Here is a 57671-nt window from a genome sequence, read left to right on the forward strand (position 1 = left end):
ACGAATATACATTAGATTGCCTCCTGTTTTTGAATGTCTAGATGAATGTGTCGCATCGGCAGCAAGAGGTCCGTTGATATTATTAATCGCCTTAACTGCCTATTCTTTTGTGAGCTCGCCAAGCTGTAATAACGGCAATGACACCACTCCTTTTCATGTATTGCGGGTTGATCCGGGACATCCCCAACCTAACAGAAGCATTGTCATAAAGCCGAGTGACAACTCGTCATAACTTTCATACGACAAGAAAAAGCCGGGGAAAAACAGGAGTGAGTCCCTGAATTTCGCGCGGCTCTTAGCATGACTTTTTAGGCTTTATTACGACTATTTAGGCTACAGGAATACCCTTGTCGATATAAGCCATCAGCGTTTGAACATACATTTCCCGATTGTTCAGAATCTGCTTAAGAGGCACAAAACTGCTGGCGTATCCGCATTTTTCAAAAACATCCTCGATAAAGCCGTGGTTCCCCTTTTCGCTCAAGCGGTAATCCGTTACACCGTCGCCTCTGAAATGATTGTGTGAATGGACCTGCGTAAAATCTCTCCCGTTAGCCCGGCGAAAAACCAATAATCATAATCCGGTTCGCCCAGGCATTCCATAACGAAGCCCGCACAGCCGTTAAACCAGTAATTTCCTCCGTAATGTGGCGTTACCATTGGATGAATCTTAGGCAATCTGTTATTGCTTGCTTTGACTTCCATCACCAATGCTCCTTTTTTGACATTAATTTTCGGTGTGGATTTTAGCTGGCCTGACCGTTTGAGCCGATGAAGATTGGAGCGGGCTGCCCAAGGTGTAAATCCATGTTCATATAAGGAAAATTCACTCCGCAATACCGCACCTCGCCGTTGATCACAACCGAAAAATGCTTTTCGCCGATAATCCAGGAGAGCGTATTGTATTCATCATATTTGATCATTCCGATTTCAGGAAAGTTCTGAAAGTGTAGCGATTTGCACATAGCTACAACCTTTTGCTTACCGCTTAATCCGTTTTAACTGGCTGGAAGTCATTATCTGTGAAGGAGCGGTGTCAGGAGGTTATCATATGTAGTAAAGCACCTACCGCATTTGGACAGGTGCTTTTTATTGATTATGACTTCCGTACTGGCCTAATATACTTAAAAAACCGTTCCGGATTAAAATAAAAGTAAATTATTCTACCGGGAGAAGTATCAAAGCAGTGACCAGTGCCTGCAAAATCAAAAGTTGCCATTGCCTTTTCCATCTTTTCCTCCACACTACGATTTTCCTGCTCATAATCGAATGGCCCATGTTCAAAAACAATATACTCGGCTTCGGGAACATCAATCATAAGCATTTGTGGTGGTACTTCGCCTTTATAATCAAAAGGAAGACGTGCACCATGACACTCTGTACGTGGTATACCCCAATCGCAGAGTCTGCCGTCCGGGTCGTTAATGTACGCCATAATCTGACCGCTGCCGCTGTTAGATTCGCTCCCACCATCGTCATCCAATTTGCCCTTGATACTATCGAGTAAGCCGCAAATTGTTTCGCAGTCCTGTCCCGGAATAAGGCTTTGCTTTTGCCAAAAATCCCAATACCCATTACTCTCATAGTTTTTAATGTGCAAGAATTTGTGTGCGGGAATGGTTACAAAATAAATTTTAACATCATCTGTAGATTTCATCATACCAATCTCTCCAAATCCGAAAAAGTAGCGGTCGAAAGGGTTTATTTTTGTACGAAGGGCGACAGGCATAGGCTTTTTTCGGTATTCACTTGGAGTTACACCATATGTTCCCTTGAAAGCTCTGGTAAAGGCTTCATGTGATGAAAAACCATAATCAAAAGCAATATCCAAAATGCTTTTTTCACTATCCCGAACCTCTTTTAGTGCAAAGGCTAATTTTCTATGCCGCAGATAATCCCTAAATTGCATACCCGATATTTCCTTAAATTTTCTCGTAGTATGAAATTCGGAATAACCTAACCTGTGAGAAAGAAATCGTAGCGTTATTGCTTCACAGTTACGATTTTTAATACACTCGTCAATTTCATCAACGATTATTTGGATTTGCTTGTGCCACTCGTACATTCGTCGTTCACCTCGTTTCAACCGCTCTATAGTCATTTTAGAGAAATGGAAATTGCATTGCTTGATTCTACTTGCGGAAAAGAGAGGGCATTCCCACCATTCGTGTCAGATGAAATATTAAAATGGCAAGCCGAACAAGCAGAACCGGATAAAATCAACCACGCCATGCGCAATCATCGCTGATGTCACATCCCGCTTCCACTGCAAGTAAGCAAAAGGCAGCCCGAAAATGACCGTGGTCAGTATGACAACAACAAGACCAGAAATCACGCCTTTGCTCATAAAGGCCTCTGGCGTATGAATCAGCACATGCGGAATGACCATCATAAACCAGCAGGTAAACCGCTGCCCCTTCGTAACAATTCTTCCTTGCAGCAGGCTGTAGCAAAAGGCAAAAAACAAGGTTCGCATGGCGATTTCTTCAAGAACTGCCGGATTTAGCGATACGAGAAAGCGTGAAAGCGAAACCTGAACATTGAGCTCGTTATTGGAGAGCATCAGCCCCACATTTACAGCACCCAAAGCCAGCCCGAAGAGCAGCCCCCATATAATACTGCCCGTCACCCCGCCCTTTCCATTCCGTCTCAAAAATTGAACCGGACTCTCCCGATATACTGCAAATGTACTGAATACAGCAAGTGCAGCCATCACGGTAATCAGAAAGCTGCTGATTATGGAGTAGGCACTTCCTTGAAGATAGGATAAGGACACCAGTCCACCCAAAATCAACGAGATACAAATTTGCTTGGCCGACGGCAACCGATGCCGGAAAAGCAGAATAATCGAAAGGACCAGCGACCACACATCCATTACAAGCCACATCCGCTGTGTTGCATTAATATCCCATACCACACTCATATTCAAAATAAAAATAACGACAAATACGACAAACATGATCCATATGCCTCGAAGCGATTTGCCCTTCATACTAGCCCTCCCGAACCCTATGTTGTTCCTCGGCCACCATCATATCGGAATAAGCCGCAGCTTGTCTGTGAGCTTAACAACATTAAAAACCCCGAAAAAACATAAATCCCCCAAACATACACTAAAGAAAATGGACCCTTGACTTTCCTATTATAGGATAGTTTATGATCACTTTACATAACCAGTAAGGGAGTGGAATAATTGGAATCTATTATAGTGAAGGAACTGAGTAAGATTTTTAAAAATGGAAAAAAGGCTTTAAGCAATTTCAGCTTAACTGTTTCACAAGGAGAAATATTTTCTCTGCTTGGCCAAAACGGGGCGGGAAAATCTACATTGATTAACATCCTTACCACTTTCATCTTACCAACTTCCGGTGAAGTTACAATTATGGGACATAATTTAAAGAAAGAAAGCCAAAGCATCCGAAACTGCATCTCCTGTGTCGCTCAACATACATCCATAGACAAACACATGTCACTTAAGGAGAATTTGGAATTTCAAGGCAGACTGTTCAGTCTGGATTCTACCGCCATACATGCTCGCAGTGAAGAACTAATACAAGCCTTCCACCTAACCGAATATTGTGATTACAATGTATCCGAATATTCAGGAGGGGTGGCAAGACGGCTCGATATTGCAATGAGTATGATCTCCCATCCAAAAGTTTTATTTTTAGATGAGCCGACCGTTGGCTTGGATATAGAATCAAGACAGATTTTGTGGCAAATGATTAAGACAATTCAAGAAAAGTTTAACACGACTATATTTTTGACAACTCATTATTTGGAAGAAGCTCAATTATTAAGCAACACAATTTGCATCATGAAAGACGGGCAACCTCTAATTCAAGGTAGCATGGAAGAACTTAGACAATATTTCAGCGAGCCTGTTATTAGAGTTGAGCTTAATACCGTTGATAACATTGCTGCTATTGTAGAACGTTTGAATGCTCAGAATTTTTTCAAACATATAAGAGTCGAGGAAAAGACATTATATATTTCTGTAGATGACAGCTCTGAAGGCTTTGCTAAAACAAATTTATTATTAACCAAGAATAATATTGGATTTTGTGCCATAGAAATTCAAAATCCTTCATTATCCGATATTTTCCTGAAATTCACTAGTAAGTCCATAAGATGAGCTTTTAAATAATTATACGGGAGGAAGTAAAATGAGAACCTTCAGCATTGTCTTAAGAAATGTAAAATGGCGATTCAAAAATATGGAAACTATAATTATGACACTCATACAGCCGTTAATTTGGCTGCTATTATTTACAACGATGTTCCAATCGGAAACGTATGTTGGAGATAATTATACGGCTTATACGCTTCCTGGAATTCTGATTCTCGTGACACTTACATCATCCGGTATGAGCGGAATTTCAAATTACTCCTGGAAATCAGAAGGGATTTTTTATCGGATATTCATCTCTCCTGTAAAAAGAAGCTCTATTGTATTAGGACATATTTTTGATGCAGCTATTTTAACTTTTGTTGAAGTTTTTATACTCCTTATTTTTTCTTTTTTCCTGTCAGTCAAAATAGCAACTGGAATACTTGGGTGCCTACTCATTATTTGTTTAATTTTCTTGTGCGTTTTTTTTGTAGCAAGCCTCTCCTATGCTCTTAGTATGATTTTCAAAACGGAAAATTCCTTTTTAGCCATTGTTAATACATTCATACTTCCCATCTTTTTTGTGAGTACTTCATTGATGTCTTATGAATATATCCCGGCCGCTTTCAAAATCCCAGTATCGGTAAATCCTTTCACATATGTTATAAATGGTATAAGGGATCTGATTTTACAAAACTCTATTGACTGGAACTCGATATTAGGTACTATCTTGTTATTTCTGATCTTGGGCGTTTCGGCATTTCTGCTCGCTTTACATTTATTGAAAACCAGAAATTAGACAATGCTAGGGAGGATTTCGATGCTTAGAATTAGTGACTTTTCCATTCTTTCGCAGTTAAGTACTAAGATGCTTAGGCATTATGCTGACATTGACTTACTTCCTCCGGGCTTTATTGATGAAAGTACTGGCTATCGGTATTATTATGAACACCAGCTAGCAGTAGCTAACAAAATAAACATGTTGAAAACCATGGGACTCAGTCTGCATCTAATAAAAAAGATTTTATATGAATATGATGAGGATATTCATCTGATGAAGTTTTTGAATATGCAAGCGGCACAATTGCAGGAGGAAATAAATGGGAAGCAAGATAAAATATTGTTGATAAACTCCATGATTAAGCACCTAAACGCTCAGAAAGAGTCATCAAAATATACGGTAACGGCAAAGAAAATACCACAACGACGGGTCATTTATTTACGCGCACAAATCAAGCAGTATCAGGATGAAACTCTGTTATGGAAAAGACTATCCAGGATCGTTCATGGCCAGAATGTGCGACTAAGCTATCCGCATTTTAATATAACAGTTTTTTACGAAGAGGATGTTCTAAATCAAAGGATTGATATTGAAGTCCAAAAATGCATTTCAGGGGATTATGAAAATCTGCAAGAAGCAAATATTAAAATAGAAAAAGAACAAACCGTGGCTTCATTTATCTATGAAGGAAATTATAACAAACTTAGTGAAGTGAATGAAACAATCGCTCGATGGATATTAGATAATGATTATGAACTGAACGGCTCCCCTTTTAATATTTATCATATCTCCCCTGAAGAGGCCAACGAAGCTGCCAACTTATTAACGGAAATTTGTTTTCCTATAAAGAAAAAACAAACATCATAGGATAATAAAGAATATTTGACACTCTCGATGAATGTACCCTTTCTTTTTTAATATGACATAAGGTGTCATATTTAAGATCTATAATAGGTAGTAGATCAACGAAAGGAGTAACAAATCATGAACCGGAAAATAATTTTAGATTTAGCAGTTACTTTAGATGGTTTTATTGAAGGGACAAACGGGGAGCTTGATTGGTGCATTATGGATTCTGAGATGGAGTTTATTCATTTCTTAAATCAGATTGACACTATTTTGTATGGAAGAACAAGCTATGATTTATGGGGACAATATACTCCAGGAATTGAACAAGATGATACTGAAAAAGAAACTTGGGCATTAATTCACAGTAAAGAAAAGTACGTGTTTTCCAGGACACAAAAAGGGACTGACAATAAAGCAATATTCATAAATGATAATATTCTTGAAGAAGTAAATACATTAAAAAACACGCCTGGCAAAGACATCTGGCTATATGGTGGAGCAAGTCTTATTACAACTTTTATCAATTTAGGGCTTGTTGATGAATTTAGATTATCTGTTCACCCAGTCATTCTGGGAGAAGGAAAACCGTTGTTTATTGATATTAAACAGAGGTTGAATTTGACAATGGTTAATACAAGAAAGTTCTCCTCTGGTGTTGTGCAACTAATCTATCATTTGAATGAGAACTAAACCAAAAAAAATGAAGCGGGCATACGCCCGCTCCATTCCTTAAGCTTCTGTTTTCCTTAAATCAACCTGCCATATACTGACTTTGGAAAAGAAAATCATAGGTTTCGTTTCTGTTATATAGGTTTTGATGGGTATCGAAAGCTACCACCCTGCCATCTTTTAGAACCATTACCTTGTCGCAGTCCAGAATAGTAGATAAACGATGAGCAATGGAAATCATGGTTTTCCCCGATGAAAGGCTCTTTAGTTCTGTAATGATGTCATTCTCATTTTCGTTGTCAAGAGCGCTGGTACTTTCGTCAAAAATGATGATGTCCCTGTCCTGTAAAAAAGCACGGGCAATCGATAAGCGCTGTCTCTGGCCTCCTGAAAGTTGTACACCCTTTTCTCCGATTATCGTATCCAATTTATTCTGCAAGGTTTCAATGAAGTCATAAATACTCGCTCTGCGGCAGCACTCTATCAATTCCGCATCGGTTGCGCCGGCTTTTGCCAGCAATAAGTTTTCTCTGATCGTCATATTGAAAAGAACGGGTTCCTGCACAACTATACTAACTTTTTCTGACACACTTTCGCTGTTCACCGTATAGATATCAATGCCGCCAATCTGTACAGTACCCCCTTGCGGGTTAATCTGCCCGGTCAACAGTTTAGCGATTGTAGACTTGCCGCTGCCGCTTTCTCCAACGATGGCCAGATGTTCGCCCTTACTCACGGAGAACGAAATACCGTCAAGAGCAAATGCTTCGTTCCCCTCATAGGTGAATCTCAGATTTTCAACGTTTAGATCTGTCCCGTCAATTTTCTTATAGGGTCTCTTGCCTGCTTCTAAATTTAATATCTCGATCACTTTTCCGATATTCACTGAATCATTCTTATAATTCATCATGGAATTACTAATGCTCTCTATGTACCCGAAGAACTGCCCGTAAAAGCTGATAAAAACGAGCAGTACACCGACTTGCGAGTAGCCCTTAATTACAAATAATCCGCCAATAAAGTAGATAAACAGCTGGGTAATGAAGTTTTTCGTGAAGAATGAATAGGTAATTCCCAGATGCAAATAGAGCTGGTTGAGGAACCAAATATGTCTTATTTTCTTGTAGTGTCCGTTTAATTCATCCAATTGTGCGTCTTCAAGGTTGTTGGTCTTAACATCCTTCCAGTTCTGAAAATTCGAGTGTAGGAAGGATTCATATTTAATTTGCAGTTTCCATAGTTCCTCTCCGGTTGTCTTCGTTTTACCTCCCAAAAAATTAACCGTAAATAAAGAGACCGGAACAAAAACAAAACTGAGGAGCGCGATTCGCCAGTCGTAGCATAACAAAATAACCGCCAGCGCAGCAGCGTAAACGACAGCATAGATAAAATCCAATATATGGGTCGTAAAAAAGTTCCCGGCAGCAGTAGAATCGTTTTCAATCCGGCTTCTAACGTCGCCAATGCTATATTTGCTATATACATCATTATCAAGGCTGATATACTTCTTCAGCAATTTATTCTTTATTCTCAGGTCATATTTTAGTATTAACCGGTTGGAAAACCGCTTACTGACCGCAATTCCGATTGTCGCGAACAGGAAAACAGCCAGATAACCGCTGATGACCGGCCACAGCTCGTTCATATTCTTATCTACTAAAACACGATTAACCAAAAACGAATACAAGAACAGAGGGATAAGCCCGAATATTAAGTTCCACAGCTTGAAAAATCCCAGCGCAATCAACGGCTTGTTAATACCGTCTATATCCCGGGTTAATGCCTTAAATGTGTCCAATCGTTTCATACAGCCTCACCTCCTAAACACTGTTCGCTGAATAAGTCTATATACGTTTTATTGTTTCTAATCAGTACGTCATGAGTATCAAAGCCTTTGACAACGCCATCGGCTAAAACCGCGATTTTATCACAGCTTTTAATGGTGGAAAAACGGTGGGCAATGATAATGAGCGTCCGATCCTGTGACATCTCACTCATCACGTTCCGGATAAGCGCTTCGTTCCGGCTGTCGAGGAATGCTGTGGCTTCGTCAAAGACCAGAATCTTAGGATTCTTGACTAGTATCCTTGCGATAGCCAGACGCTGCTTCTGCCCGCCGGATAATTCTTGCCCTTCAGTCCCAAGCAGCGTGTCCAGTCCGTCAGGGAATGTCAGGACAACATCATAAAGGGCAGCTTTCTTAATAGCTTCCATTAATGCGTCATCATTATCCTTGTTGTTGGTAAATGAAAGATTGTAACGCAGGGTATTATCGTAAAGGATGGTCTCCTGATGGACAATCCCCACCTGGCTCCGCAAGCTATGCAGGTTATACTCATTGACATTCATTCCGTCGATCAGAAGCTCGCCGCTGTCAACGTTATATAGATTGTAGAGCAGGTTCCCCATCGTTGTTTTACCTGCGCCGCTTTTTCCGACAATGCCAATCGTGCTTCCCGCATCCACGCGGAGATTGAATCCGTTCAGAACAGGTCTATCTTCGGTGTATCCAAAGGTGACATTGTTAAATTCAATCTTACCCTCCTTTATTTGTTTTGGTGGATGGTTTTCTTTATAATCTTCTTCCTCTTCATTCAATATATCCACGACACGTTGTAAGGAGACTGTCTGTCCCCAGACATCGACAATTTTGCTGTTTATGGAGCTGAAGTAGTTCACGGCAATATTGAAATAGCTTATGGCGGCTACAAAAACGCCGAGCTGCATTTGGCCTTTAACGATGAAATAGGCGCAGATCACAAATATCAACAGCTGTGCGATAAGTGTGATGAACGAATTAAGCCTTTCTGTCGTCACTTCGATTCTTCCGTTTTCCACGTTCATTTTATTGATGGATGTCGTTTTTCTTAAATAAACGCTCCTTACTTTTTTACTTGCGTTAAGGATTTTTATCTCCCGCAAATTTTTCACAATCTCAAATAAGTAAGAGGATAGTTTACCCTGTTCCGCTGCAATGTCTTTGTTGACCTTCTGCGCTCTTGCCTTGAAATATTTTGAGGTAAAAAACACGACGGGAACCAGCACGACCGTAAAAGCCCCCAGAAATATATTGTAGTAAAACATGAAGCAGACAGCGAATAGGATATGCAGAAAGTTGGAGTATCCCCAAAGTCCGCTCCAGAAAATGAGATTCATAATATCCGCGGCGTCGTGGTTCATTCGGCTGATCATATCTCCGCTGTACATCCCGGAGAGGTCTTTCCCTTTTTTATGTAATATCTTTTTGAAGAGAGCCCGCCGTATATCAAAGACAAAACCCGTCATCAATTGCGACGAAATGAGATTGTTTAACGTCGCAACGACAAACTGATTGAAAATGAGTATGCCGGCATAGATTAAGCACAAATTCAAAAAGGCGCTCATGTCTTTATCATAAAAAGCGATATTGATGATTTTCCCGTTTAGGAACGGATAAATAAGATTGATCATCGTCATTAATGTAGTGATTATGAATCCGCATACAAGTACCCATTTGTGCATCAGCATAAATTTAGTGACCCATTGCCTTTTTGTCATAAACTCACCGCTTTCCATATATTCACAAATGGTATCATAGCACAAATGTTCGTATGTGAGAAGCTCAAAAACACCTGCCAATGACAGGTGCTTGTGAATTAATAACAAATTTATTCAGTGGCTCCGCACTAAGCTGAGGTTCCTTGGCTGCCGCTCAGGCCAGCAAGGCGCGGGCCACCTGATCCACAATGCAATTGATGCCTGTCGGTCCGTAGCAGCCGATCCATGTAGCGGCATCCACCGGATATATATGCTGCCGCCTGTCTGCATCCAGCATGCCCCAGACGCTTTGCTCTGTCACAGATATTCCCTCCTGCATCATCTCGTTGCTAAGTAAAAAGTAGTGGTTAGCATGCACAGCCGGTAGTCTGTCGACTGAAATATGATAAGCCGTGTCGGAGGTGTCTGCGACAAATAGCGGAGCAGGCAGACCAAGGTCCCGGTACAGCACGGCGCCTGTCCGATGAGAGGCAGTATGTACCCGAACCACTGACTCACGCGGGCGGATCAGAGCCACGCTTTTCCCCACCAGTACCGGGGCAAGTTCTTCTGACAGTAATGCCGTCCGGCGAATGTAATCCGTAATAATACGTTCCGCCTCCGCACGCTTGCCCGTCAGTTCGCCGAACAGGCTCAGAATTCTCTGCCAGCTCTCATTACGCTTAAACATTATAGTTGGAGCAACCCGGCTTAAGCGTTCATAGTGCTGAGCATGCACCTCGGTACAGATAATCAAATCCGGCTGCAGCCGTTCCACAGCCTGCAGGTCCGGGTACTCATAGGTTCCGAGCATTTCCGTTGCCTTAAGCCTGTCCCTGATATATGGGGGGAAATTTAACGCCGCACTGCCTAGTCCTACACTTCCTGCCGGTAACATCTCAAGCGCAAGCAAATGGTCAGCATATTGAATGTCGAGTACGGCGATCCGCCGCGGAGAAGCGGTAACGAAATATTCGCCTCGCATATGGCATATCACCGGTCCCTGCAGCGACTCGTACGAGCAGGCCAAGCGGTCCGGCAGCCCGGAACAAGCGGAGAGCGCACCGGTCCCGGAAGCGGCAGTGCGCCTGTAGAGCTGTGGGGGAACTCCATAATATTTCTTGAACGCTCTGCTGAAGTAATACATGTCGTGGTAGCCTGTTCTTTCAGCGATTTCGCCGATGGGAGCGTCCGTATGACGCAGCATCCGCTCTGCATTCTCCATCCGCAGCTGGATCACATATTCCATCGGTCCGAGCAGCTTCTCCTGTTTGAACCGCCGCTGCAGCTGTCTCGCGCCGCATCCGGCAAGCGCAGCCAGCTCTTTAAGCTTCAGCTCCTGACGATAATGCCCCGCTATATAGGCAGCTACAACATCCACCATGTCCGGCTCTGCACCGCCCCGGCCGCGTTCATGCTCCATAATAAGCTCATACAGCACTCCTTGCAGCAGTGCATTGGCATGGAAACGTTCCAGCCCCTCTCCCCGGCTCCATTTGGCTACAATCTTGTCCGCCGCCTGATGCAGCTCCGCCGGGAGCACAGGATAGTGAACAAACGAAGTGCGCAGCGGGTGATTACGCTGCGGGAACAGAACATGGGCGGCTCCCGTCATAGGAATTGCCTTGTAGATAATAACGGTATAATGAATGTTTTCTGATCCGGCAGTCAAAGTAAAAGCTGATCCCTTGACAGCGTGACAAGCAAAAGAGGCCCGGATATGGCAAACCTCACCATTCATCACAAGCCCCCCTTCTCCGCCGCCTGCCAGCAGCAACAGATTGGCTGTCAATCCCGTTTCGCTCATAACACCGCCGGGCGGCAAAGTACCGCTGCGCACGTCAAGCGTCTTGATTGTCGTATCACTCCATAAACTTGCCTGCTCTTGCAGCGGCATTCCTCTCATCTCCTGACAATGTTTCTATTGTCATTTTAATTGAGATTCATTCTCATTGTCAATTTTCGGACACTTTACGCAATATTCTCCTGACATCCGGTAATAAAAGCAGCAGGTGATGCGCTTGTTCTTCGCAACCTGAACCAGGTCATTATTCTCTGTAAAACGGGTAAACGGATTCCGCCTTTCACCAAACAGTTGCCCGGGGGCCATCCGGGTCAGGAACGTAAAATCTGCATGCATCCGCTGCCTTTCTTGTCTGGATTCGTCTGCTCCAGGAGAATACAGCGGAGCAATACGCACCATAATATTCTCCCAAAGTACCGCTGTAGAGACGGGGCCAATGGCGGCAAGCGTCTGCAGCAGTGGCGCAAGTCTTACCGCAAAAATCTCCTCTACGACCTCTTCCCGCCACACTTCCCTGTCTTCCGGTGGCGATGCTGCCCGAAGTCCGTTCAGCGTCAGGAAAGGAAAATGTGTATCCACTTTAAAAGCCGGGGAAGCCGGATGATAAAGGAAGCTGTTGTCCAGCGGGAAGGAGACTTCCCGATTATGAAAGGTCATAGCGGTCAGAAGCGGCGCGATCCACAGATAGCCGATCCGCTTGGCCAGCATAGAAGCGGCAACCTGCATATCCGGCGCGCCGATATAATCCTTAAGCCAGCTTACATATTCGCGGCATGCAGCTTCTTCATACAACTGGCTCAGAGCAATAGTACGGACGCTGCCTTTAGGCGGCTCACCTAGCCACAGCCGGTATTCTTCCGCCATTTGCTTCCAGGAGACAGACGACAGATAGTTGTCCATTTCAATGCGATCCCAGCAGCGCTTCCGAGGCCTGATCTACGATAATGTTGAGAGCAATGGGACCATAGTAAGCGATCCAGAGCGTTGAATTCACGTTATATGCACGGTTATTCTTGACTGCATCAAGGGATTTCCAGACCGGACTGCCCGCCAGAGCCTCTGCCTCTTTGGCAAACAATTCATCCGACAGCAGGAAATAGTGATCTGCTCCGATATCAGCGACTCTCTCCATCGAAATTTCTACGGAGGTGTCATCTTTAATCTCCTGAACGAATGCAGGGACATTTAACCCCAAATCCTCATAAAGAATACTTCCGGTCCGATGCTCGGGACCATGTACCCGAATACCTTCCGGTCTCGGGCGAATCAGCGCTACCGTTTCGTCGCCCAGCTTCGCCGACAGTTTCTCCCGCAGTCCGACGATTTTGTCCTCGTAAGCCTGACGCACTACCTCCGCCTCCGCCTGCTTGCCTGTTATCGTACCGATGGTAGCCAACGTATCCCGCCAATCCTCGTAGAAGTCGAGTACTATTGTAGGCGCAATTTTACTGACACTGTCATACACCTGCTCCTGAAAGTCGGTCATCAATATAAGATCCGGATTCAACGCCACAATAGCCTCAAGATTGGGCTCATCGCGTGTACCGAGGACCTTCACCTCACCCAGTTGGTCGCTTAAATATTCTGGAAACTTGGCGTCCTTCCCTCCAGCCACAACGCTGCCTGCCGGGTGCTCACCAATCGCTATCAATTGATCGACAAATTTCACATCAAGCGCAGCAATCACCTTCGGCTTCCCGGTCAGCGTATATTCGCCCTTCATGTGCTGGATGGTAACCGGGAAGGCTGCAGCAGCCTGCGCCTCCGGCGATGTCTGAGCCTGTGTTTCCGACGCTGGAGACGGCTCGGCTGAAGCTGCAGCAGACGGCTGTGCGGCTGTGCCTGCATTGGTGCCCCCTCCATTGCCGCAAGCCGTCAGCACAAGTACCAGTGCCAGCATCCATACCATTAATGGTCCACATTTTTGGGCGGCGTTTATCTTGCTGCCGGTTGCCTGCCTCTTTGTTGCTCTGTTCATGCTGACTCCCCCTTTTGTATGATAATGATTTTCATTATCATATTATATAAAGCGAGTATAATCGATCAGCACACTCCGTTTCCATGTACTTTTGCGACATTGCAGCCGGATTAATGCGACATTGTGCTCCATAGGAGCATGCTTCCTTTTACACAGTATCCCTTCGGGATTCCGATAATCCAATATAAAAAGACTGCCGACAATACCTTCGACAGTCTTAAGGAAGGGGACCTGCTCCCCTCATTAACTAAGTTAAATATTAATTACCCCAATATTGCTGGGCAATCTGTTGTCCTTGATTAATCTTCGCCCACTGTTCATCTTCCGTTAATTCATTGCCGCCATCACAGGACGCAAACCCGCATTGATGAGAAAGTAATAATCTATCCTTATCAATAATTTTCGAGGCTTCATCAAGCATTTGAACTACACGGGCCTCATCGTCAAGCGTATTGGTCTTAGAAGACAACAATCCAAGTACAATTTCTGTATCAGGCTTATCTTTGAACACCGCAAGCGCCTCAAGGGAGCCTGCACGGTCATCATCCCATTCCAGGAAAAAGCGGTCGTATTTCAGCTGCTTCAAGAACAGATTAGCAATTTTGGCATAGGAGCCACCACCCATATTACGGGAATCATAGTTACCACGGCAGTTATGAGTCCACATTTTGAGGCCTAAGCTATGACCGAAGTCAATGATTGTATTGTTAATGTCAATAAATTCTGTAGCTAGAGCCTGTACTTCCTCTTGATTGATATTCTCGCCGGTATATGGAGAGTTCGGGTTATCATCTGCAAATAGCTCCCATAAGCAATCGTCGAATTGCAGGATTTGTCCTCCAGCAGCAGCAAAATCCGCAACAAATTCCTTATAAGCCTTAACCAGACCGTCTTTAAGCTCATGTCTGTCCTTATAAACCGCTTCTGTGCCGCCAATGTTATCTGACCATGACAGCTCACCAAAAATATGTGATGGAGAAGGTACGCACAGCTTGGTTTCACGGTCGCCAGCAAGGGCTTGAAGTTTCTTAAATACATCAATAAAATGATGGTTCTTCCCGCTCAATTCACCTGTAATGCGCAAACCAATATCTTTTCTAGTCTCATATTTCGAAGCCCCATCTGTATCTCTGAAAAAATATCCATGATCCGCTATATAACGGCTAATGCCTTGGAAGCCCCAGACAAAGTCCAGATGCCACATAGATTTGGAATGTTCCCCATCCGTAAGAATGGACAAACCATTGTTAATTTCTTTATCGACTACAGCCTGAATCGCCTCAGCTTCACACTGCTCATACCCTTGGAAATCCTGGTAAAAAGGATAACTGATATCATCCCGATGTTCAATCTGATGTTTATATTCTAATAAATTCGACGGACGCAACAGGCTGCCTACGATTTGAAATCTATTGCACATGTAAAATCCTCCTCTATATAACCACATGTCTTTCTCTAATGGTTTGATTCTAGCATGGAGGAATATGATCTACATAACACTTAAAAGTAATATCTGGTTATAGTCAAAAAGTATAGTGAGTGTCTAGATTTATCATATGGACTTTAAACACTAAACCCTTATTAACAACGATACACGCATATTTTCATTAAAAAACAAATTCCTTCTCGTTCTCTTCCTCATCCACGTACGTGATTCTATGAGCCTCTCTCCAATGTTTCCAATTGGTGATGCTGTCGACCTCCACACGAAATAACTCCTTATATGGAAGGCTCATCGGGTTAGAAAAATCATAGAAGACAAGCTCGTAAGGAGCTGCCCAATAACAACCGTCCACCACTAAGAGCTTTTTCTGTTCGAAATAAATGATCTCCGCCCAACAAAAGCCACACCCTTTATACGCTGTTTCAGGCACATAATGCCTGGTTTCTTTATTCGATAAATCAACAATCGAGTATCCTTGATAGTCGAGTCCGCAGAGCAGATATTCCTTACCCTGTACCTCTGCCCAACTGAATACAAAAGGATCGTAGTTTCTGTATATGGTGTCGATAAGGTTAGCCTCAATGTCCGTAACGATTCCTTTTGTATACATGTACCTTCTATTTCCGTCTTCATGATAATAATGATGGATTTCAAGCTTGAACTTCCCCGCCGGGGAAAAGCTCGTTTCAGTTTCATCTGGAACATAGAATTTATCCTGGAAGTAGAACAGCTCCTCAGCTCTGCCGCTGAGGAACTGGGCATCCTGGACAATGTTTCTCATAGGAATCCACCTCTCTTAACCTCGCTTTAATGCGCGTGTTCCGGGATTTAGTTCTTATCCTTATTCCTTTTCCTGAACTCCTCTTTGAATTTCTCAGCCTTGGCCCATTCTTCCGGCAGTGTGAAATAATCATCATATTCCTTCAGCGCTTCTGGTGACTGCTTACTTCTCCATTTCCAATAATACATTAAATAACTCTCACCCGCTCCCATTCTCCAACCGATACTGAATGGAGGAATTTCCGGATATGCAACCCACTGCGGTAAAAAGAATTCCGTTTCATACTCCTCCAGACCGTTTCTAACCTCCATCAGCAGCTTTCCCAGCATATTGTGGCCTTGGCCGTCACCGCCATCTCCCCAATAGGCATCATTCGCGGTGTGCTCAACGATTGTACAATCGCCTGTTGAGAGAAGAATCGATTTTATAACGGGATGCTGTTCAACTTTGGCTAGCAGTGCTTCCCGCATAACATTTACCTTGCACTCTTCCCAATCCTGGCGCAGCGACTTATTCCGATCTCGGCCCGACCTTGCCGCCTCCATGGGCGTGCTAGCGAGCCGGATTTCTTCCTCATGCTCAGTCCCTGCAAACTTTTGCGCCTGAAAATAATGCTCGGTGGTTGCCCACTCCTTGCCCTTCAACTCTATCGGATACTTAGCGAAATTGGAGAAACATCCGTAGGGTTTGTCCGTTTCATAGAAGCGGATAACCCGCTCCTCGGGCTTGAGAGTTAGTAGTTCTTTTCTGTTTTCTTCGAGCCATTTCTTTATAACGTCTGGGGTATCCATGATGGTTTGACCTCCTATATCTGGAGTAAGTGCGCACTCGTTTGCCTTTTGCAGAAAACGGTAGACACCTATGCACCATACAATATTGTTAACAACCACTATTTACTTTCTTAGTACTACTCCCTTACATTCACACTTACTATCTTCTTAGCTTGGTCAAGATTCGGATGATCCAGCTTTACTTCTACACGTCCTCTCCGCCGCGCTTCACGCCATACCAGCAGTTCTTCTTCAGTCTCCAGCTTCAACTCGGCTATTTCTAAGGCACGATCGAATATATATTTTGATGTGAAAGTGATAATTTTAACGCCATGACCACCTGGGAGAATAAGCTGTTCCCTTGTTTGCCAGTCCTCTATCTCGAATAAAACATACGGTGTATCTGGAGAATTATGCTTTGAAGGAATTGCAGTAATTTCACCACGTTTGACAATCTTCCAATCTTTTATTTTCCCGTAGTATTTCACACCTACAATTTCATTAGTCTTACCGAAGAATTTCTTAGATTGATAAAGTGCTACATACTCCAATTGTGTAAGGATCTTATGATCCGTGATATTCACAAGCGGTGTATGATAAAATTTATGATTTATAGCTACATCCAATTGCTCCACGCGGCTCATACAACCAACCAGTACATTCTTCCCCGTCATTTTATTTCGGTAGTATTCCTTCGTGCCTCTAGGACGTGTGGAGCGCTCAAAAGCTTTTTCCGGACTATCCTGAATAATCTCATCTAAGAATTGCTCTACCAGGCTTGTGGAATTCGGCAGGAACGGCAAGGCGCCAATGTTCAGCAGCTCAATGCTTTTATAAAATCGGTGGTTCTTAAATCGTTCCTCGTCAGGGTACGGAAATAACACATACGCCCCAAACATGCTTCGCTCATATTCCCCTGAGCCTTTTTCCTGATACACAATGGCGTCCCGATAGCGATGCATCGTGTTGATGTCATCCTCTTCAGGCCCAGGCTGTCCATATTTCCCTTGGTAAGGCGTACCTTCATAAGCAGGATTCAAGCGGTACTTTGCGTCAAAAACATACTTATACTCCTTGATCTGACCAGCATCCTTCTTCTTCAAGGTGAGCACATTATCCGGGCGTTGACTCAGCGTCGGCGTCTTATCCGTTCCAGGAATCGCGTTATAATAAAGGATGAACTGCTCCCCATTCAACGGATTCTCGTAGACCATCTTCGCACTCTGCGAGCGGTCTAGCGTCACAAAAATCCCGTTCCGATTCACTTTTATAATATCCTGCTTCACCAGCTTATACTTCTGCCCCAGGAGCTGATTCAGCTTCAAGAAGCACCAATACTCATAGAGCTGAGCAACATCCTTCATAGATAAGCGGAACAGGTCGCTTTGGATAGACAGGCCTTTAAGCAGCATCAGATAACAGCGATAGACCTCGCGGTATCCAGGAGCCATCTGCAGCACAAGCGTAACGGACATCTGCTTCAGCACTCCAGCCTCACGCAAGAAATCCATCTTGAGCACTCGCTCTAGCTGGGTGAGCATGGCATCTAACCTTTTAATAAGTAGTGGATCTGGGGTTCGGCTGTTCATCTTCCAGCGACCCTTGAGCTCCTTCAGCTTCGCATGAATACGTTCCAGCATCCAGCGGATGAACCGATTCTCATTTGTATCATAGGCGAGCCGTTTACGTGTCTCTATTAAATGTGTGGCTGTATAATTTCGGCTGCCGATTGTCAAGAATCCATGGTTCGTATCTTCTCTCAATCGTTCGGGATGCTTCGCGAGCTCGCGGATATTCTCTCTTCCTGCCTTTTTGACCCGATTGGCATCCACTAGTCGGCGATCCTGGAGCAGCGCATAATTAGGATTCTTGTTAATCCGCTCGACGGCATCCAAGAGCTGTCTAAAGACATGCTGTAGTATGGTGAAGAACTCCGTCAGGCTCTGATGCTGCGTCTCCCGCAGGCCTGTTAGTTGGTAGGTTCGGCGCAAAAAATCAAAGGCCAAATTATAAATCTGCGCGTTCACTTCATTCAAAATATTCTGGTAATCCAGCTTGTAATCCATCTTGGAGGGGAAAATCTCCATTTCTACCCGCAGTAAAGTCTGTCCCGCGCTTCGCACCTCCCACTCCGTCAAACCAACCTCATTCCCAAAGTTCAGAACACCCGCAAGAATAGAGTCCCCTAGAGGCTTAACCGCCTGCCGAAGCAGCACATTCTCATGATAAAAAGAAAGGCTATCCGCGCACTTGTTCTGGATAACCAATTCATACGATTGTGTCTCATAAAAACAAGGAAATACCGACTCATTCGGCTGCCACTCCACCATCCCGCCCAGCTCAGGTGAGAAGACTTTGATCTGCACATTACCCAGCCGTTCGGAGCAATCTAGCCCAAGCTGTGCACTCACCCACTCCTGACTAGAAGAACGATGAAGCTGCAACGTCTCTACCGTAGAATGATAGGGCCGCCCCTGCACATAAAGCGTAAAAAGCTCCGTTTCGATACGGAGCAACTCGGCCGCCCCATTAAGAGAGCCAGAATGAGGTGAATCCATCTTCCTCCAGCCTCCTGAGCATAAAAGCCAATTTACGAGCAGTTTGCGGATGTTTGGCCGTAGGCGGAGTTTGGCCAGCAGCCCATTTCATATAGAGCCATGAGGCATCCTCCATGAGGTCATCAACTTTTACCGTTATACCGGTACCATTACCAATGGCAACCTTCATCAGGTTAAGCAGAACCCGGCGCACGGAAGAATGACTTCCTTGAATGCGCGGCAGAATCTTTTGCAGCAGTTGCCAGTCAAACGCCTCGTCTTCGTCCATCAGGCCATAACGGTCGTTATAAATCATATAGAAGCAAATCGCATCTCGGACCCGGAAGCCCACGTGAGCGTGAATGTCCTCAAGCAGCATATTAATCTTAACCAGTCTCTCCGTAGTGCGGACAACAATCTCTTGATGGGTATCATAAGCATCCACCAGTTGCAAATAATCGGAACGGATGAATAGATGATTCAGCTCCGTAGGATCAGCGGGATCGCCCGCATCTCCTTGCTCCCCCATGTCAGGATACTGCTGCAGATTAATGTAATTGAACTCCAGCGTGCTTGCGCGGTCGAGTACTTTTTTGCTAAAAGGATGTGTGGTCTCGTCCATGTTCACCGTCCCGACCAAGAACACATTCTCCGGGATGCCAAGACTGCCATACTCCTCTTGATCCTCAGGCGTACCCAGCAAGGTAGGAGAGATAAGGTCCTGCGTCGTAATCCTTCCCTCTCGCCACTCCTGTGTTTCCAGCACACTTAACAGATCACTGAAATAATGCTCGACCCGTGCCAAATTCATCTCATCCAGGCAGATAAAATAAGGCTTATGCTGATTCTCCAGCTTCCGCGCATCCACGAACACCTTCGTAATCGGACCCGGTTGGAACCTGCCCGAGAGGTCCTTGTACCCCAGCAGATCCGCAGGATCACTCCAATCCGGCCGGACTGGGATCAAGGTAAACTGACCATTATCCCTCGTTGCTCCAAGCGCCTCCGCAAACAGCTTCACCAGCCGAGTCTTCCCTGTGCCCGATATGCCCGCCAAAATAACAAAAGGCTTGGCCTTTAGCGAGAGGTAAAAGTTTTCAATTAGATGCTCAGGGAAGAAGAAGCCTTGGCGGCGGATGTGGGATTGGATTTGGTGGAGGATACCTGTTACTTGCTCGTCCTTCAGAGGCTCCGCTTCTTGTGGCAATATTTCCACTTCCTCGTCATTGGCTTCATTACCTGTAGTTGTCACAGTGTCCACATATAGACGATAATCTTCTATAACATTTTCCAGATCTCGAATCAGTTGTTCATCGTTCGGAACGCTTCCTCTTTCGTACTTAATGTAAGCAACAGTCGATACCTGATAATCTTGACCAAGTCCGCTATTCATGAGACGAATATTCTCATCCTTATTCATATGGGTAAGAGAAAGGAGCTCTCGAATCTCATGTGTTTGGTTTCGTAGATAAGCATAGCCTTCTCTACGTCCCTTCTCTTGAATAGGTACCGTCACTCCTTGGTTAAACGTAAGATAGACAGCACTCATATCCTCAGCAAACAGATACACTACATATTCCCCATGCTGAGTCGTTTCTGTGATCCGTTTATCCAGGATTGCTAGCCAAGGAACGGTTGCCCAATTTCCTTGTCCAACGGAACCTTGAACCTTGTATTGCTCATCTATGAAAGGTAATGCTTTGAGCTCGGAAGGAAGTGTCTGACGAAACAATGTACCAAGTGCATGACCCGCGAAAGGTTCCTTTTTGGCAGATGTATACTCCGCCATAATCTTCTCCAGATAACCTTGCAAAGAGAAATGCTGCAAAGCAGCGTTGTAAGACTGGAATTCCTCATTGGCTAGTCTCTCTAATTCTGAAAGCTCCTCTTCCCCTAGCTGTTTTTGAAGCTGGCTATGAAAACCTACGGTGTTATCTTCCGAATTCACAAACAAAATATGCGAAAGTGCATTAACAGGACTGTTAATGATATCTTTAAGCTGACTTTTAGGTGCTTCCCTCCACAGCTCCCGCCCTGGTGGCTTATCTACCTGGTTTCCACTTTCTTGTTCAGCTATAAAATAGTTAAGAAACCGCTCTTTAACACGATCGAATGAAACCCGCTCCTGTTTGGTTGCTCTCAACTCTTCAATTAAGGATAGGATTAGGACCATTTTATATGATTTTTGTTTTCGCTTGAAAATCTGTGTGACTGTTTCCGGTAATGGCATGTTGTCCTCCAAGGTTGTTAACGATTTTTAGTAGTCGATGTAATTTTCTCTATATGAAGCTTGCGGATCGCTGGGTCTTTAATATTAGCTTGGCTCAGTTGGTCATATATAGATTCAACCTGTACTTGAGAAAATAACGGTTCTGGGTTTTCCTCCTTTAAACGGAGCAGCTTCCTAGAGATAAATTCACTCAACTCTACATCATAAATGACAAGCTCGTTAGACTGAATTTGGCGAAGCTCTGGATCTATGCTAAAGCGGCATCTCATTGTAAATGAAATAATCGATATAGATCTCATCTTAGGATTACCCTTAAGAAGACTTTCAACGGCCTTAATATGTCCATAGTTTTGCTTCAGCGGATTATACATCTTGTATCGATTGCTGACTGTCCATTGTTGGTCCGTTCACCCACCTTTAATTTCCCCATTGTAGTTTTTCGTCTCGATGACAAATAATCAATACGGGGAAATAACAACATGATCAATCTGAGTGTAGCCTGTTCGAGATTTGGCATTAGGGAGCATTAGATCACTTAACGATTTACACTCCTTAGGTAGCTGGTCAAGTTGGATATGGATTTTATGTTCGCCTAACTCTCCAATTCTTGTGGCAGTAACCTTCGGTTTCGACTTAGGAGTTGGTAGCTTAGTGTCGGATTTCTTGAAGATAGACAATAGCGCTTTAAACATAGCAAAACCTCGTATCATCTAGATTTTCAATATGTATGGTTATTCGACAATATGGGAATGTATCCCTTTATTCGGATTATGAGTGGAAGCCTGCTCACCTTATGAATGAACAACATCAAAAGAACCACAAATTTTCCAAACATATAGACAAAGAAAAAAGACTGTCGCTGGACAGTCCAAAAGTAAAGTATGTGTTTATCCCCTTTGGTTCCGATATCTATGTGCTATTTCGGCAGCCACAGGGCATGTCTTATTCCGAGAGAACTGAAGGGGCAGTAAAGGCATTTGCAAGTTGCATGCCATCCTTTAGTCCTTGTAGATATAAACGTTCATAAAGAACGGCTTGCTTCGATTGAAGCTTGTCCTCCCAGTACTCAAACTCTGGCATAAGTGCAATGTCCATGGAGTCAAACAACGCTTGAAAAGCTTTGCTCTCTTCTTCAAAAGCATGTCTAGGCTCAGACTGATGTTCGATCTGTGCGGTTACCTCATTCAATCGACCTTGAATCGTCTGTAAAAACCATGCCGGAAAGTTCACCATATCCCCTCCAAGACAGAAGTTCAAATGAAATGACACTGCATCTCCATTTTTTTCTTGATACATCTGATTAATGAGTTCATCCACCTTACGGCTCTGGGCCTGAACCGCTTCATTGCTGCTTAGCGGAATTCCCTGCTCCAGTGATTTCTGTCCGATTTCATTCAGCTTGCGCTTCTCTTCCTCATATTTGTGCTTCAGATGTTGCATTACACCCCCTCCTTCCTGGAAAAGCTATGTCTGTAGACGATGTACAGCAATTTTAATGCGTTTATCGGTTTATTTTATTTTAATTCGATATTCGCATTAAAACAATACTTACCTCGCATACAATTTGGTTAATATTGTGAGGTGACACCGAAATGAAGCATCGCAAAGAGCCCCCAGGTGACAAAAACATCATCGGGACCCGAGTTGTAGCCATTCGAAAAGCTAAGCGAATGAAGCAAAAGGATTTCCTCGCCAAGTTACAAACCTTCGGTTTAGACATCAGCCCGACCAGTTTATCGCGATTAGAAGGTCAACATAGGCTCGTGCAGGATTATGAGGTGGTGGCAATTGCGAGAGCGCTGGATGTTTCTGTTGGGGAGTTGTTGGGGGAGGTTGGATGAAGGGATAGTGGGATAACTCTGGTACTGTAAGGTTTCGTTAAATGGGGTTAATGGGTTAATGGGGTTCTGTCAATGATTTTGTGTGTAAACTTTCCCCCGAGGTGGTTTTAGCACAAGTATTGGCCGACCCGATCAGGAAGAAATACAGAAGCCGGAGCAATATCTGTTCATAACTTTTATCTTTGTATTTGCTTGCAGATGACACCCATCTTGTTAAGAATGCTTGTACAGTCGTCCTTCAGTGGTTGAAATAGGTCTTGCCTTCTTCATTTTTTTATGGAACTGCTATTGATGACATTTTCGTATGCTGAAATCTCCATGTCTGATTACGAGAATATCTGTTTTGCCCGATATCGATAAAAAGAAATTCATTTAGCATTAATCCCCCTCGAGTGTTTAATTGATCTAACTCTTATTTAAACCATTGCATTTTTGGATGATCGATGGCTTCATCCAAGGTTTGTAAACCCTCCTGCTAAATTTTCAATTCATTCCGATTTTAAGCAACACTAATCCATTAATATTGATGTTCAGCAACAAATTCATATATTCTCAGTAATCTTTGTAACTTTTCATCTCCTCTACCACCTCCAAGTACGAAGGAAGAGTCGCTCCTGCGACTCAATCCTCTTTTAAGCTTTCCAAGATCATATTCACTTTTTGGGCAACGTCCGAGTTCTGCTTCATTTTGGCATACTCACGGAATGCATCCTGTAAGAGTACACCTTTCTCTTTTTTACTAACAAATGACCATGTATTCAGCAAATCAATAAAATCGATATCGAATCTGAAGCTACTTGTAGTCTTTGATTTTGTCATTATGTCCCTCTATTCTATGATATTTCCTTTTCACCTTTAAAATGAATACGACTTTTCTCTGAGAGCCTCGTGTTGTATATATCACTAAGTATATCCAGATATTGACTAATTTGATTCCGTGGTTGCAGGTAACCGCTCATATATTCAAGCTTCTTAGTCATATTATCATGGTTGTATTTTGTGCTATTTGAAAATAGCAGGAATGCCTTAATAAACTTTGTCGACTTATAAGTTTCATTAAAGTATGACGAGAAATCTTCGAGTAGGTTCATAAATCTCTGTACTTCTTCGATATTTTTCGCCTTATAGTGACCATTTTTGAATGCCGTCATCGCATCCTGTTCATTCAGCTCCCCTCTCGTTAATGAAATTCCTAAAATTGGCTTAATTGCGTTACTCTCGATAAAATCCTTTAGTAAGATGTAGTCAAAGAATTTCTCTTCTTTTTCGGCTAATGTCGCGTAACCGTTAAGAAAGTCAATCGGCTTCCAATTATTACTCTTTTCATTTAAACGGTGAACTTCTGATAGACCGTATCCCTCACATATAATATAGTACACTGGCAGCTCTAAAATTGATTGGGATTTAAAACGATGCTGCCCATCAATAATTTCATATTTCTCATTAATGATAATTGGTGTAATTAATTGTCTCTGTTGCATGGACTCAATAAGACGTTTTACATGCAACTCGTTGATAATTCTGTTTCCATCTATGGTATTAAACCTGTCATAGTCTTGGGTTACGAATACTTCAGTGTATTTATCATGGTCCCTTACTTCTTGCTCCATCATTCAGAATCTCTCCTTTGTTTTAAACGCTGTAATCGCTTTACCTCATTATTAACTGTATAGTTCTTCCTTGTTTTTGTACCACACTGTTTGCACTCAGAACGGAATCTTTTCACAGTATAATTAAAGTTGAATTCACGAAGTGTTTTTTCCATATTGCACTTAGTGCATGTCTTAATCTGGTTTAAGTCAATGTCCTGTGGGATAACTCTCTCGATTTCAACATACCCAATTGCGTCCATTCGCTCTTTGAGTTGCTTTTCGCGTTTACGATTGCGATATTGAGTAGATGTACATAGTCTGCACGTATTTGAAAATCCATCTTTAGAATTAAGGCTCTTTGTGAACTCTATTACCTTTTTAGTTTCCCTACAACTTTTGCATCGTTTTTCAATAATTACACTCTCTAAGACTTGTTTCTTAAGCTCCTCTCTTCGCTTCTTACCGAGTTCTCCTCTACACACTTTACAATAGGTTTGTAAACCATCCAAAGAATAGCTATGTTTGCTGAACTCGCTTCTTTGCTTTAGTTCCTTACAGCGAGAGCATTTTTTTTCGGCTACTTGGTAAACGTCCGGATTCGCCTCTCGTCTTGCTTTAACATTCAAATCGTACTCAAGCTGTGACAATTTATCGCAATCACGGCATGAGTTTCGCAATCCATCTTTTGAAGATTTGTTTATTAGGAACTCCTCTCTAAGTTTTATTCTCTTACAACGAGTGCACTGTTTTTCGACAACTAATTCTTTTGGTTCCAACAAAGGCTTTATGAGCGTTTCTTTGTCTTTTAATCTAACACATTGTTTGCAAATGTTTTCTTGCGAATAAAACTCAGTGGTTGCCTTGACCTCCTTACACGTTTTGCATTGTTTTTCGCCAATCATATTTAAACACCCTCCTGTTTTATATATTATAATAAATCAAATAATATGTAAAACATATATTTCGAAACTACAAACCTCAGAAATACGACAAATAACCAAATACGTGTTTAATATCCTAATCCCCCCCCAAAAAAACATGTTTTACATCGCAATTATCTAGAAACAGATCCTATTTTTAAGAATTCTAAAATCTGTTTATACGTGGTTATTCGTCTACAAGCTATTTTATTAATATATCAACGTTACACTTTTCGATATGTCGTCTTTAAACAGAGTCGTCCTTACCAATATTAGTCTAGGTGTGTGTTAGGTAATTTCGGAGCAGTTAAGACACTGTAGTATCAATACATATTTGGGACATGCGTTGAGAAATACTAATCATGCAACGGCGGCAGATAGATTTAAATATCTGTTATAAAACAAAGACGCTGAGATAATTTTTTCAGCGTCACCAGATTGTCGAGAAACCCTGGTCAATTAATGACCTTGGGTTTCTTTAGTGTTTCAAAGTCGGCGTGCGAGCGGGAAAACGAGGGGGTAGCCCGGTTGTTCTCGGCGATCCATGCCTTGTAGATCGCATCTTCTTCATGTTCTGCACGGCTGCTGTCATCAGCGTTTGTTCCCAGACATTTGGGACTCCGCACAACCGGCAATAGCGAAACCCATGGAGCTCTTTAGCATCCGCAAAGCTTCGCTCAATCGTTCTTTTCGTTTGCGGTACAGCTATTTTCCGGACGTGCTGAACCGGTTGTTCCAGACCCAATCCTTGCTGTCCTCCCAGACACGCCGGGTCACCACATTTCGGTGATTTTTGGATTGCATACACTGGTTTAAAAACAGACCTTTCTTACAGTGCTCTGGATCAGACGCATACCGCTGGTAGCCTTTGCGATCCTTCATCCGGTACTTCAGTTCTTGGCTGGCTGGACAGACGTACACCTCTCGTTCAACGACAAAAGTAAACTTCCATTTTGGAAACATCCCTTTCTTGGGATGGAATCTCCGGTGATCAATAACGGCAATAATCTTTCGGCTTTACTGTAGTTACAGTTTTGATGTCGGACAACAAGAGTACTTGAATAACTCGTCTACTTGCCATAACCCACTCCTACTAATCTTTTCGACTGGGGATGATCGTCCAAGCCAATTGTTTGAGGCATCGTACAATTTCAGTTTTAAGCTGTAGAAATCAACTTTGATTCGAGGTATAGCCACTCTTCTATACTCTCCACTTCATTAACATGAAATGAGAACTGCCCTTGGATACAACCAGTATAATCACTCCCTTTGGATAAATAACATCATTCATTTTGATAACAATATTTTGCAAAGATAAATTTCACAAGAACCGTTAACCTATCTCATTTTAATTTGTTCATTAAATTACATTAGAAGCAATAAAGATTTTGTAGATATACTGCTACAATATCAATATAAAACACTACAATTGAGTTACATTAGGACGCAAGCATAAAAAAACGGATGTCATCATTTCAATCGTCGTATGGATGGTGGTAAAATTTATAGTATCAATATCAATTAAACCTCACGAGATAATGTAAGAAGTCTCCCTGGACTAAAGCATGTAGTATAAATTCGGGGGAACTAGCATCCCAAATTAATCCCCGTAGGAGGAATTATGTTTAAAATAAAAACCTATGATTATACCAATAAAAACTTTGATGAATGGGAAATACCTTTTGACTATCACTGTGTCTACATATTAGAAAACGGTAAAGAGGCTTACATCGGTGAAACCAACAATACCATCAGAAGAGCGAAGGAACATTCCAGCAACTCACCCAAAAATAAGAATAAAAAATATCTTTTCAATAAAATCCATATAATTACCGGATCATCAATGGAGGAAACTCCAGCCAAGCATTATGAAAACCTGCTAATAAAACTGATGAAAGTTGATAAAAAGTTTCATATTGTGAATGGCAGTGACGGCCAAAAGCCGCATTATCAAAGGAAAAATGATTTTGAACAACATTTTGATAGGTTATGGTTCCAGCTTGAGGAAAAGGGGCTGGTAAAAACGAAAGATTTTAATATGATTATCAACTCAAATGCATATAAGTATTCTCCTCATACTACCCTAACCGAAGAACAACAAAGAACCTTAACAAGTATTGTTCACACCATTGATTCCGGTGAAACTTTACCACATGAACAGACTTTCAATACAAGGCCAATTCTAATAAGTGGTGACGCAGGAACCGGCAAAACTATTGTAGCTACTTCATTGCTCCATTATTTAAAAAGCAATGAGCGTTATAAAGATAAAAAAATCGCATTGGTGTATGCAAATCCCTCCACTCGCAGCGAAATTCAAGAGGTTTTTAAAAACACAGATGGGTTGAGCAAAAAAGATGTTATCAGCCCAGTGGACGTCACCAAACAACACTACGACATTATTATTTGCGATGAAGCTCAACGATTGAGAAAAGGTAAAAATCTCGGAATGTATTATGTACATTTTAAAACAGGGAATGCACGACTCGGATTCGATAAAACACACGATGAATTAGATTGGATTATGGCTAATTCCAACTACCAAATTCTATTCTACGACGGAAAACAAAGTACATGTCCTTCCGACATATCACACGAACACTTTGAAGAACGACTATATGAAAGAAAGCGGGGGATTCGTCCTATAGAGCTAGATGAACAGCTACGAATAAAAGCTGGCAATAGCTATGTCCCTTACATCTACGATATGTTATATCAAAGAACTATTAACAAGCTTGCATTTGAAAACTACGATTTTAAACTATTTACCTCATTTTCCGATATGGTGAGCGTTCTTGAGGAAAAGGAAAAAGCCATTGGTTTATGCAGACTTTGTTCGGGATATGCCTGGGAGTGGAAAGGTAAAGAAGATAACACATTAGTAGATATCAGTATTGACGGTGTCAACATTAAATGGAACAGTCAGACAGGTGGTTGGTTAAGCAATTTGAATGCCAAAAAAGAGATGGGTAGTATCTATACATTGCCTGGTCTTGATTTAAACTATGCCGGAGTTATTATTGGTCCAGATCTCGGTTTTGATAAGTTAGACAATGTGATAAAAGTAAATAAGGATAATTTCTTCGACAACAAAGTAAAGAACGGAATAACTGATGAAGAACTGAAAGCTTATATTCTTAATACATATGCGGTGTTTCTAACTCGTGGCATCAGAGGAACATATGTCTATATTTGTGACGATAACCTAAGAGAATACTTGAAGAAGTATATCCCTTATTACTAACTTTAATCAAGCTGTATATTATCCTTGACAAGAAATAATTCTTTTCTTCCAATAAAATACATCAGTGCCTTTGGGTTACTTATGAGAGCCTGGAGGAGCTGCACTCCTTATTGAGTTTACTACCGATGCATATTCGACGAGTCGGTCCGCTGCGTCTCCGTAGAAAGCGAAACCCGCTAACCATCAGGTCAGCGGGTTTCACTTTAATTTCCGTATAGAGCTGAGGGGAGTCGAACCCTTGTCCAAACCAATTACAATCCGCACCAACACCGCCACACAGTCCACATGTGATGTGTGTACACTGAAAACAATTAACAGGAATAGCATCTGCTCAAATGAAGGGGCGGCAAAGACTAGCCGCCTTTTTAACGCATAATTTTCCTGGAAATTATTGCCCGCAAGAATCACTCACTATAATAGCAGGGAACAAGGAAGTTCAGAACGTTGAACCATTCTATATACTTTTATCTTTTTTGTGAAATGACATTGTTCAATAATTTTAACTCTTTATCCATTTTAGCTATCAGTCGGTGTACGACTTTCTTCTGGATAATAGTAATATAGTTTTCTATTAACTCATAATCAATTTCACCGTTTAACGTCACAGGTAACTTTATTTCTACCTCAGGAGCATCAGAAGCATAAAAATTTCTTGAGTAACTAAACTTCCCTGCAATAGCACTATTTATATTTGGCTGTATAAATTGGAGAACAGCTCTGCTGAACTTCCCATCTGTACGATGCAGAACTGTTACATGGTCGTCAGCTCCGAATTTATATCCTCTATAAAAAGTTATACCAAACATATCAATTGTTAGACTGTTAGCTGGAAAAACTTCTGCTTCAAAGTTTCCGATGTAATCAGAAAAACCCATTTTTTCGACACCTGCAGTTATAAATGGTAGTTCCCCTACAATTCGATCAAGAGATTTGATACGTTTGCCTCTTTTTATCGTGTCGAACAATTCCTCAAGTTTAAAGGGTTTTACATTGGCAGACGAATATTTTTCTATAATAGCCTTGTCATCATATGAGAGAAGCGTATCCTCTATAGATGAATATCCTAACTTCAGTAAGTAACCCTCAATACGCTCCACATATTGCTTCTCAATGTGTTCCACGGATTGCTTCTCAATGTGTTCCACGGATCGCTCCATAAATTCCCAATCGAGTTCATTATCGCTTTCACTAATGAATGGAAGTGTAACTACTGTGTTCTTTAATATATCTTGCGTAGCTTTGGCGTTATAATCAAATATTTTAGCAAATACATGGAATATACTACTCTTAATATATAGCGCAGTTCTTAACGTCATTTTCTCATGTCCAATTATACTTGTTGCCGCATGGTCTTCTTTCAGATAAAAAGGCTCAGTAACAATATTAATTGAGTGGTTATTTGAAGCCACTAATAGATAGACATTTTTTTCAACGTTGTTTAGAAATTTTGAGTCAATTGACATATATTCAATAATACCGTTATTTGTTAATGACTGACCAAAAAAAGGATACTTCTCATCAGATTCTATCCTATACATTGCAATATCTATAGGCTTAACCCGCTTGATGCCAGGTATCCAGTAAAGAACATCTATTAGTTTTGTTTGTTTAAATGTAGTCACTTATTGATCACGCTCTTTCAATAGTTGACTGACCTCAAATGAAAGATATTCACCGATGACTGACATGAAATCTTCTTCTGTTGGAGAAGTATCATTGACTTTATGCTTCTCAAAATTCCAATCTTCACCGCTATTTGTGATTAAGTCTTCGATATACACATCTTCTAAGTTCCACAATTCATTATGAAAATCTTTATTTTTGGAGGCATTTTTTCCTAATCTAAATATTTTAACTATATCTTGATAACGTTCTGTTGGATGATCAATTTCAAGATTTCCTCTTAGAGTACGCTTATGTCCATCATTTCTAAAGTCGATAAATTTAACAGTATCCATTTCGAAATTATGTGGTTTTCCTGCTTCAAAGACATAGATTGATGTTTGCACACCTGCGGATGGTTGGAATGTATCGACCGGCATTTTTATACTAGCAATCATTGTATTGTTTTTGAGTATCCGCTTATTTGTTTTGGACGCTTTTCCATTACCTGCGGAATCTTGAATGATAATTGCAGCTAGTCCACCTTTTCTCATAAATTTCAATCCGTGTTCGATAAATGGCATGCCATTTTCCTCAAATGTAAAAGGTGGATTTAATAGTAGCTTATTTGCCCTGAATTTTTCGTACAACTCAGGCGGACGGTCAAATGAGCTTCCCTTCTGAATATTACTAGAACCATCACCACGAAGTATCATATTTGTTGAAGCCAGTGTAAACATTTTTGCATTTAGTTCCACCCCAAGGAGTTGACGCTCCTTGATTTTTTTAATTTTTTCTTTTGCTTCTGTAGTTTTTTTGCCATAGTTTTTTTCTGCATCTTGTATCATTGTCTCCATCGAAGCAATAAGGAAGCCTGCACTACCTGTTGCTAAGTCCATTACATGAGAATCCATGTTGACATCAAGTATTTGTGACATCATCTTTGTAATATATGGTGGTGTTAGTACAATACCGATTTCTTTACCGTCACCCAGTGCATATTTCAAGAAGACGCTGTACATTTCTCCCATGATATCAAGGTGTCCTGCTGTTCCATCAATTGCTGAATAAACATACTCATAAATATATGTGAAGACTTGCTTCGTTACGGAAGCCTTTCCGTTTATAAGTGTTGAAACTTTCTTATCGAGATCTGTCAGTTCATCACGGTCTTTATCGAGAGAAATTGCTTCACGGAACGATCCAAGCATCAAAATACGTTTGCTCTCAGGGATTCCTTTAGTCGTTAGGTATTTGGTTATCTGCTTTACAATCCGCATACCGTCACGGTCTTCTTCATATTGGTCTCCCTTTAAATCTTCGGGGATCAATCCTATGGCTTTGACTTCTCCATTTTTATTTAGAACATCCTGCATTGCAAGGAGCATACCCGATACATAAACAACACGTTGGTCTACTGGAATATTATGATTGTTCATAAGCACATTTAAGTTGTTAGCATGTTTCTTCAATAGCTCTTGAGAATCGATTAAGATACGATGTTTTTCTTTCTCGCTAAGTGTTGCCTCTTCATAAAAACTGTCAAACGTTTTCTTGTTTTCTAAAAAGTTGAAGTTTGTATAACTAGACATTAACTTTGGCTCAGCAGAAGAACCAAATACATAATAAACGGCAATCGATACATCATCTTCAGAATCACCTACAACACCTATTGCAATAACTTCGTTATATTTGTCAGAAGCAATCATGTTCTGTGCATAATAGACTGCACCATTTACGGCATAGTTGCTTATGGATTTGTCGTCCATTCTCAAACCGTTTTTTGTTGTTGCAATAAGTTTATTTGTGTTAAGTTTATTCTCAATAACAACTGGAATCGAATAAACTTCAATGTGAAAGTCAGGTTTTCCAAAATTGGTTTTATTCTTAGTCTTAGCAGAACCTTTCAATGCTTCCTTCATATATTCAGACATATTTGACTCAACATTGAAACTTTTTTGATTTTCCATACCAATATTTTCCAACTTTTTCTTTACATAGTCGTTTACTTGGTCTTCTAGTTTCCATTTTAATTGTTTTGTTACACTCACTTGTTATTCTTCCTCTCAATTCCTCAATATGTTTTCTTCCTTATAAATTTGGTTTCCCTAATTTAGGTTTCTCTTACAATTTCACAAGTTGTATACAGATTCGACATAAACATCAATGATCAAGTAATGTATTCTATCTGGTCTGATAATAGTTTAGAGTTATCTTTATCAATACGCCCGATGAATAATGAATATTTCCCAATAGCATTTCCCCCTAAACGGTAGTTCTTTTATTATATCCGTACCCAGCAGCTAGTGAAAAGAACTTTCTATCAACGCCGAAGTTAAGGATTGTCATACCCGCCTGAAAATTTCACTAATACCTTTTGTACGCACAAAGAAAGACCCAACCATATTGGCGGGGCAAAACAAGAGGCGTGATGTTTCTAGTATTAGCATGAAAACGGTTAATATATCTATCTTCCTATTAAATTAAATAAAAAATGCTGTAAAAAGTACCCTTCTCCTCCAAATAACCTTTCCTACCCAATCTATTAAAATCTCCAGAGATCATCGTTACATCCTGCAATTACCTTAGCTTTCTTATGCCCCGCTTTGTGCGGGATGTCCCTCGCGTTGGTGATGAGTATAGCATCATCTCACCGGTGCGGGAGGCTTTCTTAACGACCACTTGGCGCAGCAGGCCACGTCCAATCTCTTCATTATAGACGGAGATGCCAAGTTCTCTGCCGACACGCTTCACCGTACAAGAAATCCACTTGAGAAGTAAAGTTAATCATTCACTTCACAACGTACTACGCCTTATTTCATAAAAATACCGCACAACCGGGTGCTTCAACTCCATCTTCTCGGCCATACCCAAGATCCGCTTCTTCCCAACTCTTCTATCCACCAAAGCCAGTATATTCAATACCATATCACTGCTCTCTAAGCTCTCCTCTATAGGAGTAGTCAGAAACTTATTAGCCACAACAATAAAATTCGATTTACTTAATGCAGCCTGTGCTGACATTAGCTCTTTGGCATGTTCGGTACTTTTTCTGCTTCTGGCCATTACTATTAGGCGTTCCTCCGGCACTGGTCCCTTAGTAGCTACTCTGACCGCTTCAATGTCGCTACTTGTGACAGGAATCTGGATATCCGGATCATTCTTAATTTCCAGCTCCGTTTGATACCATCTGATAGTGTTCGTTTTATCACTCATATTGAGTACGTTCTTTTTATCTACCGAGATATAACAAATCCCTGATTTATCAGGCAGATAACGGTAACCTGGTGCGCGGTATTCTACCCTTCCATTTAGCGCAGGACAGAGAAAGCCCTCCAGTTGTTGCTTCAATTTGCTCCAGGACATGTGATCCCCTCCATATAAAAACAGAGGAAAGGCTTGTTGGCTCCGGGTTTATCCCCTCTCCATTCAGCCGATCCTCAATCATTTGACTTCAATTTTCTGTTTAAGCCAAATGCCGCCCGCGCACAGCTTTATTTCTCTCGAAATGGCAATTCCGAGCCTGAATAACATTCAAGCGTATACACCAATTTCATCACCCAACAAACGGACTCTCAGGCAACCCTAGCGCTATACGTAAAAGGTTCGCATCGTTTATTTGAAGTTACAATCCTTTCACATAAATCCATCTTCAGGTTCACCAACGTCAAAATCTAATACCTTTGTTGCTTCTGATTTAAACCTTGTTATCCAGGAATCCCAATCGCTCTGATTCATCTGGGCATAAAATGACAATCCGCCCGGCTCAACTGATGCTTCAATAAAAACATCATCATCTTCCTGCCCGAACCAATATGGAATCCCGTCTTTATACCCCATCCAACCGGGCATAGACTTGTATATAGCAGCAACTTTACTCCATACTTCATCAGGTAGATGATACCATATATTGAGATTACAATGATGAGAGTTTATGTTATTCATTTACTGGGCACCACTTCTCTTATTGCTGCCTACAATTGTAGGTCAGCGAATCAGTAAGTCGAGTTTGGCAACGACATCTGACAGTATGATCTGTGGTACTTTACAGATGAACACTGCCTGTCGGGATTGCCAATCTAGACTCTTTACTTGATCGGCAAGGATAACCCCTTCGATGGGCAGATCCTGCGGAATGACTACTTCAAACGGGTAGCCCTTTTGTTTAGAAGTTACCGGACAGAGCAAGGAAAGTCCGACCTTACCATTATAGGAAGCAGGAGACACGACCAAGGCCGGACGTTTGCCTGCCTGTTCATGCCCCGTTTGCGGGTTGAACTGCAACCATACCAAGTCGCCTCGATCCGGCACATACCCGCCCGTTACCATACTTCCCGTCCTTGTTGTTCGCCTGTAGAGACCTCATTATGGAGATTTTCCGGGGTGACCTGGGAAAGGATTTCGTCCAGTGTAGCCGACTTCGGCTTGATGATAAGATGTCCATCTTCCACATCAAGATCGACTTCGGAGCCTTCCTCAATACCGACCTTTAGGGCAAGGGATTTCGGTATGCGAATGCCCAAGCTGTTACCCCATTTTCGAACCTGAAACATAGAACCGCCTCCCAGAATGTATAAACAAAGTGTAAACAAAGTATTTTTAGAAGTCAAATCATTGTGGAGAATATATATAAAAAACAGAGGAAAGGCTTGTTGGCTCCGGGCTCATCCCCTTCCCCATTCATCCGATCCTCACTCGTTGAGCGTCTATTCTATTTTCTACTCGGATTTCTACAATCTTGCCAGCTTAATCTCCACGTTCCTCCGCCCCATCCTGCTCCTTGCTTCCAAATTCATCGAGCAGCGCCCGCACTTCACTTGTGGACTTAGTGTTCATTAAGTTGTTTCTTAATTCACTGGCCCCGCGAAATCCGCGGACATATATTTTGAAGAATCGTTGAAGAGGGCTGAACGAACGTGGTTCCTGTACGGAGTATTTATCATAGAGATCCAGATGCAGCCGCAGCAGATCAAGTAATTCCTCACTACTGTGATCCTTCGGCTCCTGCTCAAAAGCAAACGGATTCTGAAAAATACCGCGCCCAATCATAATACCATCCACACCGTACTCTTCAGCGAGCTTAAGACCAGTCTGACGGTCAGGGATATCCCCGTTAATGGTCAGCAGTGTATCTGGTGCCACCTCATCACGGAGTTTCTTAATCTCCGGAATCAGTTCCCAGTGAGCATCTACTTTACTCATTTCCTCTCGTGTGCGCAGATGAATAGACAGATTAACAATGTCTTGCTTCAAAATATGGGTCAACCAGCCGCGCCATTCGTCTAAGTCACTGAAACCGAGTCTTGTTTTCACACTGACAGGCAGTCCCCCGGCTTTGGCAGCCTGGATGATATCCGCTGCGGTGTCCGGACGGCAGATCAGGCCGCTTCCCTTCCCGTTCTGTGCTACATTCGCTACAGGACAACCCATATTAATATCGATGCCCTTGAACCCTTCTTTCGCCATACCGATGCTCATTTGACGGAAGTATTCCGGCTTGTCTCCCCAGATATGTGCTACGATGGGCTGTTCATCCTCTGTAAAAGTCAACCGCCCGCGCACAGCATGGTTCCCCTCCGGGTGACAATAGCTCTCTGTATTCGCAAACTCTGTAAAAAACACGTCCGGTCTGCCCGCTTCACTTACGACATGGCGAAAAACAACATCCGTCACATCTTCCATGGGCGCCAGTATAAAAAAAGGCCGTGGTAAATCACGCCAAAAATTATTTGTCATCTCAAAAACCTCTCTATGAATACGGCATGATAAATCAAAGTATATCATAAAAGAAGGGGCTAACGCCGCCTAACATCTTGAGCCTGTGCAGGAACGTGAACTCCTTTCCACGCTCCTGTATTTTTTTGTTTTATACCTCAGCCTATATGTTTCCGTCAAAAGAAATATAATAAAGCTATGGAGGTGTTGTGCGTGGGAAATACATGGATTGTTCCGGTTGACGCTGAAAAACCGGCTGACGGACGATATAGGAGCGCTAAAGTAAAGGCTGGTGAAAATAAATGAAACGGATATTTTTGGTTGAGGACGATAAGGCAATCGCTAAAAACCTTATACTTTTGCTCCGCTCGGAGGGATTTACAGTCATCCACGCCCCTACGCGGAGTGAAGCCCTTGCCGCACTTGCCGGGAATAAATTCGACTTGGCGCTGATTGATATTTCTTTGCCTGACGGAAATGGCTTTACGGTTTGCACGGAAATCAAAGAAACAGGGGATGTTCCCGTTATCTTTCTGACGGCTTCCGGCGATGAGGCGAGTGTTGTTACCGGGCTGAACATGGGCGCGGACGACTATATCACCAAGCCTTTTCGTCCGCGTGAACTGATTGCGCGAATTGGAACCGCCCTGCGAAAAAGCGGGCGTTCCGGAGCGGATTTTGAAATTCGCGGGCTTCATGTCGATACGGCAAGCGGCGTGGTGAAAAAAAACGGCAACGAGGTTTTTCTTTCAGCATTAGAATACCGCTTGTTGCTGGTGTTTATTAGCAACCCAAAAAGTATTATCACGAGGGGCAAGTTACTTGACGAATTGTGGGACGCGGCGGGCGAGTTTGTCAATGACAATACATTGACCGTGTACATCAAACGCTTGCGGGAGAAGATAGAGAACGACCCGGCAAGCCCGCAAATTATTCTGACCGTTCGCGGGACAGGGTATAGATTGGGGGGCGGGCATGCTTCGGAATAGAGAGTTTCGGCAGTTTGCCATTTTGTTCTCCTTCATGGCCGCCGCCGCTGTAATGCTGGGATTTGCAATAAATGAGGCGGCGGGAATCCTTGCCCTTGCTTCTGCCGCCGCCTTTGGCACAGCGTTTTTCGCGTTTACCAAAGCCCGGTACAAAAGCATTGCGCGGATTTCAAATCAAATCGATCTTGTACTTCATAATGCTGACCATCTGTATATTGGCGAATCGGACGAGGGCGAACTTTCCATTCTGCACAGCGAGATAACAAAAATGATGCTGCGTATTCGGGAGCAAAACGACGCGCTGATAAAAGAAAAAGAACATCTTGCCGATTCGCTTGCCGACATAGCCCACCAGCTCCGAACTCCGCTCACATCCGCGAACCTCATTCTGTCATTGTTAGCGAATAGCCCTGATGAAAACGAGCGGAAAGCATTTGTACGGGAAACAGAGGAATTGCTTGTGCGGATGGATTGGCTGATTACTTCTCTATTGAAATTATCCCGCTTGGACGCAGGCATTGTGGTGTTCCAAAGCGGGCAGATCGATGTAAACAACTTAATATGCGCCGCGCTTCGCCCGTTTCTAATCTCAATGGAACTGCACGATATTGATTTGCAAATGGACGTGCCGAAAGGGGTAATGATTCAGGGCGATTCGGGTTGGCTTTCGGAAGCCATTCAAAATATCCTCAAAAATTGCTTGGAAAGCGCTGGCGAGAACGGGAAGATTGAGATTGTTTGCACGGACAACCCGCTGTTTACCGGGATTGCTATCCACGACAGCGGCGCGGGCTTTGAAAAAGAAGATTTACCCTGCCTGTTTGACAGGTTTTATCGCGGGAAAAACCCAAACGCTACAGGATACGGGATTGGACTTTCTCTCTGCAAGATGATTATAACAAGGCAGGGAGGGACGATTACCGCAAAAAATCACCCGCAGGGCGGTGCGGTATTTGCTATTCGTTTCCCAAAGTGACGAATCTCTCACCTGAAAGTCACAGAGATGTAAGATGAAGGTTCTATTATATGGGTAAACCATGAGAAGGAGACTCACATAATGGAGTTCTTAAAAATTGAAAATCTATGCAAGGTCTACGGCAAGGGCGAAAACCAAGTTACCGCGCTTGACCATGTTTCGCTTACCATCGAAAAGGGGGAGTTTACCGCAATCATCGGCTCCTCCGGCTCCGGCAAATCCACATTGCTTCACATTATCGGCGGTGTGGACGTGCCGACAAGCGGAAAGGTGTATTTGGACGGGCAGGATGTATATGCCCAAAGCAATGAGAAACTCGCCATCTTCCGCAGGCGGCAGGTCGGACTGATTTACCAGTTTCACAACCTCATTCCCACTCTGAATGTGATGGAAAACATCACCTTACCTATACTGATGGACAAGCGGAAGGTCAACGAGGAACGGCTGAATGACTTGTTGGACCTGCTTGGGCTGAAAGACCGGAAAATGCATTTACCCAATCAGCTTTCGGGCGGTCAGCAGCAGCGTGTATCCATAGGACGCGCTTTGATGAATGCCCCGGCGGTCATGCTTGCCGACGAACCCACGGGCAGTTTGGACAGCCGAAATGGACATGAAATTATCAACCTGCTGAAATTAAGCAATCAAAAATATCGGCAGACTCTTCTCATCGTCACGCATGACGAAAATATCGCCCTGCAAGCAGACCGCATTATCGGCATATCAGACGGCAAAGTAGTGCGGGATGAGAGGCAGGTGGCACGGTCATGAACATTTTCAACAAGGTCGCCCTACAAGGACTGAAAAAGAACCGCACACGAACGCTTGTAACGATTATCGGAGTTGTTCTGTCTGCTGCCATGATTACGGCAGTCGCTACCTTTGGCGTATCCCTGCTGAGCTATATGACAAACGGCGCAATTGCAAAATACGGCGATTGGCATGTCGAGTTTTTGGATGTTGATTCCTCTTTCGTACAGGAACGAACCCACGACGATGGAGTTGCAAGCACCGCAACCTTTGAAAATATCGGTTACGCCGCGCTTGGCGGCAGCAAAACCCAGGGAAAGCCGTATCTTTTTCTGGCTGGTTACAGTGAGGAAACCTTGGATGCTCTGCCTGTCACACTGTTTTCCGGCAGGATGCCCGAAAACAGCGGAGAGATTCTTGTTTCGGGGAAAGTCGCAACTGAAGCCGGCGTGAAATTCGCGGTGGGCGACACCGTTTCCCTCACAGTGGGAAGCCGCATGAGCGGCGGCGAAAAGCTCGGTCAGAATGACCCGTACAATGCCCAGAGCGAAACCTTTGTGCCTCAGGGTGAGAAAACCTACAAGATTGTGGGTATTTGTCAAAGACCCCGCTTTGAGGAAACCTCCGCGCCGGGATATACCCTAATCACTAAAACAGATGCCGGGGATAGCACAGATAGCTTCAGCCTGTTTGTCACACTGAAAAACCCGCGCCAGATACATGCTTACATCGACAAAACAGCCGGAGACCATGCGTATTTTTTGAATGATTATGTGCTGCGTTTCATGGGCCTTTCCGACGATAACATGTTCAACAGGCTTCTGTATGCGGTTGGCGGCATTGTGGTCGCCATCATCATGATAGGCTCGATTTTTCTGATTTACAACTCCTTCAACATCTCCCTGAATGAGCGTACACAGCAGTTTGGTATCCTCATGTCGGTGGGAGCCACGGCAAAGCAGCTACGAAATTCAGTGCTGTTTGAGGGACTTTGCATCGGCGCAGTCGGCATACCGATAGGTATACTGGTTGGCATGGGCGGCATCAAACTCGTAATCGACATTGTCGCCAAGACGTTTGGTAACATCCTCTACACTGATGTCCCATTGACCGTGACGGTATCCATTCCCGCAATTATTGCTGCGGCAGCGGTCAGCCTGGTTACGATTCTGATTTCGGCCTATATCCCGGCAAGAAAAGCTGTAAACACGCCTGTGATGGAGTGTATTCGCCAGACGAACGAGGTCAAGGTTGAATCCAATGCTGTTAAAACTTCAAACCTGGCACAGCACATTTACGGTTTGGAAGGAAACCTTGCACTCAAGAATTTTAAGAGAAACAAGAAACGCTATCGCAGCATTGTGCTGTCGCTTGTTTTAAGCGTAGTGCTGTTTATATCAGCCAGTGCTTTTGTGACGGATCTGAAGCTGGCGTTAGGTCAGTCGAAAGAGGTTACGACCTACGACATCGCCTTTGCCGCACGGGACATGGACGACAGCGAAATGCTGCCGCTATATGACAAGATGAAGACCGCTGATGGCGTCTATGCAAGCTCATATCAGGCGCTTGTTACCTATTCAGGCACTGCCAAAGCAAGCGATATGACAGACGATTACTGGGAACATGCACCTTCTTATGCAACGGGCGACACCGTTAAACTGCCCATGCAATTTCAGTTCCTTGATGAAAGCACCTATCTTAGTATTCTTTCAGAGCTGGGTCTGCCGGCAGAGGAATATACCGGGCAAAATGCTAAGCTGATTTCCGTTGCCAAGATTGAAGAGGCGGGCGAGTATGTGGACGTGTTCACAAACTCTGCCATGAATTTTACCATCGTGCCCAAGACAGATGACGGGGCGGAGCCGGAGCAGGGGAAAAACGTCAGCATTACGTTTGTCGATACCGCGCCGCCCGATACACTTCCGATTCTGGATGCCACGGAGCCGACGCCGATCTTTTTCTATGTGATGGCTCCCTATTCGCTCAAAGAGCAGTATGTAACACCTGACACTCATGTGGATATGAAGGGCATGACCTTTCAGTCAGATAGCCCCACGCGGTCGGCAGATGAAATGGAAACGATGATCGAGGGCGCGGGGATCACAGCTGCGTACAATATGTACAATATGAACAGACTGATGGATGAGAGCCGTAATTATATCTTCATTGCCAACGTGTTTGCCTATACTTTTATCATTATGATTTCGCTGATTGCAATTGCCAATGTGTTCAACACCATTTCCACGAACATCAAGCTGCGCCGGCGGGAGCTTGCCATGCTTCGCTCGGTGGGAATGTCGGAACACGATTTCCAGAAGATGATGAATTTCGAGTGTGCCTTTTATGGCATGAGGGCACTGCTCGTCGGGCTTCCCGTAGCGGTGATTTTCTCTTGGCTGATTTATAAAGGGATGTTCATAGGCGGAGCGGACGGTATCGTTTTTGTGCTGCCTTGGGCCAGCATCGGAATCAGCGTGTTCAGCGTTCTCTTTATTGTGTTTGTTACAATGCTGTATGCCATTAGCAAGATCAAAAAGGAAAATATTATTGATGCGCTTCGGGATGATATGACTTGATTCAAAAGCGATATTAAAGTAAAAGGCTGTTCAAAAAGTAGTACATGCCTACTTTTTGAACAGCCTCATTCCCCATGAACGGCGTAGGCTTCCAGCGCATTGAAGTAATCCACAGGTGTATACGCATAAACGATAAGCTGTAGCTTAGAGCCAATAGGTTGTAAAAACAATGCAAAGAAGTGTACTTACGCTGCGAATACGACTATATTTAGGATCGGTTTGTGTATGTCTTCTAAACCTCGTTTTTAAATGTTTTTAGCCTTTCATTGATCTTTTGAGCTTCCTTTTTGTCATTCTTATACGTCAGTAGGTGAACGATAGTGTATACTGCGGCAATTTCCAAAGCCAATAATAGTATACCGAAAGTGCCGTATACGAGATTCAATATGACAGCCAGAGAAATTAATAGGGCTTCCAGAAAAAAGAAATGTAAAATCACTAGGAGGCTCATTTTATTCTCGCTAATCGCATGCGGCGTATATAAAATGATTCCGGTCAAAGTACCCAGAAAAGAGAAAGCCATAATTGTAAAAATCGTCTTTAATTCGAAACTTGCATCAGGATCATAGATTTGCCGCAAAATAGCGATGATTATAATTATGGAGGCGAATACAATTAAGAAATCTCTAATCATTTCTTTTATGAGCTCGGAATACTTCATATAGGTCCCCCTTTTATAATCCAAGCATGTGTTTAAGCATTGGCACATACTGCCGTGATATGACTACCTTTTCCCCGTTATCCAATAATGCTTGAAAGCGGCCGCTGATCGACGGATGAATGCTGGCAATCTTAGCTATATTTAGAATGGTCGATTTGGAGGCTCGAAAACAATGTTTCTCTTTGCAAAGTTCCTCTAGTTCATAAAGCTTTTGTTTGACTTCATGAACGTTGTTCTTACCATACGCAAACACTTTTCCGTCAACAGCTTCAAAATAAAAAACATCACTAAGTTTGATGCGGCTGATCTTATCCTCATGATAACCAAGTATAATGAGCGTTTCGGTTTTTATTTTATCAACGAGCCCATGTATTTCTTCGTCTACTTGGTGACACCTGATGCAGATCTCCTCTTCTTCTGTATGTTCTATTACTTCGATGGAAATTTTGATAGAAAACACCCTCAGAAATTCTAATTTTTTTAAGTTATTCCAGTAACTGAATCGGTGGTAGGACTTGTGTGTCAATCCAATTACCTCTTCTGAATCCTGTTACTTTTTTCGACTTCAAGACCTATAAATCCTTCTATATAGATTGAATTTAAGATTTCCCCATTTTGGCGAGGAAGTAACTACGGTGAATATTTGGACTTCCGGCCGCTGTTGTCCCCAGATTTCTTGATTTAACCCACTATATGTGGTGGAAATCCGGTGACAAAGGCGGTCGCTATCGCTCCTACAGTTCCAAATTTCCCCTCCGTTACTTTTGCCCTTTTGTGTAGTTATTAAATTCATTCTATATAATAGAACTATTTTATCCAAAATTCACCTTAATAATTTCGGACTAAAAAAGAGAGCTATCCAAGGATGCTCTCATCAAAATTTTCTATAAATGAATTTATTACTCTCTCATTTCCTATCCTCTGACATGTCTACACACTCGACGTCAAAAACAAATATAATTAACCATTACATTTTTTCAAAAAAATAGATGTGCTATTGTAATTTTATACAATGATAACGAGGAGAGATCTGCGATTGAATAAAAACTTAAGTATAGCAAAGGAAGCATTAAGTAACTACTCCATAACATGTAAATCGATTGATTTCATTGCACAAAGCGGAAATACGATCTACAAAATCACCGACCTGGATAACAACAGTTATAGCCTCCGATTGCATATATCCAAAGGTGACGCTCTTGAAAGTTTTTGGAGTAAGCAGGAAGTGATCCACTCCGAAATGGTCTGGCTTCACGCCTTAGCCTTAGATACAGATTTAACCCTGCCTTCACCTTACAAGAATACCCGCGGAGAATTCATTACGACCGTAAACAATACAAACTGCACTTTACTACAATGGGTGGAAGGTGAGCAGAAACCTTTTATCCTTACAATAGATGACGCTAAATATATAGGTGAAATGACCGGTAAATTACATAGGCAAGCCTCTAACTGGCAAATCCCAAGTTTATTTGAACGTCCTGCCTTTGATAGTTCCCGTATATTACAATCACTGGGCAAGCTTAAGGAGCGGGCTAATGCAGGTCTGCTTAATACAAGTGATACCGAACTTCTTCAGATTGCAGGTGGGCAGGTAATTACAATGATGAACTCTATTGAGAGAACGTCCGGTAATTGGGGAATGATTCATGCCGATTTGATTCCAAGTAATATTGTGTTTCATGAAAAAGAGGCGCGGCCCATCGATTTTGGCGCTTGCGGATTTGGTTACTATTTGGTTGATTTGGGCTGGACATTCTCATATATACATCCTTCATTCAGAGAACAGTTACTGAAATCATATTCTAAGTATCATTCATTACCAGATAACTATATTGAGCTATTGGAAGGTTTTTTCGTTGCAGCACAGCTTGAGACCATGAATTTCTGGCTGGGTCTGCCCGACTCTCAGGAGTGGTTACCAGACCATATCAGCAAATTAGCCAGTAGAGAAATTAATGCCTATGTAAACAATGAATCGTTTCTCTTCACAGGTGTTCCGTATTGGGAATAACAATTTATACCGTCATGGGGATGGGCTAGTGGGTGTATACAGCGGAATGGATAGAACACGACGGATTACTACATTGCCGCCATAACGGAAAAAGATTGCCCCAAAACGATGAGCAAGCTTGAAATACCAGCTCTTTTATGGGCAATATTTGAGATACCCGGCCCCCCTGCCTGCAGCAATACCAAAGTTGAAATGTTCTCAAACGAAAGCATTAGCATACATAATATCTTTCAACCCTGATGTCAAAAAGGAGCCTAACCGGCTCCTTTTTGACATCAGTTTTTTTGAGTCATCCACGCCACCGACTCCACATGTGCGGGTTTCGTAATTTATTTATTTATTTATTTTGCCGTTTGATTGATAAAATCAACTTCATACTGCCGCTCACCGTATTTTTTTCATTGTCAGTAATATAGGAGTGTTGTTCGATCATGTGTTCAGTTAAAATCAAGGCCGCATTGCCCTGTATATCAAGAATGCGCCAATGATACCCGCCAAATGGCAAGATGAGCCGATATTAAAGTCCCTCATTCTCTTTCTCCTCGTCCCCTTACTTTTTATTCGAATCAGGGCGCCGCGGATTGACCATGCCAAAGATATGATACGGTGTTATCCCATTTGCAAATAGGCTGTCTACCAACTTGACCAATTCTTCCGACGATAGATCTTTGCCGTTGCGTATCCAAAGGCGAAACATAGATATTAATGTTGATATGTAAAACTCAATTATGTATGGTGCTAAAACATCATTTGTTGGAAAGTCCACAATCAATCTCTCAAAGGGAATTTCTCTTTTCAGGCGTTCAACAAAATGAACAGAACCATAGTCGCCCAAGAGGGCTTTAAGAACTGAAATTTCCTCTGCATTTTCCAAGCATTGAAGTGCATCTTGAAAAGTATGTGTAGAAAACTCTCTGCTTGCCATTTCCTCGTTAATGGATTTAAAGACACGCTCTTCAACGCAGTCCAACAACTCATAGATATCCGTAAAGTATTGATAAAATGTACTGCGATTATATCCTGATTGGTTAGCAATCTCTTGAATGGATATTTTTTCAATTGGTTTTCGGCTATATAAATCACAGAATACATTTATAAATGTTTGCCTAGTTTTGTCCGTAATTTCAGGTTGCTTATTCATTATTTGCCTCCATTTTCTGTTCAATCGATTATACGACAGATAATAAAAATCTGATGGTTGATGACCGTATAGTGAATCTATACAATAACATTATACAACACGTTGTTTGATCATCAACAAGGATTAATATATATTTTTAGGAGGCTAATATGAGAATTTTATTCTTCGGTAGAGGTGTAATATCGACCCAATATGCTTGGGCTTTTGAAAAGGCAGGGCATACAGTTGAGTTTTACGTTAGAAAAGGGAGAAAAGAAACCTTCGGAAGCAACATAGAGCTTGAAATGTGGGACGCACGAAGAGGGAAACAGCTAATAAAAGAAAGCTGGAACGTCAAACTGCATGAGGAGATGAGCCCAAATTATGATCTCATTATTGTGAGTGTCAACACGGAACAACTTCCAGAAGCAGCACAATTACTATCGACTGCTGCTGGAAACACCCCTGTCCTAATATTCAATAACGTTTGGCAAGATTTGAAATCATCGATCTCACCATTGTCTATGAACAATGTTGTCTTTGGGTTCCCAGGAGGAGGAGGAGGCATCGCGGACAATAGGCTTAGAGGTGGCTTTTTAAAAATGCTATTTCTGGAAAAACCACGGGTAGGCACTGAACATATTAACAACAAGGTCAAAGAACTATTTGAAAGTGCCCATTTTAAAATTAGTTGGATAAAGGATATGCAAAACTGGCTATGGAATCACTTTGCCATGAATGCGGCTATAGAGACCGAGGTGTTAAAACTGGGAAGTTTTCCAGCACTCATGAATCATAGTGACTCATTCGCAAATGTTGGTAAGAATATGAGGGGAATTATCCCTGTACTTAAAGCAAGAGGTGCAAAGATTGATACGATTTCTCTACTGTTAACTAAGATTCCACCGGCACTTCTCGGCACGCTTTTTAACAAGGTTATTTTTGCAAAGGGCAGCTTACCACGACTTTTCATCGAATACAACAATAGTAAAGCAGGTTTTGCGGTACTTGAAGTTGTGAGAGAAGCAAAAAAGTTAGGTATACCTTTACCACGTCTTACTTTGGCATTTGAAAACACTGAACAACACAAAGCTATTGAAAATTCCATATCATAAAAATTCCCAGGATTCTCTGTCATCATGCGGATAATTTTGGCCTTAGATTCTATTTTGCTCCAAGCCTTTCCTTCATTGAGCTTAGCTTTTGATTATCGTGGTAAGCACCTGCCCGTATCACAGCGTTAATACCATAAAGATTTTGTACGCTTTCTATGGGGTTGGCGTCCAGAAGGACCAAATCGGTGTTTTTGCCGATATCCACAGTCCCCATATCATTCATCCGGTCCAGAAATCCAGCCCCGTTCAGGGTTGTCATCTGAAGAACATGAAGCGGCGGGATACCGGCCTTCTCCAACTCGTCTTCGATATCTTAATTTATTTGTAGAATCCGATTGTTCTTCTAAAGAGTAAGCCAAAATTTGTGATACATTAGGACTCATTCAGGTAAATGTGGCTCCAAATCACTACTCCCTCACCAACAACACACAGCATTCCACATGCACCGTATGCGGGAACATATCCACCGGAGTTACCTCCACTGTTCTGTACCCGCCATCCTCCAATACCCGCAAATCCCTCGCCAGTGTCGATGGATTACAAGACACATACACCACCCGCTCCGGCTTCATTGCCAGAATCGTATCCAACAGGCGCGGGTCGCAGCCTTTACGCGGCGGATCTACGACGATGACGTCCGGCGTGACGCCCTGCTCTTTCCAGTTCGGGATCACGTCCTCTGAGGCACCTACCTCGAACACTACGTTGTTCATATTGTTAAGCCGTGCGTTCGCACGCGCGTCCTCAATAGCTTCAGGCACTATCTCTACGCCGTACACTTTAGACGCGTGCTGCGCCAGGAACAATGAGATTGTCCCGATACCACAATAGGCATCGATTACAGTCTCCTTGCCTGTCAGACCGGCATATTCTACCGTTTTACTGTACAGCACCTCAGTCTGTGCCGGATTCACCTGATAGAACGAACGGGCGGAGATGGCGAACTGCACATCGCCGATGTAATCGTAGATGACGTCGGTGCCCCATAAGACACGGGTCTCATCTCCGAAAATGACATTTGTCTTCTGCGTATTGATGTTCTGGCAGATGCTTGCCACAGCCGGCAGCTGTTCGCGGATGCTGCCGAGCCAGGCGTCAAGATGCGGGATCTCGCGGCCGTTCGTGACCAGTACCAGCATCATCTGCCCGGTGCGGAAGGCTTTCTTCACGACGACGTGGCGCAGCAGGCCGCGTCCAGTCTCTTCGTTGTAGGCGGAGATGCCCAGCTCTCTGCCTATGCGTTTCACTGCGGCAACGACGTCGTCGTTATGCTCATGCTGGATCAGACAGGTCTCCATGTCTACGATCCGGTGACTGCCGCGGGCATAGAATCCGCCGACCAGTCCGCCTTCGGTGACGCCGATCGGCACCTGAGCCTTGTTGCGGTAACGCCAAGGCTCGTCCATGCCCAGGGTTGGCCGGACGATAATACCGTCAGCCTGGCCACCCGCAGCACCTGCACTGGCCAAACTCTCGCCCTCAGTCGCCCCACTTTCCACACCCGCCGAATCACCAGCGTTCCCAGCAGCTGCGCCTCTGCCCGGCGCACCCGCCACCTGCAGCTTCCCAATCCGCTGCAGGTTGTCCACCACCAGCTGGCGTTTCCACGCCAGCTGGGCGGTGTAATCCATATGCTGCAGCTGACAGCCGCCGCATTGGTCATAGATGGCGCAGGGCGGCGCGATGCGGTCGCTGCTGGCCTGCACAAGCTCCAGAAGCTTGGCGTAGCCATACTGCTTCTTCGTCTTTAGCACCTTCGCCCGGACCTTCTCACCGGGGAGAGCGCCCTGCACAAATAGGGTAAAGCCCTCTACGCGGCCTACCCCTTCGCCTTCATGGGTCATGCCGATGATATCGAGCATAACCTCGTCATTCTTATTCACTGGCAGTCCGGCGACAGGCGCCGTGCCTTCCCGGCGGCTTGCGCTGCGTCCACTGCGGTGTTTACTCATATCTATAGGTTCACTTCTTTCATTATCTTCGCTTTTGCAATAAAAGTGCAGGCTAGCCTTACAGCCACCTGCACTTCCCTTCATTTAACTGCCTCAAGGCTTCTGCGCAAAAATCCGCAAATGCTGCGGCAGGATCTGGAATTTACCTGGCAGCGTACCGCCGAGTTCACCATCCAGATTAAGCTGGACATACCCCGGGGAAGTGACTTCCATGGCATCGGTACGGAAATAAACGACCTTCTTATCCTGCAAATGCTCACCGCGGATCGCCAAAGTCACGAGACGGATGAACTCTGCAAGGTTGCATTTCTTAACAGCAATGACGTCGAACAGCCCATCGTCAATGCTTGCATCCGGGGCAAGCTTCTCAAAGCCGCCTACCGAATTGGTGTTGGCGATCAGGAACAGCATGAATTCGTCATGAATCAGCTCCTGGCCATTGGCACGGATGTATAGCTCCTGCGGTGAGAGACTGGCCATTTTCTCAATACCCTTCAGGTAATAAGCAAGCTGGCCCATCATCGTCTTAAGTCTGCTTGGAACCTCGTATGTCAGCTCGGTCAGGCTGCCGCCGCCGGCTATATTAATGAAGTAACGGTCATTGGCTTTGCCGAGGTCAATCAGGCGCGACTCCTGGCGAAGAATCAGATCACAAGAATCCTCCCAGTTCTTCGGAATACCCATAGCCCGGGCAAAATCATTGGTTGTACCCAGCGGCAATACGCCAAGCGGGGGAAGATTCGGTCTCTCCGCCATGCCGTTGATTACCTCATTTAATGTGCCGTCGCCGCCGGCCGCTATGATCAGATCATAAGTTCCGCGTTCGACCGCATCAATTGTGGCTGCCGTAGCATCGCCCTCACCGGTTGTTGCGTGACATGAGGTTTCGATGCCGCCAATATCCAGCCGGTCCAAAATGTCGGCGAGCCGCTTTTTCATTTCTTCCCGTCCAGAAGTCGGATTATAAATCAGTCTCGCAGTTTTCATTACCGGAACGCCACCTGTTTTTATAATAGATAACCTATCTGATTATACCCAATTCTGCACCCCACAAGCAATGCCAGAGCCTGAGCAAGAATATATTTTACTTATTGCAATGACATCAAATCAGCAGCAGCAGCAGAAAAGTATAAATATATGTATGCGGCAGCCACCGAAAAAAACACAATAGAAACGCGATCTTTTCAAAGTTAGCGGCTTTAGCGGCTACATCAGTCCGATGATATTTATACCTGCGCCCGCAGCTTCACGAGCATCGTATTTACCTGCTCTTCGATCCAGTGCGGCAGCATCGGATGAGGCAGCAGTGTCCGTCCCGAATAAGCATACTTTAATCCCTGAAGTCTCTCCGGAATGACTACCTTGGTGAAATAGCCTTCACTTAAAAAGAGCGGAGCCACCAGTACATCATAGCCCTGCTCCTGCCAATATTCCGTCCGGCTTCTGATACTGTCCGGGTTCAGCAGGCCGTAATCGGCCGCCGCCACTCCGCTCACAGTGCGCACACGTTCCGCCAGTGAGGAAATGCCCTGCTCCCAGCGCTGGCGGAAGCCGTCATGCTTGCTGCCGTGTCCCACGAGCAGAATCGTCTCCCGCTGCGGGTTAGCGGACAGCTCACGGACCTTGTCCCAGATCATGACCGCAATATCCGGATCATCATCGACGGGGTAGCCGAAATGGATACGCGCATTAACCGTAAAGCGTTCAAGATCTGTTTCACGTTCAGGGGCAGCTTTGGCGCCGAGTGCATACTCTATTTCATCAATATGCGTACTTCCCGAAGACACAAACAAGGGGATCACAATAATATCTGTGACCCCTGCATGTTCCAATTCATTTATACCATCCTGTATCAGACAGCCCTCTACCAGCTCCAAAAAAGAAACCGCCACAGGCAGCTCCTTCTCCAGTGATAAATGGCCGACGGCTTCTTCAACAATCGAAACCCATGTCTTATCCCGTGAGCCGTGACTAATAATGAGTACGCCCGGCTTCATCAATTATCGTCCCAGACGTTCCAGTGTAAGCTTATACCCGTCATTGCCGTAATTCAGGCAGCGTTTCACACGGGAAATAGTCGCTGTGCTTGCGCCAGTCTCTGCTTCAATCTGATTATAAGTAGAGCCTTTACCCAGCATCCGCGCAACTTCCAGACGCTGTGATAGCGATTGGATTTCGTTTACTGTGCAAAGATCATCAAAGAAAACATAACATTCTTCCATATTTTTCAATGTTAAAATAGCCTCAAATAATTGGTCAATACTTTTATCGTTTAGCTTCTTAAGCTGCATCGTAGATCATCCCCTAAAAGTTTGGTCAGCATTAGCATCATTGAATAAGCATCGTACAAAACTGACATTAAATACATAATTTAATATGACTATCTTGCCTCTACTATATTGTACTGGAGCAGTTTTTTCAAGCATTAACGGTTTCACGCTGTAAAGAACGAAAATCATGGACAAACGTCCACCCCAGGCGCACACAATTTATGTATTCGACAGTCTTCATTCAAAATCCTTATAGGATTACCGCCTTAATTATAGTACTACATAAGCACCGAAAATCAAGCATAGACACGGTTTCTTCACTTCCCGTCCTTCCTTGTAGGCATTCGCCCTTTTCCGCTGCTATCCCGGTAACCCGGGCATTCGTCTATACCTTATGTTCGCCCATGACATACAGTATAGCAAACCACTAACGAAGGATTGTGATGTTATGCCTCATCATTACTATAATCATTCCCGCCGGGATGGGCGTTCGCTGGCCGGGCCGTACACGTCTTCCCCCTATCCCGGTATCACTTCATATGCGCCGCCTGTTCCCGTGGAAACCGGATTGCTTCCTGCCCTTGGAGCGGAAGCTGCCGAAACAGCGCTTGCCCTGCCTGCCGCTGAAGCCGCCACCGCCAAAGCAGGCGGATTGCTAGGCAGTCTCGGCGGACTCGGCAATCTCGCGAATATGGAGCAGCTCAAAGGTATCGTCGACCGGCTGGGCGGAATTGACGGCATCGTGAGCTCCATGGGCAAGGTGCAGAAGATGATGCAGGGTTTTCAGCAAATGGCCCCTATGGTTAAGCTCGTAATGGGAAGCTTCGGAAAAGGCAAAAAAAGCGGGGCAGGCGCGCTCGCAGCGGAAGAGGATGCCGCTCTGTACAGCCCCAAACGGCGTAAAAAAAGACGCTCCGCTCCGAAGCGCCGCAATTCCCCGCCCAAGAACCGTAAAAAAACGGCTCCTGCCTCCAGTAAACGCCGCCGCACTTAAGCGGTGGCGTTTACGCTTCCTTTACTTAAACCATCCGCTCCGCCGGAACCATCTGAACATCCCCACTCCGAGCAACAGCATTAGCAGCAGCACCAAGGGATAACCGTACGTCCAGTGGAGCTCCGGCATCACCTGGAAGTTCATCCCGTATATCCCGGCAATCAGGGTCAGCGGCATGAATACGGTAGTAATTACCGTGAGAGTCTTCATGATGGAATTCATCCGGTTGGAGTTAAGCGAAATATAGCTGTCGCGCAGATCAGCGGTCATTTCCCGGTCCACCTCGATCATATCGGTCAGCTTCAACAGATGATCATAGATATCGCCAAAATAAATCCGTTCCTCTCCATTGCTCTGCACATGCTGCGAATTGAGGATCCGGTACATCAGGTCGCGCATCGGCACAATCGTCCGGCGCAGCTTAAGCAGCCGTCCGCGCACATTGAAGACCTGGCTCATAAGCTCTTCCACTGACTCGCTGCCGCCGCTGCTTTCCAGATCGGCCAATTCATCTTCAAGGCTGTACAGGCTAGGAAAATACTTATCGACCAGCTTGTCCATTACGGTGTAGGCTGCCGCAATTGGACCGCCCGACCAGCCTTTGCGGCTGTGAATCTCCGATTGCACCGAAGCCCAGGCCTCATCCATCTCCGACTTCTCCTGATGGTGATAGGACACGAGAAAGTTTTTGCTCAGAAACAGGTCGACCTCTTCCGCCTCCAGCGTGCGCTCATTGAGCGCATGCAGCACAAAAAACTGCACATCCTCGTAATAATCCAGCTTCGGCCGCTGCAAGATATGCATACAATCCTCAATTGCCAAGGGATGAAAATGAAAATAGGTGTCCAGCAGCAGGGACTCCTCCGCCGTAGGCATAGCAAAATCCGCCCATATCCAGGCATAATCAGCGATCACTATATTTTGCAGTGCCAGCCCAGTCTGCACTTCACCCTGATGTGTTATCACTAATGTACGTATCATAAATGAATCCTCCGTTTGTTCCTACTTACGCCTTTCAGCAGCTTCATGTTACCATTGTACCGCATGAGGCATCCCCAGCCCAAATGTTGATGTGAAGCCTACCCTGCTTACATCTCTGCGCAAAAAAATAACCACCAGCCTGCTGTTCAGCAGTTCCGGAGGTCCCATGATCCTACATCTATAGTTGCACCTTAGCGGCCCATGCCGTCCAGCAGTTCCAGATGCAGCACTTGCAGAAATTTCTTGATATTCACCTTAACCTTGCCGGAATCCCGGCCCTGCTCGATCTCTCTCATCTTCAGCCGCACCTCCTCAAAATCAAAATAAAGCGGCGCGTAATATTCGAACTTGGGATTCCCGTAATCTGTCAGTCCAATGGAGGCCAGATTCGTCAGTCCCGCAGACAACGCGCGGCGCAATCGCTGTTCAATCGCTTTCACCTCTTTCGCTGCTTCGGCGGGAACGGTTTTATAGCTGGCTGCAGCCATTTCGTAAAGTTCCTTAAGCGGTGGCAGACTTCCGCGGTTACTGTGCGTTGCGGCCAGCTCCATCATCGTGATAATATCGCGGCTTCCGCTTTCGGACACCATGCCCATATTCATCAGAATCGGCTGAATGATCTCCCGTACGGAACGTTTACTGATCTGCACCGGAGGCAGTCCGAACTGCAGTCCCTCCAGCTTGCTGAGGCTAGATTTGATCTCATCCAGGTAGCGGTTAATCGCATAACGCTCGTTCACCTTATACAGCACGGCCTCCACTTCGATCTTATTGATCGGTTTGCGGATGAAGAACTCGATTCCGCTGCGGTAAGCGCGGCCTACCATGTCACTGTTTTCAATCTGCGAGATCATCACGAATTTGGAGCGGCAGCCCTGGGCTTGCAGCGAGATAATTGTCTCGATCCCATCCTGATCCGGCATGAGCAGATCCATCAGCACGATGTCCGGACATTCACTTAAGATCAGCCGTACCCCGTCCTGCCCGCATTCCGCCGTACCCGCCACTTCGCCAAGCCCGCTATCCTCAATGATATGCTGCAGCATTCTTCTGGCGGCCGCATCGTCATCCACTATACAGAAAGAAAGCGGCATCCTTTATTCCTCCTTCCGCAGCTTTGCCGTCGGCAAAATAATCTGAAACATCGCCCCTCCGGTATGGGAGGCCTTATGAACCGTAATTTCGCCTTCAAATGCATCAACAATATCCCGCACATGCGAAAGTCCGATTCCCGTAGCAGCAATACCTTCTTCATCAAATTTCGTCGTGAACCCGGGCTCGAACAGCAGCTCACGATCACGTTCCTTAATTCCGCCGCCGCTGTCAGTTACGGTGAGGATCGTAGACCCGGCTTTCTCATAGATATCTAGGGATACGCTCCCTATTCCTTTTATAACCTCAACCGCATTGGCGGTAAGATTGTTCAGCAGGGTAAGCAGTGGAATGTAGCTTGCGGTGGTATAATCGGAGTCTTGGGGAATATGGGTACTGAAGCTGATACTCTTACCCAGCATTTCGGCGTATTTGGCATTGCTCTTCACGGTAAAACTCAGGATGCCGGATAGACGCATGTCCCCGGTAACCTCGCGCTCCACCAGCTTCACCAGACCGGCCAAAATCCGCTGGGTATCCTTCTTCACCTCATGAATCTGCTGGGTAATATCCAGTACCTGGCGGCTGTATAACTGATGCTCCTCACCGGCCTTAAGATTCCGATATAGGTCATAGCTGCTCAAGGTAACACTCTCCAGTGTTCCGATCGACTTCTTCAGATAAAATACTTCACCGTAGAGGCCCGAGCCGAACCCGAGCATTTGCTCAATCCGCTGCTTCTGTTCTCTTTGCGCGATTCGCAGCTGGCTGACAGAAATGCTGCTGTACACACCGGTCGTAAAATACGTGCGGATGACAGCAATAACCATCAGATAAGTCCATTCATTCAGCCGGAAAGAGGCAGAGTCCAGCACAATCAGCCGGGTCAGCAGTTCCATTTCATTCGACACCAGATCAATAAGCGACGCAACACCGCCAAGCACAAGCGGATGGAAGGTATCCAGCTGGCTCTTAAGCAAATGCATCAATATTGCGAAGACGATATAATAGACCATTGCCGAGAAATGGCTGGTTAAACTCTGCACAAAGCTCAGCTCAGCGCCTCCCGCAGCATCCATTCCGGTACGAAACAGCAGCACGACAATGCCTGTGGCAATACCTGTACTAATGTAAGGCAGCCGCCTCATTAAAAGCAAAAACAGCAGAAACGCACTGCTGCCCATTGCAATCCGGAAGATGTCGCCATCAAACGGATTTATTTTGAATTCACCGGCCAATGCCGTCCCGGCGGCTACTATGATAATCTGCGCATATTTCGATTTCAGTATGAAATGTCCCATCGCCCACTGCTCCTGCCAAAGATGTTGACAATTATACTACCATAACCGCCTCTGCTTTCCTACGCTAAAGTACACGATCCCTGTCCGTCAGACCACTTTATTCTCCAATCTTCGCGAGAGGATCGACAGCAGGAAATTGACTGCAAAGTAAATCAGTGCTACGAGCAGCAACGTAGGAATTGCGTAGCTGTAGCCGTGCCCGATGACAATCCCGGCGTTATGCATCAGCTCCGGCAAAGAGATCACAACTGCGAGCGAGGTATCTTTTAGCAGTGAGATGAATTGGCTTACCAGAGGCGGAACCATGCGCCGCAATCCTTGAGGCAGCACTATATGCCATAAGGTCTGGAAATTGCTGAGTCCAGAGGAGCGCGCCGCTTCAATTTGCCCCTTGTCAATCGAGGTTAATCCGCCGCGCACAATCTCTGCAATCATTGCTGCTTCAAATATCGTTAGTGCGGCAATAGCCGCCGTGATCAATCCCAGCTTGATCCCCACCTCCGGCAGCGCAAAGCGGATGAAGAAAATAATCAGCAGCAGCGGCAGATTACGGATCAGCTCCACCAGTATGAACATTACCGGCGACAATACCGGCACTTCCGAATAACGGATCACTCCCATAATACAGCCAATGACAAAGCTCAGGATGATCGATACAAAAGCCACGATGAGCGTAATATACAGCCCATCCAGCAGAAACTTTAAATTATCAATGGAGTATGCGCCGGTAAAATCCAAAATAGTAACCCTCCTTAGGTGCTTTGCATGGGAAGTGTTGAAATGTTGATATACGGACAGATGATTGTCCGTAGGGTTTGGAGTGGGGAACGTGATGCGGTAGCTGGCTGGAGGCTGGGGCTATGCTGGATGCATGATTTGATTCTAAAGATGCGGGCTTGGTTCGATCCGGTGACGGGTAACTGCGGTGAATGTTGGACCTCCGGCCGCTGTTATGTTTGGATTTCCTGATTTGAACCGCTGGCCGCGGTAGAAATCCAAACATAAAGGCGGACGCTAACGCTCCTCCAGTTCCAAAATTCCCCTCCGTTACTTTCACCTTCTCTATGCCTGCTTATCTTCATCATTATTTATCCGGTATAGCTTAGGCTTCCAGGCGGGCACTACCGCTTCCGCCCCCCACAGCGCCAAACCCTCTCTCCATTCATTCCTTCTTATCAACTGGAATTCAAAGCTTCACCAAGCAAAGCTAAGATCGTGAGCCATTGATCGAAGACCTGTTATCCCGGCCTTCTCTCATCGTTACGAACCTTAATACATAAACCGCGAACCTTACAGCCGCTTCACGGACTGTAAAAACTTTAAACCCTAAACCGCGAACCTTACAGCCGCTTCACGGACTGTAAAAACTTTAAACCCTAAACCGCAAACCTTACAGCCGCTTCACGGACTGTAAAAACTTTAAACCTTAAACCGCAAACTCTACAGCCGCTTCACGGACTGTAAAACCTTAACCCTAAACCGCAAACCTTACAGCCGCTTCGCGGACTGTAAACAACTAATAATTCACCCCATAAAACATCCTATTCTAGTAATTGCGCTGCAGACGGCGCTCCCATACCCGCACGCCGTAGCTGAGCGGAAGAGTCAATACGAGATAGAACAGCGCTACGAAGATGTAGGTATCGAATGTGCGGTATGTTTCAGTTGAAATGCTATCTGCAAAATACATCAAATCAAGACCGGCGACGATGGTCAGCACCGAGGAGTTTTTAATCAGGTTAATAAACTGGTTGCCAAGCGGCGGGATGACCAGCTTAATCGCCTGCGGGAGAATGACATGCAGCATAGTCTGTATGTAGCTGAGTCCGGACGAACGTGCGGCCTCCATTTGTCCTTTGGGAACAGCCATGATTCCGGCGCGGATCGCCTCGGCGATAAAGGCTGAGGTGTATACGGCCAGGCCGATGGTTCCTGCCTTGAAGCCATCAAGTGTGAATCCCAGTGCAGAAGGACCGTAATAGAAAATATACACCACGAGCAATAGCGGAATATTACGGATAAACTCGACGTAGCCCGTTCCGAACCAGCGCAGCCCCTTCACAGACGTAATGCGGAAGACTGCGATTACTGTACCCACCAGAAAGCTGCCGAGGAGAGCGAGTACGCTGGAGAGTAAAGTGCCCTTAAAGCCCTCCATATACTGGCCGAAATAATCGGTTAATATCGTAAAATCCATGGATCTCACCTACCCTTGCCTAAAGATGATTGCTCACTTGCCCCATTTGTCATCCGTTTGATCTTACAGGCAGAAACGGCAGAGCCGCCCTTTAAAGGACGGCTACCGTTCATGCAAGGACCAATGGTGAATGTAGAGCATGATGTCAAAAATGCCTGCCCCTCCTTATTTTGCCGGAGCTTTACCGATCCATTTCGTATAAATGGCATCATAGTCACCGCTTGATTTCAGTTCGGTCAAGGTATCATTAATGGCTTTAACTACATCGGTGTTGCCCTTCTGTACAGCAATGCCGTAAG

54 protein-coding genes and 2 pseudogenes (2 of these 56 running past the window's edge) are annotated in these 57671 nt (G+C 44.2%); 13 read left to right on the forward strand and 43 right to left on the reverse strand.

Features of this window, described 5'->3' with window-relative positions:
- The 6 genes from ACAN56_RS25355 to ACAN56_RS25380 form a co-directional block, all read right to left on the reverse strand.
- A protein-coding gene (locus ACAN56_RS25355) for a serine hydrolase domain-containing protein (protein ID WP_379146215.1) crosses the window boundary here: on the reverse strand, positions 1 to 12 show its beginning. 1998 nt of this gene lie to the left of the window's left edge; the window shows 12 of its 2010 coding nt (coding positions 1–12); its start codon is at positions 10 to 12; its stop codon lies beyond the left edge, outside the window.
- Between the two features lie 316 nt (positions 13 to 328).
- On the reverse strand, positions 329 to 484 hold the full coding sequence (locus ACAN56_RS25360; protein WP_379146218.1) for a hypothetical protein: 156 nt from the start codon (positions 482 to 484) through the stop codon (positions 329 to 331).
- An 11-nt stretch (positions 485 to 495) separates the two neighbouring features.
- Positions 496 to 705, reverse strand: a complete 210-nt coding sequence (locus tag ACAN56_RS25365; RefSeq protein ID WP_379146220.1) for a hypothetical protein — start codon at positions 703 to 705, stop codon at positions 496 to 498.
- A 41-nt stretch (positions 706 to 746) separates the two neighbouring features.
- Positions 747 to 965, reverse strand: a complete 219-nt coding sequence (locus ACAN56_RS25370; RefSeq protein WP_379146222.1) for a hypothetical protein — start codon at positions 963 to 965, stop codon at positions 747 to 749.
- Between the two features lie 131 nt (positions 966 to 1096).
- Positions 1097 to 2065 carry a helix-turn-helix transcriptional regulator gene (locus ACAN56_RS25375; protein WP_379146224.1) on the reverse strand — a complete coding sequence of 323 codons (969 nt, stop codon included), beginning with the start codon at positions 2063 to 2065 and terminating at the stop codon, positions 1097 to 1099.
- A gap of 117 nt (positions 2066 to 2182) precedes the next feature.
- A complete protein-coding gene (locus ACAN56_RS25380) occupies positions 2183 to 2992 on the reverse strand; it encodes a hypothetical protein (protein ID WP_379146227.1) in 810 nt (269 codons plus the stop codon).
- Between the two features lie 201 nt (positions 2993 to 3193).
- Between ACAN56_RS25380 and ACAN56_RS25385 the strand changes: the two genes are divergently transcribed.
- The 4 genes from ACAN56_RS25385 (at position 3194) to ACAN56_RS25400 (ending at position 6431) form a co-directional block, all read left to right on the forward strand.
- Positions 3194 to 4135 carry an ABC transporter ATP-binding protein gene (locus ACAN56_RS25385; RefSeq protein WP_379146229.1) on the forward strand — a complete coding sequence of 314 codons (942 nt, stop codon included), beginning with the start codon at positions 3194 to 3196 and terminating at the stop codon, positions 4133 to 4135.
- 31 nt (positions 4136 to 4166) lie between these two features.
- A complete protein-coding gene (locus tag ACAN56_RS25390) occupies positions 4167 to 4910 on the forward strand; it encodes an ABC transporter permease (protein WP_379146231.1) in 744 nt (247 codons plus the stop codon).
- A gap of 21 nt (positions 4911 to 4931) precedes the next feature.
- A complete protein-coding gene (locus ACAN56_RS25395) occupies positions 4932 to 5759 on the forward strand; it encodes a MerR family transcriptional regulator (RefSeq protein WP_379146233.1) in 828 nt (275 codons plus the stop codon).
- A 117-nt stretch (positions 5760 to 5876) separates the two neighbouring features.
- Positions 5877 to 6431, forward strand: a complete 555-nt coding sequence (locus ACAN56_RS25400) for a dihydrofolate reductase family protein (protein WP_379146235.1) — start codon at positions 5877 to 5879, stop codon at positions 6429 to 6431.
- A gap of 61 nt (positions 6432 to 6492) precedes the next feature.
- On the opposite strand, the gene ACAN56_RS25405 is transcribed toward ACAN56_RS25400, so the two are convergent.
- From ACAN56_RS25405 to ACAN56_RS25460, 12 genes and pseudogenes are all read right to left on the reverse strand, one after another.
- On the reverse strand, positions 6493 to 8217 hold the full coding sequence (locus ACAN56_RS25405) for an ABC transporter ATP-binding protein (protein WP_379146237.1): 1725 nt from the start codon (positions 8215 to 8217) through the stop codon (positions 6493 to 6495).
- A complete protein-coding gene (locus ACAN56_RS25410; protein WP_379146239.1) occupies positions 8214 to 9947 on the reverse strand; it encodes an ABC transporter ATP-binding protein in 1734 nt (577 codons plus the stop codon). The genes ACAN56_RS25405 and ACAN56_RS25410 overlap by 4 nt, the downstream gene beginning before the upstream one ends.
- Positions 9948 to 10101: 154 nt before the next feature.
- The gene (locus ACAN56_RS25415; protein ID WP_379146242.1) at positions 10102 to 11823 is read right to left on the reverse strand and encodes a helix-turn-helix domain-containing protein; all 1722 of its coding nucleotides are present in this window, start codon (positions 11821 to 11823) and stop codon (positions 10102 to 10104) included.
- 30 nt (positions 11824 to 11853) lie between these two features.
- The gene (locus ACAN56_RS25420; RefSeq protein WP_379146244.1) at positions 11854 to 12630 is read right to left on the reverse strand and encodes an IucA/IucC family C-terminal-domain containing protein; all 777 of its coding nucleotides are present in this window, start codon (positions 12628 to 12630) and stop codon (positions 11854 to 11856) included.
- Position 12631: 1 nt separating this feature from the next.
- Positions 12632 to 13708, reverse strand: a complete 1077-nt coding sequence (locus ACAN56_RS25425) for an ABC transporter substrate-binding protein (protein WP_379146246.1) — start codon at positions 13706 to 13708, stop codon at positions 12632 to 12634.
- 259 nt (positions 13709 to 13967) lie between these two features.
- The gene (locus tag ACAN56_RS25430) at positions 13968 to 15128 is read right to left on the reverse strand and encodes a cobalamin-independent methionine synthase II family protein (RefSeq protein ID WP_379146248.1); all 1161 of its coding nucleotides are present in this window, start codon (positions 15126 to 15128) and stop codon (positions 13968 to 13970) included.
- Between the two features lie 187 nt (positions 15129 to 15315).
- Positions 15316 to 15933 carry a hypothetical protein gene (locus tag ACAN56_RS25435; RefSeq protein ID WP_379146251.1) on the reverse strand — a complete coding sequence of 206 codons (618 nt, stop codon included), beginning with the start codon at positions 15931 to 15933 and terminating at the stop codon, positions 15316 to 15318.
- A gap of 47 nt (positions 15934 to 15980) precedes the next feature.
- Positions 15981 to 16724 carry a riboflavin biosynthesis intermediates N-glycosidase gene (gene ybiA / locus ACAN56_RS25440; protein WP_379146253.1) on the reverse strand — a complete coding sequence of 248 codons (744 nt, stop codon included), beginning with the start codon at positions 16722 to 16724 and terminating at the stop codon, positions 15981 to 15983.
- Positions 16725 to 16840: 116 nt separating this feature from the next.
- Positions 16841 to 19261 carry a DUF2357 domain-containing protein gene (locus tag ACAN56_RS25445; protein WP_379146256.1) on the reverse strand — a complete coding sequence of 807 codons (2421 nt, stop codon included), beginning with the start codon at positions 19259 to 19261 and terminating at the stop codon, positions 16841 to 16843.
- Positions 19233 to 21470: an MrcB family domain-containing protein gene (locus ACAN56_RS25450; RefSeq protein WP_379146258.1), complete on the reverse strand. Its 2238-nt coding sequence runs from the start codon at positions 21468 to 21470 to the stop codon at positions 19233 to 19235. The genes ACAN56_RS25445 and ACAN56_RS25450 overlap by 29 nt, the downstream gene beginning before the upstream one ends.
- Before the next feature lie 17 nt (positions 21471 to 21487).
- Positions 21488 to 22180, reverse strand: a pseudogene (locus tag ACAN56_RS25455) (nuclease-related domain-containing protein).
- Between the two features lie 232 nt (positions 22181 to 22412).
- Complete coding sequence (locus tag ACAN56_RS25460) at positions 22413 to 22910, reverse strand: hypothetical protein (RefSeq protein ID WP_379146260.1); 498 nt, start codon at positions 22908 to 22910, stop codon at positions 22413 to 22415.
- 152 nt (positions 22911 to 23062) lie between these two features.
- Between ACAN56_RS25460 and ACAN56_RS25465 the strand changes: the two genes are divergently transcribed.
- Positions 23063 to 23311, forward strand: coding sequence for a helix-turn-helix domain-containing protein (locus tag ACAN56_RS25465; RefSeq protein WP_379146263.1), 249 nt, complete (start codon positions 23063 to 23065; stop codon positions 23309 to 23311).
- A 621-nt stretch (positions 23312 to 23932) separates the two neighbouring features.
- On the opposite strand, the gene ACAN56_RS25470 is transcribed toward ACAN56_RS25465, so the two are convergent.
- From ACAN56_RS25470 to ACAN56_RS25485, 4 genes and pseudogenes are all read right to left on the reverse strand, one after another.
- The gene (locus ACAN56_RS25470) at positions 23933 to 24130 is read right to left on the reverse strand and encodes a hypothetical protein (RefSeq protein WP_379146265.1); all 198 of its coding nucleotides are present in this window, start codon (positions 24128 to 24130) and stop codon (positions 23933 to 23935) included.
- Positions 24131 to 24144: 14 nt separating this feature from the next.
- Complete coding sequence (locus ACAN56_RS25475; protein WP_379146268.1) at positions 24145 to 24924, reverse strand: ParB N-terminal domain-containing protein; 780 nt, start codon at positions 24922 to 24924, stop codon at positions 24145 to 24147.
- Positions 24921 to 25805 carry a hypothetical protein gene (locus tag ACAN56_RS25480; protein WP_379146270.1) on the reverse strand — a complete coding sequence of 295 codons (885 nt, stop codon included), beginning with the start codon at positions 25803 to 25805 and terminating at the stop codon, positions 24921 to 24923. Before ACAN56_RS25480 ends, ACAN56_RS25475 begins: the two co-directional genes overlap by 4 nt.
- A gap of 496 nt (positions 25806 to 26301) precedes the next feature.
- Positions 26302 to 26834: pseudogene (locus ACAN56_RS25485) on the reverse strand (transposase); the annotation flags it as partial.
- Between the two features lie 610 nt (positions 26835 to 27444).
- Here ACAN56_RS25485 and ACAN56_RS25490 point away from each other — a divergent pair.
- On the forward strand, positions 27445 to 29067 hold the full coding sequence (locus ACAN56_RS25490; RefSeq protein WP_379146273.1) for a DNA/RNA helicase domain-containing protein: 1623 nt from the start codon (positions 27445 to 27447) through the stop codon (positions 29065 to 29067).
- A gap of 464 nt (positions 29068 to 29531) precedes the next feature.
- Here the strand turns inward: ACAN56_RS25490 and ACAN56_RS25495 are convergent, their stop codons facing one another.
- The 7 genes from ACAN56_RS25495 to ACAN56_RS25525 form a co-directional block, all read right to left on the reverse strand.
- Complete coding sequence (locus ACAN56_RS25495) at positions 29532 to 30689, reverse strand: restriction endonuclease subunit S (protein WP_379146276.1); 1158 nt, start codon at positions 30687 to 30689, stop codon at positions 29532 to 29534.
- A complete protein-coding gene (locus ACAN56_RS25500; protein WP_379146278.1) occupies positions 30690 to 32720 on the reverse strand; it encodes an HsdM family class I SAM-dependent methyltransferase in 2031 nt (676 codons plus the stop codon).
- Positions 32721 to 33465: 745 nt separating this feature from the next.
- Positions 33466 to 34035 carry an SF0329 family protein gene (locus ACAN56_RS25505; protein ID WP_379146280.1) on the reverse strand — a complete coding sequence of 190 codons (570 nt, stop codon included), beginning with the start codon at positions 34033 to 34035 and terminating at the stop codon, positions 33466 to 33468.
- Between the two features lie 270 nt (positions 34036 to 34305).
- Positions 34306 to 34614: a hypothetical protein gene (locus ACAN56_RS25510; RefSeq protein WP_341377258.1), complete on the reverse strand. Its 309-nt coding sequence runs from the start codon at positions 34612 to 34614 to the stop codon at positions 34306 to 34308.
- A gap of 42 nt (positions 34615 to 34656) precedes the next feature.
- Positions 34657 to 34998, reverse strand: coding sequence for an endoribonuclease MazF (mazF, locus tag ACAN56_RS25515; RefSeq protein WP_379146283.1), 342 nt, complete (start codon positions 34996 to 34998; stop codon positions 34657 to 34659).
- Positions 34992 to 35222 carry an AbrB/MazE/SpoVT family DNA-binding domain-containing protein gene (locus ACAN56_RS25520; RefSeq protein ID WP_038585771.1) on the reverse strand — a complete coding sequence of 77 codons (231 nt, stop codon included), beginning with the start codon at positions 35220 to 35222 and terminating at the stop codon, positions 34992 to 34994. The genes mazF and ACAN56_RS25520 overlap by 7 nt, the downstream gene beginning before the upstream one ends.
- A 193-nt stretch (positions 35223 to 35415) precedes the next feature.
- Complete coding sequence (locus ACAN56_RS25525) at positions 35416 to 36405, reverse strand: tRNA dihydrouridine synthase (RefSeq protein ID WP_379146286.1); 990 nt, start codon at positions 36403 to 36405, stop codon at positions 35416 to 35418.
- Positions 36406 to 36686: 281 nt separating this feature from the next.
- Here ACAN56_RS25525 and ACAN56_RS25530 point away from each other — a divergent pair, with 281 nt between their 5' ends.
- The 4 genes from ACAN56_RS25530 (at position 36687) to ACAN56_RS25545 (ending at position 41675) form a co-directional block, all read left to right on the forward strand.
- Complete coding sequence (locus ACAN56_RS25530) at positions 36687 to 37373, forward strand: response regulator transcription factor (RefSeq protein WP_342438309.1); 687 nt, start codon at positions 36687 to 36689, stop codon at positions 37371 to 37373.
- A complete protein-coding gene (locus ACAN56_RS25535; protein ID WP_379146289.1) occupies positions 37360 to 38349 on the forward strand; it encodes a sensor histidine kinase in 990 nt (329 codons plus the stop codon). Before ACAN56_RS25530 ends, ACAN56_RS25535 begins: the two co-directional genes overlap by 14 nt.
- An 81-nt stretch (positions 38350 to 38430) precedes the next feature.
- Complete coding sequence (locus ACAN56_RS25540) at positions 38431 to 39120, forward strand: ABC transporter ATP-binding protein (RefSeq protein WP_038585755.1); 690 nt, start codon at positions 38431 to 38433, stop codon at positions 39118 to 39120.
- The gene (locus tag ACAN56_RS25545; RefSeq protein ID WP_379146291.1) at positions 39117 to 41675 is read left to right on the forward strand and encodes an ABC transporter permease; all 2559 of its coding nucleotides are present in this window, start codon (positions 39117 to 39119) and stop codon (positions 41673 to 41675) included. Before ACAN56_RS25540 ends, ACAN56_RS25545 begins: the two co-directional genes overlap by 4 nt.
- Before the next feature lie 232 nt (positions 41676 to 41907).
- Here ACAN56_RS25545 and ACAN56_RS25550 read toward each other — a convergent pair whose 3' ends face one another.
- Both ACAN56_RS25550 and ACAN56_RS25555 read right to left on the reverse strand, forming a co-directional pair.
- Positions 41908 to 42336 carry a DUF3021 family protein gene (locus tag ACAN56_RS25550; protein ID WP_379146293.1) on the reverse strand — a complete coding sequence of 143 codons (429 nt, stop codon included), beginning with the start codon at positions 42334 to 42336 and terminating at the stop codon, positions 41908 to 41910.
- A 13-nt stretch (positions 42337 to 42349) separates the two neighbouring features.
- On the reverse strand, positions 42350 to 42862 hold the full coding sequence (locus tag ACAN56_RS25555; RefSeq protein WP_379146296.1) for a LytTR family DNA-binding domain-containing protein: 513 nt from the start codon (positions 42860 to 42862) through the stop codon (positions 42350 to 42352).
- Positions 42863 to 43372: 510 nt separating this feature from the next.
- Between ACAN56_RS25555 and ACAN56_RS25560 the strand changes: the two genes are divergently transcribed.
- Entirely contained in the window at positions 43373 to 44350 is a 978-nt protein-coding gene (locus tag ACAN56_RS25560) for a phosphotransferase enzyme family protein (RefSeq protein ID WP_379146298.1), read from the forward strand.
- 550 nt (positions 44351 to 44900) lie between these two features.
- On the opposite strand, the gene ACAN56_RS25565 is transcribed toward ACAN56_RS25560, so the two are convergent.
- Complete coding sequence (locus ACAN56_RS25565; protein ID WP_379146300.1) at positions 44901 to 45491, reverse strand: TetR/AcrR family transcriptional regulator; 591 nt, start codon at positions 45489 to 45491, stop codon at positions 44901 to 44903.
- 149 nt (positions 45492 to 45640) lie between these two features.
- On the opposite strand from ACAN56_RS25565, the gene ACAN56_RS25570 reads away from it, so the two are divergent.
- Complete coding sequence (locus ACAN56_RS25570; RefSeq protein WP_379146302.1) at positions 45641 to 46585, forward strand: ketopantoate reductase family protein; 945 nt, start codon at positions 45641 to 45643, stop codon at positions 46583 to 46585.
- A 49-nt stretch (positions 46586 to 46634) separates the two neighbouring features.
- On the opposite strand, the gene ACAN56_RS25575 is transcribed toward ACAN56_RS25570, so the two are convergent.
- The 5 genes from ACAN56_RS25575 to ACAN56_RS25595 all read right to left on the reverse strand — a co-directional run bounded on the left by ACAN56_RS25575 (position 46635) and on the right by ACAN56_RS25595 (position 50828).
- Positions 46635 to 46883 carry an amidohydrolase family protein gene (locus ACAN56_RS25575; RefSeq protein ID WP_076110188.1) on the reverse strand — a complete coding sequence of 83 codons (249 nt, stop codon included), beginning with the start codon at positions 46881 to 46883 and terminating at the stop codon, positions 46635 to 46637.
- Positions 46884 to 46992: 109 nt separating this feature from the next.
- Complete coding sequence (rlmD, locus tag ACAN56_RS25580; RefSeq protein WP_379146305.1) at positions 46993 to 48537, reverse strand: 23S rRNA (uracil(1939)-C(5))-methyltransferase RlmD; 1545 nt, start codon at positions 48535 to 48537, stop codon at positions 46993 to 46995.
- Positions 48538 to 48630: 93 nt separating this feature from the next.
- Positions 48631 to 49524: a diacylglycerol kinase gene (locus tag ACAN56_RS25585; protein WP_038585736.1), complete on the reverse strand. Its 894-nt coding sequence runs from the start codon at positions 49522 to 49524 to the stop codon at positions 48631 to 48633.
- A 239-nt stretch (positions 49525 to 49763) separates the two neighbouring features.
- Complete coding sequence (locus tag ACAN56_RS25590) at positions 49764 to 50534, reverse strand: sirohydrochlorin chelatase (RefSeq protein ID WP_379146308.1); 771 nt, start codon at positions 50532 to 50534, stop codon at positions 49764 to 49766.
- Between the two features lie 3 nt (positions 50535 to 50537).
- Positions 50538 to 50828: a YerC/YecD family TrpR-related protein gene (locus ACAN56_RS25595; RefSeq protein ID WP_019913624.1), complete on the reverse strand. Its 291-nt coding sequence runs from the start codon at positions 50826 to 50828 to the stop codon at positions 50538 to 50540.
- Between the two features lie 427 nt (positions 50829 to 51255).
- Between ACAN56_RS25595 and ACAN56_RS25600 the strand changes: the two genes are divergently transcribed.
- Positions 51256 to 51801: a tyrosine protein kinase gene (locus ACAN56_RS25600; RefSeq protein ID WP_379146312.1), complete on the forward strand. Its 546-nt coding sequence runs from the start codon at positions 51256 to 51258 to the stop codon at positions 51799 to 51801.
- Between the two features lie 21 nt (positions 51802 to 51822).
- Here ACAN56_RS25600 and corA read toward each other — a convergent pair whose 3' ends face one another.
- The 6 genes from corA to ACAN56_RS25630 form a co-directional block, all read right to left on the reverse strand.
- Positions 51823 to 52782 (reverse strand): magnesium/cobalt transporter CorA, encoded by a 960-nt coding sequence (gene corA / locus ACAN56_RS25605; protein ID WP_379146315.1) that lies wholly within the window; start codon positions 52780 to 52782, stop codon positions 51823 to 51825.
- Between the two features lie 191 nt (positions 52783 to 52973).
- Positions 52974 to 53876: a response regulator gene (locus ACAN56_RS25610; protein WP_342438295.1), complete on the reverse strand. Its 903-nt coding sequence runs from the start codon at positions 53874 to 53876 to the stop codon at positions 52974 to 52976.
- A gap of 3 nt (positions 53877 to 53879) precedes the next feature.
- Positions 53880 to 55175 carry an ATP-binding protein gene (locus ACAN56_RS25615; protein WP_379146319.1) on the reverse strand — a complete coding sequence of 432 codons (1296 nt, stop codon included), beginning with the start codon at positions 55173 to 55175 and terminating at the stop codon, positions 53880 to 53882.
- A gap of 87 nt (positions 55176 to 55262) precedes the next feature.
- A complete protein-coding gene (locus ACAN56_RS25620) occupies positions 55263 to 55913 on the reverse strand; it encodes an amino acid ABC transporter permease (protein WP_379146322.1) in 651 nt (216 codons plus the stop codon).
- An 808-nt stretch (positions 55914 to 56721) separates the two neighbouring features.
- Positions 56722 to 57372, reverse strand: a complete 651-nt coding sequence (locus tag ACAN56_RS25625) for an amino acid ABC transporter permease (protein WP_038585717.1) — start codon at positions 57370 to 57372, stop codon at positions 56722 to 56724.
- A gap of 165 nt (positions 57373 to 57537) precedes the next feature.
- Positions 57538 to 57671, reverse strand: the final stretch of a protein-coding gene (locus tag ACAN56_RS25630; RefSeq protein ID WP_379146326.1) for a glutamate ABC transporter substrate-binding protein. 724 nt of this gene lie beyond the right edge of the window; 134 of the gene's 858 nt are visible here — the last part of the coding sequence; the start codon falls outside the window, past its right edge; the stop codon is at positions 57538 to 57540.

The organism is Paenibacillus paludis (assembly GCF_042610515.1).
GTDB lineage: Bacteria > Bacillota > Bacilli > Paenibacillales > Paenibacillaceae > Paenibacillus_AQ.

Excerpts from the sequence above, each read along its gene's own strand:
- ACAN56_RS25365 (WP_379146220.1), bottom strand. The coding sequence starts at position 705 with ATGGAAGTCAAAGCAAGCAATAACAGATTGCCTAAGATTCATCCAATG.
- ACAN56_RS25370 (WP_379146222.1), bottom strand. The coding sequence starts at position 965 with ATGTGCAAATCGCTACACTTTCAGAACTTTCCTGAAATCGGAATGATC.
- ACAN56_RS25375 (WP_379146224.1), bottom strand. The coding sequence starts at position 2,065 with ATGTACGAGTGGCACAAGCAAATCCAAATAATCGTTGATGAAATTGAC.
- ACAN56_RS25380 (WP_379146227.1), bottom strand. The coding sequence starts at position 2,992 with ATGAAGGGCAAATCGCTTCGAGGCATATGGATCATGTTTGTCGTATTT.
- ACAN56_RS25390 (WP_379146231.1), top strand. The coding sequence starts at position 4,167 with ATGAGAACCTTCAGCATTGTCTTAAGAAATGTAAAATGGCGATTCAAA.
- ACAN56_RS25395 (WP_379146233.1), top strand. The coding sequence starts at position 4,932 with ATGCTTAGAATTAGTGACTTTTCCATTCTTTCGCAGTTAAGTACTAAG.
- ACAN56_RS25400 (WP_379146235.1), top strand. The coding sequence starts at position 5,877 with ATGAACCGGAAAATAATTTTAGATTTAGCAGTTACTTTAGATGGTTTT.
- ACAN56_RS25405 (WP_379146237.1), bottom strand. The coding sequence starts at position 8,217 with ATGAAACGATTGGACACATTTAAGGCATTAACCCGGGATATAGACGGT.
- ACAN56_RS25410 (WP_379146239.1), bottom strand. The coding sequence starts at position 9,947 with ATGACAAAAAGGCAATGGGTCACTAAATTTATGCTGATGCACAAATGG.
- ACAN56_RS25415 (WP_379146242.1), bottom strand. The coding sequence starts at position 11,823 with ATGCCGCTGCAAGAGCAGGCAAGTTTATGGAGTGATACGACAATCAAG.
- ACAN56_RS25420 (WP_379146244.1), bottom strand. The coding sequence starts at position 12,630 with ATGGACAACTATCTGTCGTCTGTCTCCTGGAAGCAAATGGCGGAAGAA.
- ACAN56_RS25425 (WP_379146246.1), bottom strand. The coding sequence starts at position 13,708 with ATGAACAGAGCAACAAAGAGGCAGGCAACCGGCAGCAAGATAAACGCC.
- ACAN56_RS25430 (WP_379146248.1), bottom strand. The coding sequence starts at position 15,128 with ATGTGCAATAGATTTCAAATCGTAGGCAGCCTGTTGCGTCCGTCGAAT.
- ACAN56_RS25435 (WP_379146251.1), bottom strand. The coding sequence starts at position 15,933 with ATGAGAAACATTGTCCAGGATGCCCAGTTCCTCAGCGGCAGAGCTGAG.
- ybiA (WP_379146253.1), bottom strand. The coding sequence starts at position 16,724 with ATGGATACCCCAGACGTTATAAAGAAATGGCTCGAAGAAAACAGAAAA.
- ACAN56_RS25445 (WP_379146256.1), bottom strand. The coding sequence starts at position 19,261 with ATGGATTCACCTCATTCTGGCTCTCTTAATGGGGCGGCCGAGTTGCTC.
- ACAN56_RS25450 (WP_379146258.1), bottom strand. The coding sequence starts at position 21,470 with ATGCCATTACCGGAAACAGTCACACAGATTTTCAAGCGAAAACAAAAA.
- ACAN56_RS25460 (WP_379146260.1), bottom strand. The coding sequence starts at position 22,910 with ATGCAACATCTGAAGCACAAATATGAGGAAGAGAAGCGCAAGCTGAAT.
- ACAN56_RS25465 (WP_379146263.1), top strand. The coding sequence starts at position 23,063 with ATGAAGCATCGCAAAGAGCCCCCAGGTGACAAAAACATCATCGGGACC.
- ACAN56_RS25470 (WP_379146265.1), bottom strand. The coding sequence starts at position 24,130 with ATGACAAAATCAAAGACTACAAGTAGCTTCAGATTCGATATCGATTTT.
- ACAN56_RS25475 (WP_379146268.1), bottom strand. The coding sequence starts at position 24,924 with ATGATGGAGCAAGAAGTAAGGGACCATGATAAATACACTGAAGTATTC.
- ACAN56_RS25480 (WP_379146270.1), bottom strand. The coding sequence starts at position 25,805 with ATGATTGGCGAAAAACAATGCAAAACGTGTAAGGAGGTCAAGGCAACC.
- ACAN56_RS25490 (WP_379146273.1), top strand. The coding sequence starts at position 27,445 with ATGTTTAAAATAAAAACCTATGATTATACCAATAAAAACTTTGATGAA.
- ACAN56_RS25505 (WP_379146280.1), bottom strand. The coding sequence starts at position 34,035 with ATGTCCTGGAGCAAATTGAAGCAACAACTGGAGGGCTTTCTCTGTCCT.
- ACAN56_RS25510 (WP_341377258.1), bottom strand. The coding sequence starts at position 34,614 with ATGAATAACATAAACTCTCATCATTGTAATCTCAATATATGGTATCAT.
- mazF (WP_379146283.1), bottom strand. The coding sequence starts at position 34,998 with ATGGTAACGGGCGGGTATGTGCCGGATCGAGGCGACTTGGTATGGTTG.
- ACAN56_RS25520 (WP_038585771.1), bottom strand. The coding sequence starts at position 35,222 with ATGTTTCAGGTTCGAAAATGGGGTAACAGCTTGGGCATTCGCATACCG.
- ACAN56_RS25525 (WP_379146286.1), bottom strand. The coding sequence starts at position 36,405 with ATGACAAATAATTTTTGGCGTGATTTACCACGGCCTTTTTTTATACTG.
- ACAN56_RS25530 (WP_342438309.1), top strand. The coding sequence starts at position 36,687 with ATGAAACGGATATTTTTGGTTGAGGACGATAAGGCAATCGCTAAAAAC.
- ACAN56_RS25535 (WP_379146289.1), top strand. The coding sequence starts at position 37,360 with ATGCTTCGGAATAGAGAGTTTCGGCAGTTTGCCATTTTGTTCTCCTTC.
- ACAN56_RS25540 (WP_038585755.1), top strand. The coding sequence starts at position 38,431 with ATGGAGTTCTTAAAAATTGAAAATCTATGCAAGGTCTACGGCAAGGGC.
- ACAN56_RS25545 (WP_379146291.1), top strand. The coding sequence starts at position 39,117 with ATGAACATTTTCAACAAGGTCGCCCTACAAGGACTGAAAAAGAACCGC.
- ACAN56_RS25550 (WP_379146293.1), bottom strand. The coding sequence starts at position 42,336 with ATGAAGTATTCCGAGCTCATAAAAGAAATGATTAGAGATTTCTTAATT.
- ACAN56_RS25565 (WP_379146300.1), bottom strand. The coding sequence starts at position 45,491 with ATGAATAAGCAACCTGAAATTACGGACAAAACTAGGCAAACATTTATA.
- ACAN56_RS25570 (WP_379146302.1), top strand. The coding sequence starts at position 45,641 with ATGAGAATTTTATTCTTCGGTAGAGGTGTAATATCGACCCAATATGCT.
- rlmD (WP_379146305.1), bottom strand. The coding sequence starts at position 48,537 with ATGAGTAAACACCGCAGTGGACGCAGCGCAAGCCGCCGGGAAGGCACG.
- ACAN56_RS25585 (WP_038585736.1), bottom strand. The coding sequence starts at position 49,524 with ATGAAAACTGCGAGACTGATTTATAATCCGACTTCTGGACGGGAAGAA.
- ACAN56_RS25590 (WP_379146308.1), bottom strand. The coding sequence starts at position 50,534 with ATGAAGCCGGGCGTACTCATTATTAGTCACGGCTCACGGGATAAGACA.
- ACAN56_RS25595 (WP_019913624.1), bottom strand. The coding sequence starts at position 50,828 with ATGCAGCTTAAGAAGCTAAACGATAAAAGTATTGACCAATTATTTGAG.
- ACAN56_RS25600 (WP_379146312.1), top strand. The coding sequence starts at position 51,256 with ATGCCTCATCATTACTATAATCATTCCCGCCGGGATGGGCGTTCGCTG.
- corA (WP_379146315.1), bottom strand. The coding sequence starts at position 52,782 with ATGATACGTACATTAGTGATAACACATCAGGGTGAAGTGCAGACTGGG.
- ACAN56_RS25610 (WP_342438295.1), bottom strand. The coding sequence starts at position 53,876 with ATGCCGCTTTCTTTCTGTATAGTGGATGACGATGCGGCCGCCAGAAGA.
- ACAN56_RS25615 (WP_379146319.1), bottom strand. The coding sequence starts at position 55,175 with ATGGGACATTTCATACTGAAATCGAAATATGCGCAGATTATCATAGTA.
- ACAN56_RS25625 (WP_038585717.1), bottom strand. The coding sequence starts at position 57,372 with ATGGATTTTACGATATTAACCGATTATTTCGGCCAGTATATGGAGGGC.